This window comes from Pedobacter antarcticus (genome assembly GCF_900103515.1).
GTDB classification, from domain to species: Bacteria; Bacteroidota; Bacteroidia; order Sphingobacteriales; family Sphingobacteriaceae; genus Pedobacter; species Pedobacter antarcticus.
This window is the reverse complement of sequence record NZ_FNGZ01000009.1, coordinates 57,672-115,342: the sequence shown is the minus strand read 5'-3', so window position 1 is coordinate 115,342 and position 57,671 is coordinate 57,672. Positions and strand designations below refer to the sequence as shown.

General features: G+C 39.9%; 57 protein-coding genes and 1 tRNA gene (2 of these 58 cut by a window edge). 25 read left to right on the top strand and 33 right to left on the bottom strand.

All coding sequences use genetic code 11. The annotated features are described in order from the left end of the window. The 3 genes in view from mtaB to BLR53_RS16160 are tightly spaced (at most 20 nt apart) and all read left to right on the top strand, a layout consistent with a single transcriptional unit that may run on beyond the window. Positions 1–695 carry the 3' portion of a tRNA (N(6)-L-threonylcarbamoyladenosine(37)-C(2))-methylthiotransferase MtaB gene (gene mtaB, locus BLR53_RS16170; RefSeq protein WP_037443477.1) on the top strand. The gene continues 628 nt to the left of window position 1, outside the view, so only the last 695 of its 1,323 coding nucleotides appear in the window; the start codon falls outside the window, past its left edge; it ends in the stop codon at positions 693–695. A gap of 20 nt (positions 696–715) precedes the next feature. After that, on the top strand, positions 716–1,867 hold the full coding sequence (locus BLR53_RS16165; protein WP_074591197.1) for a prolipoprotein diacylglyceryl transferase: 1,152 nt from the start codon (positions 716–718) through the stop codon (positions 1,865–1,867). A 10-nt stretch (positions 1,868–1,877) separates the two neighbouring features. Then, positions 1,878–2,675, top strand: coding sequence for an inositol monophosphatase family protein (locus tag BLR53_RS16160; protein ID WP_074591195.1), 798 nt, complete (start codon positions 1,878–1,880; stop codon positions 2,673–2,675). A 95-nt stretch (positions 2,676–2,770) separates the two neighbouring features. Here BLR53_RS16160 and BLR53_RS16155 read toward each other — a convergent pair whose 3' ends face one another. From BLR53_RS16155 to BLR53_RS16145, 3 genes are all read right to left on the bottom strand, one after another. Further along, entirely contained in the window at positions 2,771–3,322 is a 552-nt protein-coding gene (locus BLR53_RS16155; RefSeq protein WP_037441610.1) for a NifU family protein, read from the bottom strand. 87 nt (positions 3,323–3,409) lie between these two features. Beyond that, entirely contained in the window at positions 3,410–4,756 is a 1,347-nt protein-coding gene (gene purB / locus BLR53_RS16150) for an adenylosuccinate lyase (protein ID WP_074591193.1), read from the bottom strand. 98 nt (positions 4,757–4,854) lie between these two features. Further along, positions 4,855–5,064, bottom strand: coding sequence for a hypothetical protein (locus tag BLR53_RS16145; protein ID WP_037441614.1), 210 nt, complete (start codon positions 5,062–5,064; stop codon positions 4,855–4,857). 140 nt (positions 5,065–5,204) lie between these two features. On the opposite strand from BLR53_RS16145, the gene BLR53_RS16140 reads away from it, so the two are divergent. The 4 genes from BLR53_RS16140 (at position 5,205) to BLR53_RS16125 (ending at position 8,008) form a co-directional block, all read left to right on the top strand. Further along, the gene (locus BLR53_RS16140) at positions 5,205–5,780 is read left to right on the top strand and encodes an RNA polymerase sigma factor (protein WP_037441616.1); all 576 of its coding nucleotides are present in this window, start codon (positions 5,205–5,207) and stop codon (positions 5,778–5,780) included. After that, positions 5,777–6,871: a S1C family serine protease gene (locus BLR53_RS16135; RefSeq protein ID WP_074591191.1), complete on the top strand. Its 1,095-nt coding sequence runs from the start codon at positions 5,777–5,779 to the stop codon at positions 6,869–6,871. Before BLR53_RS16140 ends, BLR53_RS16135 begins: the two co-directional genes overlap by 4 nt. Positions 6,872–7,051: 180 nt before the next feature. Next, positions 7,052–7,687 (top strand): peroxiredoxin, encoded by a 636-nt coding sequence (locus BLR53_RS16130; RefSeq protein WP_037441619.1) that lies wholly within the window; start codon positions 7,052–7,054, stop codon positions 7,685–7,687. 123 nt (positions 7,688–7,810) lie between these two features. After that, a complete protein-coding gene (locus BLR53_RS16125) occupies positions 7,811–8,008 on the top strand; it encodes a cold-shock protein (RefSeq protein ID WP_074591189.1) in 198 nt (65 codons plus the stop codon). Positions 8,009–8,072: 64 nt separating this feature from the next. On the opposite strand, the gene BLR53_RS16120 is transcribed toward BLR53_RS16125, so the two are convergent. From BLR53_RS16120 to BLR53_RS16100, 5 genes are read right to left on the bottom strand one after another with little or no spacing between them, the layout of a single operon-like run. Further along, on the bottom strand, positions 8,073–9,254 hold the full coding sequence (locus tag BLR53_RS16120) for a class I SAM-dependent methyltransferase (protein ID WP_074591187.1): 1,182 nt from the start codon (positions 9,252–9,254) through the stop codon (positions 8,073–8,075). Continuing rightward, positions 9,247–10,521 carry an aspartate kinase gene (locus BLR53_RS16115; protein WP_074591185.1) on the bottom strand — a complete coding sequence of 425 codons (1,275 nt, stop codon included), beginning with the start codon at positions 10,519–10,521 and terminating at the stop codon, positions 9,247–9,249. Before BLR53_RS16115 ends, BLR53_RS16120 begins: the two co-directional genes overlap by 8 nt. Continuing rightward, positions 10,521–11,348 (bottom strand): DUF3298 and DUF4163 domain-containing protein, encoded by an 828-nt coding sequence (locus BLR53_RS16110; protein ID WP_037441627.1) that lies wholly within the window; start codon positions 11,346–11,348, stop codon positions 10,521–10,523. The genes BLR53_RS16115 and BLR53_RS16110 overlap by 1 nt, the downstream gene beginning before the upstream one ends. Continuing rightward, complete coding sequence (locus BLR53_RS16105) at positions 11,338–11,805, bottom strand: GNAT family N-acetyltransferase (protein WP_037441628.1); 468 nt, start codon at positions 11,803–11,805, stop codon at positions 11,338–11,340. The genes BLR53_RS16110 and BLR53_RS16105 overlap by 11 nt, the downstream gene beginning before the upstream one ends. Next, the gene (locus BLR53_RS16100) at positions 11,805–12,491 is read right to left on the bottom strand and encodes a YggS family pyridoxal phosphate-dependent enzyme (protein WP_074591183.1); all 687 of its coding nucleotides are present in this window, start codon (positions 12,489–12,491) and stop codon (positions 11,805–11,807) included. Before BLR53_RS16100 ends, BLR53_RS16105 begins: the two co-directional genes overlap by 1 nt. A 127-nt stretch (positions 12,492–12,618) precedes the next feature. Between BLR53_RS16100 and BLR53_RS16095 the strand changes: the two genes are divergently transcribed. Genes BLR53_RS16095 through BLR53_RS16075 form a run of 5 tightly spaced genes read left to right on the top strand, consistent with a single transcriptional unit; the run spans position 12,619 to position 18,031 of the window. After that, the gene (locus BLR53_RS16095) at positions 12,619–13,080 is read left to right on the top strand and encodes a DUF4296 domain-containing protein (RefSeq protein ID WP_081857520.1); all 462 of its coding nucleotides are present in this window, start codon (positions 12,619–12,621) and stop codon (positions 13,078–13,080) included. Next, positions 13,077–15,452 carry an endonuclease MutS2 gene (locus BLR53_RS16090; protein ID WP_037441635.1) on the top strand — a complete coding sequence of 792 codons (2,376 nt, stop codon included), beginning with the start codon at positions 13,077–13,079 and terminating at the stop codon, positions 15,450–15,452. The genes BLR53_RS16095 and BLR53_RS16090 overlap by 4 nt, the downstream gene beginning before the upstream one ends. A 52-nt stretch (positions 15,453–15,504) precedes the next feature. After that, on the top strand, positions 15,505–16,602 hold the full coding sequence (locus tag BLR53_RS16085; protein ID WP_037441637.1) for a PQQ-dependent sugar dehydrogenase: 1,098 nt from the start codon (positions 15,505–15,507) through the stop codon (positions 16,600–16,602). 60 nt (positions 16,603–16,662) lie between these two features. Continuing rightward, positions 16,663–17,382: a CoA transferase subunit A gene (locus BLR53_RS16080; RefSeq protein ID WP_037441639.1), complete on the top strand. Its 720-nt coding sequence runs from the start codon at positions 16,663–16,665 to the stop codon at positions 17,380–17,382. Continuing rightward, on the top strand, positions 17,372–18,031 hold the full coding sequence (locus BLR53_RS16075; RefSeq protein WP_037441641.1) for a CoA transferase subunit B: 660 nt from the start codon (positions 17,372–17,374) through the stop codon (positions 18,029–18,031). The genes BLR53_RS16080 and BLR53_RS16075 overlap by 11 nt, the downstream gene beginning before the upstream one ends. On the opposite strand, the gene BLR53_RS16070 is transcribed toward BLR53_RS16075, so the two are convergent. Together BLR53_RS16070 and BLR53_RS16065 are read right to left on the bottom strand one after the other, a co-directional pair. Beyond that, complete coding sequence (locus BLR53_RS16070) at positions 18,028–18,675, bottom strand: uridine kinase family protein (RefSeq protein ID WP_074591181.1); 648 nt, start codon at positions 18,673–18,675, stop codon at positions 18,028–18,030. The two genes, BLR53_RS16075 and BLR53_RS16070, sit on opposite strands and share 4 nt — an antisense overlap. Continuing rightward, positions 18,662–19,864, bottom strand: a complete 1,203-nt coding sequence (locus BLR53_RS16065; protein WP_074591179.1) for a LysM peptidoglycan-binding domain-containing protein — start codon at positions 19,862–19,864, stop codon at positions 18,662–18,664. Before BLR53_RS16065 ends, BLR53_RS16070 begins: the two co-directional genes overlap by 14 nt. A 178-nt stretch (positions 19,865–20,042) precedes the next feature. Here BLR53_RS16065 and BLR53_RS16060 point away from each other — a divergent pair, with 178 nt between their 5' ends. Together BLR53_RS16060 and BLR53_RS16055 are read left to right on the top strand one after the other, a co-directional pair. After that, on the top strand, positions 20,043–20,522 hold the full coding sequence (locus BLR53_RS16060) for a Dps family protein (protein WP_037441648.1): 480 nt from the start codon (positions 20,043–20,045) through the stop codon (positions 20,520–20,522). Positions 20,523–20,666: 144 nt separating this feature from the next. Continuing rightward, positions 20,667–22,478, top strand: coding sequence for a UbiD family decarboxylase (locus BLR53_RS16055; RefSeq protein WP_074591176.1), 1,812 nt, complete (start codon positions 20,667–20,669; stop codon positions 22,476–22,478). Between the two features lie 122 nt (positions 22,479–22,600). Here the strand turns inward: BLR53_RS16055 and BLR53_RS16050 are convergent, their stop codons facing one another. Together BLR53_RS16050 and BLR53_RS19990 are read right to left on the bottom strand one after the other, a co-directional pair. Continuing rightward, positions 22,601–24,157, bottom strand: coding sequence for an OmpP1/FadL family transporter (locus BLR53_RS16050; protein ID WP_074591174.1), 1,557 nt, complete (start codon positions 24,155–24,157; stop codon positions 22,601–22,603). A 15-nt stretch (positions 24,158–24,172) separates the two neighbouring features. Continuing rightward, positions 24,173–25,153, bottom strand: a complete 981-nt coding sequence (locus BLR53_RS19990) for a hypothetical protein (RefSeq protein WP_051759621.1) — start codon at positions 25,151–25,153, stop codon at positions 24,173–24,175. A 106-nt stretch (positions 25,154–25,259) separates the two neighbouring features. Here BLR53_RS19990 and proS point away from each other — a divergent pair, with 106 nt between their 5' ends. Genes proS through BLR53_RS16025 form a run of 4 tightly spaced genes read left to right on the top strand, consistent with a single transcriptional unit; the run spans position 25,260 to position 29,198 of the window. Beyond that, positions 25,260–26,732, top strand: a complete 1,473-nt coding sequence (proS, locus tag BLR53_RS16040; RefSeq protein ID WP_074591171.1) for a proline--tRNA ligase — start codon at positions 25,260–25,262, stop codon at positions 26,730–26,732. A 31-nt stretch (positions 26,733–26,763) separates the two neighbouring features. After that, positions 26,764–27,903, top strand: coding sequence for a cystathionine gamma-synthase (locus BLR53_RS16035; RefSeq protein WP_037438380.1), 1,140 nt, complete (start codon positions 26,764–26,766; stop codon positions 27,901–27,903). 6 nt (positions 27,904–27,909) lie between these two features. Then, a complete protein-coding gene (locus BLR53_RS16030; protein ID WP_074591169.1) occupies positions 27,910–28,686 on the top strand; it encodes a TIGR02757 family protein in 777 nt (258 codons plus the stop codon). Next, positions 28,683–29,198 carry a YdeI/OmpD-associated family protein gene (locus tag BLR53_RS16025; RefSeq protein ID WP_074591167.1) on the top strand — a complete coding sequence of 172 codons (516 nt, stop codon included), beginning with the start codon at positions 28,683–28,685 and terminating at the stop codon, positions 29,196–29,198. Before BLR53_RS16030 ends, BLR53_RS16025 begins: the two co-directional genes overlap by 4 nt. Here the strand turns inward: BLR53_RS16025 and BLR53_RS16020 are convergent. From BLR53_RS16020 to BLR53_RS15975, 10 genes are all read right to left on the bottom strand, one after another. After that, positions 29,183–29,911 carry a polyprenol monophosphomannose synthase gene (locus BLR53_RS16020; protein WP_037438420.1) on the bottom strand — a complete coding sequence of 243 codons (729 nt, stop codon included), beginning with the start codon at positions 29,909–29,911 and terminating at the stop codon, positions 29,183–29,185. The genes BLR53_RS16025 and BLR53_RS16020 overlap by 16 nt on opposite strands. A 188-nt stretch (positions 29,912–30,099) precedes the next feature. Beyond that, positions 30,100–31,635, bottom strand: a complete 1,536-nt coding sequence (locus BLR53_RS16015) for a peptide MFS transporter (protein WP_037438377.1) — start codon at positions 31,633–31,635, stop codon at positions 30,100–30,102. Between the two features lie 59 nt (positions 31,636–31,694). Then, a complete protein-coding gene (locus tag BLR53_RS16010; RefSeq protein ID WP_037438376.1) occupies positions 31,695–33,356 on the bottom strand; it encodes a peptide MFS transporter in 1,662 nt (553 codons plus the stop codon). 146 nt (positions 33,357–33,502) lie between these two features. Continuing rightward, positions 33,503–34,678 carry an acetyl-CoA C-acyltransferase gene (locus BLR53_RS16005; RefSeq protein WP_074591165.1) on the bottom strand — a complete coding sequence of 392 codons (1,176 nt, stop codon included), beginning with the start codon at positions 34,676–34,678 and terminating at the stop codon, positions 33,503–33,505. Positions 34,679–34,718: 40 nt separating this feature from the next. Further along, positions 34,719–34,913 carry a type II toxin-antitoxin system antitoxin gene (locus BLR53_RS16000; RefSeq protein WP_037438374.1) on the bottom strand — a complete coding sequence of 65 codons (195 nt, stop codon included), beginning with the start codon at positions 34,911–34,913 and terminating at the stop codon, positions 34,719–34,721. 2 nt (positions 34,914–34,915) lie between these two features. After that, complete coding sequence (locus BLR53_RS15995) at positions 34,916–35,773, bottom strand: SPFH domain-containing protein (protein WP_037438373.1); 858 nt, start codon at positions 35,771–35,773, stop codon at positions 34,916–34,918. 335 nt (positions 35,774–36,108) lie between these two features. Further along, positions 36,109–37,176: a M56 family metallopeptidase gene (locus BLR53_RS15990; RefSeq protein WP_074591162.1), complete on the bottom strand. Its 1,068-nt coding sequence runs from the start codon at positions 37,174–37,176 to the stop codon at positions 36,109–36,111. Between the two features lie 3 nt (positions 37,177–37,179). After that, positions 37,180–37,575 (bottom strand): BlaI/MecI/CopY family transcriptional regulator, encoded by a 396-nt coding sequence (locus tag BLR53_RS15985; RefSeq protein ID WP_074591160.1) that lies wholly within the window; start codon positions 37,573–37,575, stop codon positions 37,180–37,182. A gap of 45 nt (positions 37,576–37,620) precedes the next feature. After that, a complete protein-coding gene (locus tag BLR53_RS15980) occupies positions 37,621–40,266 on the bottom strand; it encodes a hypothetical protein (RefSeq protein WP_074591158.1) in 2,646 nt (881 codons plus the stop codon). Continuing rightward, positions 40,266–41,159 (bottom strand): GLPGLI family protein, encoded by an 894-nt coding sequence (locus BLR53_RS15975; RefSeq protein WP_074591156.1) that lies wholly within the window; start codon positions 41,157–41,159, stop codon positions 40,266–40,268. The genes BLR53_RS15980 and BLR53_RS15975 overlap by 1 nt, the downstream gene beginning before the upstream one ends. A gap of 207 nt (positions 41,160–41,366) precedes the next feature. On the opposite strand from BLR53_RS15975, the gene BLR53_RS15970 reads away from it, so the two are divergent. Together BLR53_RS15970 and pdxR are read left to right on the top strand one after the other, a co-directional pair. Further along, positions 41,367–41,819 carry a carboxymuconolactone decarboxylase family protein gene (locus BLR53_RS15970; RefSeq protein ID WP_425312225.1) on the top strand — a complete coding sequence of 151 codons (453 nt, stop codon included), beginning with the start codon at positions 41,367–41,369 and terminating at the stop codon, positions 41,817–41,819. Between the two features lie 125 nt (positions 41,820–41,944). After that, positions 41,945–43,402: a MocR-like pyridoxine biosynthesis transcription factor PdxR gene (pdxR, locus tag BLR53_RS15965; protein ID WP_074591154.1), complete on the top strand. Its 1,458-nt coding sequence runs from the start codon at positions 41,945–41,947 to the stop codon at positions 43,400–43,402. A 6-nt stretch (positions 43,403–43,408) separates the two neighbouring features. On the opposite strand, the gene BLR53_RS15960 is transcribed toward pdxR, so the two are convergent. From BLR53_RS15960 to BLR53_RS15945, 4 genes are all read right to left on the bottom strand, one after another. Then, positions 43,409–44,512, bottom strand: a complete 1,104-nt coding sequence (locus BLR53_RS15960) for a DNA alkylation repair protein (protein ID WP_074591152.1) — start codon at positions 44,510–44,512, stop codon at positions 43,409–43,411. 153 nt (positions 44,513–44,665) lie between these two features. Further along, positions 44,666–45,955 (bottom strand): TolC family protein, encoded by a 1,290-nt coding sequence (locus BLR53_RS15955; protein WP_074591150.1) that lies wholly within the window; start codon positions 45,953–45,955, stop codon positions 44,666–44,668. A 15-nt stretch (positions 45,956–45,970) separates the two neighbouring features. Next, positions 45,971–47,551 carry a DHA2 family efflux MFS transporter permease subunit gene (locus tag BLR53_RS15950; protein WP_074591232.1) on the bottom strand — a complete coding sequence of 527 codons (1,581 nt, stop codon included), beginning with the start codon at positions 47,549–47,551 and terminating at the stop codon, positions 45,971–45,973. Between the two features lie 11 nt (positions 47,552–47,562). Beyond that, positions 47,563–48,612, bottom strand: a complete 1,050-nt coding sequence (locus tag BLR53_RS15945; protein ID WP_037438366.1) for an HlyD family secretion protein — start codon at positions 48,610–48,612, stop codon at positions 47,563–47,565. 136 nt (positions 48,613–48,748) lie between these two features. Between BLR53_RS15945 and BLR53_RS15940 the strand changes: the two genes are divergently transcribed. Further along, entirely contained in the window at positions 48,749–49,219 is a 471-nt protein-coding gene (locus tag BLR53_RS15940) for a MarR family winged helix-turn-helix transcriptional regulator (RefSeq protein WP_074591148.1), read from the top strand. 33 nt (positions 49,220–49,252) lie between these two features. Here the strand turns inward: BLR53_RS15940 and BLR53_RS15935 are convergent, their stop codons facing one another. The 3 genes from BLR53_RS15935 to BLR53_RS15925 all read right to left on the bottom strand — a co-directional run bounded on the left by BLR53_RS15935 (position 49,253) and on the right by BLR53_RS15925 (position 51,186). Next, on the bottom strand, positions 49,253–49,894 hold the full coding sequence (locus BLR53_RS15935) for an NAD(P)-dependent oxidoreductase (RefSeq protein WP_074591146.1): 642 nt from the start codon (positions 49,892–49,894) through the stop codon (positions 49,253–49,255). Positions 49,895–50,417: 523 nt separating this feature from the next. Beyond that, entirely contained in the window at positions 50,418–50,696 is a 279-nt protein-coding gene (locus tag BLR53_RS15930; protein ID WP_074591144.1) for a hypothetical protein, read from the bottom strand. Then, positions 50,686–51,186, bottom strand: coding sequence for a hypothetical protein (locus BLR53_RS15925; RefSeq protein ID WP_037438362.1), 501 nt, complete (start codon positions 51,184–51,186; stop codon positions 50,686–50,688). Before BLR53_RS15925 ends, BLR53_RS15930 begins: the two co-directional genes overlap by 11 nt. Positions 51,187–51,300: 114 nt before the next feature. On the opposite strand from BLR53_RS15925, the gene BLR53_RS15920 reads away from it, so the two are divergent. The 3 genes from BLR53_RS15920 to BLR53_RS15910 are packed head-to-tail and all read left to right on the top strand — an operon-like array spanning position 51,301 to position 54,225. Continuing rightward, positions 51,301–52,281 (top strand): helix-turn-helix domain-containing protein, encoded by a 981-nt coding sequence (locus BLR53_RS15920; RefSeq protein WP_074591141.1) that lies wholly within the window; start codon positions 51,301–51,303, stop codon positions 52,279–52,281. Beyond that, positions 52,278–53,297 carry a helix-turn-helix domain-containing protein gene (locus tag BLR53_RS15915; protein ID WP_083332108.1) on the top strand — a complete coding sequence of 340 codons (1,020 nt, stop codon included), beginning with the start codon at positions 52,278–52,280 and terminating at the stop codon, positions 53,295–53,297. Before BLR53_RS15920 ends, BLR53_RS15915 begins: the two co-directional genes overlap by 4 nt. A gap of 25 nt (positions 53,298–53,322) precedes the next feature. Then, entirely contained in the window at positions 53,323–54,225 is a 903-nt protein-coding gene (locus BLR53_RS15910) for a sugar phosphate isomerase/epimerase family protein (protein WP_074591137.1), read from the top strand. Positions 54,226–54,250: 25 nt separating this feature from the next. On the opposite strand, the gene BLR53_RS15905 is transcribed toward BLR53_RS15910, so the two are convergent. After that, on the bottom strand, positions 54,251–54,724 hold the full coding sequence (locus BLR53_RS15905) for a DinB family protein (protein WP_074591135.1): 474 nt from the start codon (positions 54,722–54,724) through the stop codon (positions 54,251–54,253). A 363-nt stretch (positions 54,725–55,087) separates the two neighbouring features. On the opposite strand from BLR53_RS15905, the gene BLR53_RS15900 reads away from it, so the two are divergent. Continuing rightward, a complete protein-coding gene (locus BLR53_RS15900) occupies positions 55,088–55,993 on the top strand; it encodes a hypothetical protein (RefSeq protein WP_143007894.1) in 906 nt (301 codons plus the stop codon). Here BLR53_RS15900 and BLR53_RS15895 read toward each other — a convergent pair. The 3 genes from BLR53_RS15895 to BLR53_RS15885 form a co-directional block, all read right to left on the bottom strand. Next, positions 55,990–56,442 (bottom strand): DUF2059 domain-containing protein, encoded by a 453-nt coding sequence (locus tag BLR53_RS15895; RefSeq protein WP_074591131.1) that lies wholly within the window; start codon positions 56,440–56,442, stop codon positions 55,990–55,992. The genes BLR53_RS15900 and BLR53_RS15895 overlap by 4 nt on opposite strands. Before the next feature lie 147 nt (positions 56,443–56,589). Beyond that, positions 56,590–56,663: transfer RNA gene (locus BLR53_RS15890), tRNA-Pro, on the bottom strand. A gap of 157 nt (positions 56,664–56,820) precedes the next feature. Continuing rightward, positions 56,821–57,671: the 3' portion of a GntR family transcriptional regulator gene (locus BLR53_RS15885; protein WP_074591128.1), read on the bottom strand. The gene runs 178 nt beyond the window's last position; the window shows 851 of its 1,029 coding nt (coding positions 179–1,029); its start codon lies off the right edge, out of view; its stop codon occupies positions 56,821–56,823.

Below are 57,671 nucleotides of genomic sequence, written 5' to 3'. Positions count from 1 at the left end.
ATAAATTCTTTGATCTGGTCCGGGCGCTGGAAGAAGTGGAAGGGATTGACCGGTTTAGGATTTCCTCTATCGAGCCAAATCTGCTCAGTAATGAAATTATAAGCTTTGTCGCTAATTCAAAAAAGTTTGTTCCACATTTCCATATTCCTTTGCAATCGGGATCGGATAAAATCCTCGGGCTAATGAAGCGACGTTACCGTCGGGATTTATATACAGAAAGGGTAGCTGCCATTAAAAAGCAAATGCCAGATTGCTGTATTGGTGTAGATGTTATCGTTGGATTCCCAGGTGAGACCCAAGAAGATTTTCTGGAAACTTATGAGTTTTTGAATGGATTGGATGTTTCTTATCTCCATGTCTTTACTTACTCTGAGCGAGAGCAGACAGAAGCCGCCGCAATGCAGGGTAGCGTTACTGGTAGCACACGTGCCGACAGAAATAAAATGCTCCATATCCTTTCTGAGAAAAAGAGACGTGCTTTCTACGCTGCACAAGTTGGCAAAACAGGAGAGGTGTTGTTTGAGGATGATCAGAAAAGTGGTTACATGCACGGTTTCACCAGAAATTATGTTAAAGTAAAAGCTAAGTATGATCCTGTAATGGTAAACGAAGTTAAAACCGTTAAATTAGTCGGGTTAGCCGCTGATGGTGAGATGGAGGTTATGGAACTGGAAACTGTTTACAGCCACTCTTAATAAAGTATAAAACCTGAACTATGTTCCCTACCGTTTCTCATTTCTTATCATATGCATTTGGGATTGATATCCCCCTGCCCTTTAATACTTTCGGTGTATTTGTAGCGCTCGCATTTATTGCTGGTTATTGGGCATTTACTAAAGAATTACAAAGAAAAGAAGCGCTTGGTATACTACATCCGGTTACCCGTGTAGAAACTATAGGGCAGCCTGCGACATTAACTGAAATGATTTCTAATGGATTGTTCGGTTTTCTAATAGGGTATAAACTGATTTATGCATTGCTGAATTACAGACTGTTTGTAAATGATGCACAGTCGGTTTTACTTTCTCTGAAAGGCAATATCATCGGGGGTATCTTATTGGCAGCCTTATTCGTATACTGGGATTACAAAGAAAAGGGAAAATATAAGCTCGCTCAGCCTAAACAGGTAAAAATTACTGTTCATCCGCACGAACTCATGGGGCATATGATTGTCTGGGCTGCGGTATGGGGGTTTTTAGGTGCGAAGATTTTTGATAACCTTGAACATTGGGATACTTTTGTTCAGGATCCGATTGGCGGACTTTTGTCTTTCAGTGGCCTTACCTTTTATGGCGGACTGATCTGCGGTGGTGCTGCTGTATTGTATATTGCCAGGAAAAATGGAATTAAACCGTTGCATATGCTAGACGTCGGCGGGCCCGGTATGATGCTTGCCTATAGCGTCGGCAGGATTGGCTGTCACCTTTCCGGTGATGGCGACTGGGGGATCGTAAATACACACGCCAAACCATTTAACTGGCTTCCTGATTGGCTGTGGGCATATACTTATCCTAATAACGTTGCGATGGAAGGTGTGCAGATTCCCGGTTGTACCGGACGTTTCTGTATGGAACTTCCTTTACCTGTTTATCCGACGCCTTTATACGAAGTTATAGTTTGTTTGATCTTATTTCTGGTGCTCTGGAGAATCCGTGAGCGCATCAAATTACCCGGAATGTTGTTTGGTATTTATCTGATGATGAATGGTATGGAAAGGTTCTTTGTAGAGCTGATCCGTGTCAATACCAAGTATCATGTCGCTGGAATTGCATTTACACAGGCCGAATTGATTTCTGCTTTATTGTTTATCAGTGGTTTACTGATGGTGGTATCGGCAGTCCGGAAAGGAAATAAAGAAATATCTTAATCTAAGCGAATTGAATTACGAATTATTAAGCACCAAGGTGATCGCGATTACGCGTCTTGTCGGAAACTTTATCAGAAAAGAGTCTATGAATTTCAGCGCGAGCAGCATTGAAACGAAGGGATTAAATGATCTAGTTTCTTACGTGGATAAAACTGCGGAGCAACATCTGGTAGATAATCTGTCTACTTTAATACCTGAAGCCGGTTTCGTGACAGAAGAGGGTACGAGTCAAAAGAAGGGTGCTACATTTAACTGGATAATTGATCCTCTGGATGGTACCACTAACTTTATTCACGGTGTACCCGTTTATTCTATCAGCATTGCGCTTTATGAAGGGGAGGAGCCTGTACTCGGTGTGGTATATGAAATTAACCGCGGAGAGATGTTCTACAGCTATCAGGGTGCTCCGGCTTTTTTAAATAATAAAGTGATACGTGTTTCTCAACGTAACAGGCTAAGTGATACTTTGCTTGCGACTGGATTCCCTTACTATCAGTTTGATCAGCAACAGGAATATATGAAGTTACTCGCTGAACTAATGCAGCAAACACATGGTTTGAGAAGAATGGGCTCTGCTGCGGTAGATCTCGCCTATGTAGCATGTGGACGTTTTGATGCTTTTTTTGAATATAATCTGAATTCATACGATGTGGCTGGCGGTGCTTTTCTCGTTAAACAGGCAGGCGGACAGGTAATGAATTTTAGCGGCGGACCTGAATTTATTCAAAAAAGGGAAATACTCGCTACGAATGGTCTGATTGATCAGGAAATTTTATCGGCAATTGGAAAGCATTTTAATAAAGCCTGATCTGTTTATTAAATGAGATCTGTGCTATAGAAAGAGTATAAAAAAAGCGTATTATCGTTCGATAACACGCTTTTTTTATACTCCTTAAGATGATTTTACATTGCGTTGGATACAACTTCTTTGACCTCAGGCACCATACGTTGTAATAAGTTCTGGATACCGGATTTCAAAGTGATCGTAGACGACGGACATCCACTGCATGATCCACGTAGTTCTACTGTAACTACGCCTTCATCAAAAGATTTATAGCTGATCGCGCCGCCATCCTGCTCTACTGCCGGACGGACATAATCAAATAGAATCTGCTGAATTTTCTTTTCCAGATCAGTTCCTTCAAATGCTGGAGCTTCTTCGGCTGTAACCTCTTTGATTTTATATTCTGATTCTACAGCACCTTTTACGAATTCTTTGAGAATCGGTTCGATATCTGCCCATTCTGCATCTTCAGTTTTGGTAATCGTCACGAAATTACTTGCGAAAAACACGCCGTTAACGAAATTAAACTTGAATAATTCAGAAGCAAATGGAGAGATTGCCGCGCTTTCCTTTGTTGCAAAATCCTCGCTGCCGTTAATCAGAAGCTTATTTACCATGAACTTCATGGTAGCAGGATTTGGTGTTTGTTCTGTATATACGTTAATAGTCATGGTCTGTTTTTTCTTACAAAAATATATAATTCGTCATTCAAACGCAGATATCGGTGTCTGTTTTAGGTCATTATCTTTAAAATGATTCTAAAATACTCCGGTATAGTTAAATGGCGTGATTTGTTTCAGCTCTGCTTTCAGATCCTCATTAATTTGAAGTCCGTCAATAAATTCTGCCATAGTGTGTGCTGTTATCTTCTGGTTGGTACGTGTAAGGTCTTTTAAGGCCTCGTAAGGATTTGGATAAGCTTCTCTGCGCAATACAGTTTGAATAGCTTCCGCCACCACTGCCCAGTTATTTTCCAGGTCGGCCGCAATAGCTTCTTCATTCAGCAATAATTTATTCAATCCTTTAATTGTAGAAGCTATGGTAATCATAGTATGGGCTAATGGAACACCTACGTTTCTTAAAACTGTAGAATCCGTCAGATCTCTTTGTAATCTGGAAACTGGAAGTTTAGTAGCAAAAAATTCAAAAAGCGCATTCGCTAATCCGGCATTACCTTCTGCATTTTCAAAGTCAATCGGGTTAACTTTATGCGGCATTGCTGAAGATCCAACTTCTCCTTCTTTAATCTTCTGTTTGAAATAGTTTTTGGAGATATACGCCCAGATATCGCGGTCCATATCTACTATAATCGTATTAATTCTTTTCAGCGCATCGCATTGTGCGGCAAACTGATCGTAATGTTCAATTTGCGTGGTGTGCTGCGCACGGCTCAGCCCCAGTGTTTCATTGACGAACTGGTTACTGAATTCTACCCAGCTGATTTGTGGGTACGCAATGTGGTGTGCATTGAAATTTCCGGTAGCTCCGCCAAATTTTGCACTGTTTGGAATTTGCTTAAGGCTTGCCAGTTGTATTTCAAGTCTCTCTGCAAAAACCAGAAATTCCTTACCCAATTTAGTAGGGGAAGCAGGCTGTCCATGAGTATGGGCTAAAAGTGGTACATCTTTCCAGTCAGCAGCGAGTTCTTTGATCCTTTCAATCAGTTTGGTAATCTGCGGATAATATACTTCAGCTAAAGCAAGTTTAAAAGTATAAGGGATGGCTGTATTATTGATATCTTGAGATGTCAGGCCAAAATGAATAAATTCTTTGAATTCCTGAAGACCCAGGTTATCAAAACGTTTTTTAATAAAATATTCTACTGCCTTAACATCATGGTTTGTTACTTTTTCAGTATCCTTTACTTCCTGCGCATCTGCATCGCTAAACCCTGTGAAGATTTCACGAAGTTTACCATAGTTCGAACGGTCGAAACTGCTTAAACCAGCAAGTCCTGTTTCACAAAGAGCGATGAAATATTCAATCTCTACATAAATTCTGTATTTGATCAGTGCAGACTCTGAAAAGTACTTTGCCAGATCCTGAGTGGTGCTTCTGTAGCGTCCGTCGACCGGGGAGATGGCCTGAAGTGAAGATAAATTCATGAATGGGTTTGTTTTTTACTGCCCAAAGATACCCAAATCTATGTCAAAAAAAAAGGCTTTGGATTGATCCAAAGCCTTTTTATAAGGGTAATTCTAGCTTAGTGAGCTGGTTTAACTTCAGTAGTAGTAGTTTTAACAGCAGTATCTTGAACTGTAGAATCTTTAACTGTAGTATCAACGTCAGTAACGATAGTTGAAGAATCAGTTACAGTTGTATCTACTGCTTCAGCTTTGTTTTCTGAGTTACATGCTGCTACTGATAAAGAGATTGCTAAAGCTAAAAAGCCGAATTTAAATAAGTTTTTCATTTGAATACTGTTTAAAATAATTAATTAATTTTACAGATTAATACCCCAAAGGCCAAAAGGTAACCCAGCTTTTTAAAAAAAAGATTAAAGTTTTTTTTTGTCTAATATTGGGTTACCATTTACATATAAATGTATTAATAGTGAGTAATAAGTTAAGCAGTTCAGTTCCAACAGATAGAGAGGTAGTTTTAGGTATACTGAATAACTCGGAAGATGTGCTCAACAGGTTGTACATCGGATATTTTCCGATGATTTTGCAACTGATCTTGAATAATAATGGGGATGAAGACGACGCGAAGGATGTGTATCAGGAAGCTATTATTATATTATATAACAAGATAAAGAGCGGAGATTTCGAATTAAGCAGTAAACTGAAAACATATATTTATTCCGTATGCAGAAGAATCTGGTTGAAAAAACTTGCACAGCAAAGTAAAACAACCGGTAATGTTTCGGATTTTGAAGATGTAATCGCAGTTGATGTTGATGTAGAGGAGCACGAAGAAAAAGATCTTCAATTTGAGAAAATGGGTTCAGCATTGAAAAATCTGGGCGAACCCTGCAAAACAATTATTCAGGATTTTTATATTAACAATCTCAGCATGCAGGATATTTGCGAGAAGTTTGGCTATACCAATACGGATAATGCCAAGACTCAAAAATATAAATGCTTGCAAAGATTAAAGAAGTTATTTTTCAAACCTGACACGGCATGAGGAACGAGATAGAATTAGAAGCAATTATTGAAGATTACCTATTGGGTAAATTATCCCCGGAAGAAAAAGAAGGCTTTGAGCTGCTGCGGGTAAATGATCCTGCTGTGGATCATAAAGTAGTTGCACATAAATTCTTCTTAGACTCTCTGAAGCAATATGGAGATATGCATTCCTTAATTCAGAAAATGGATAAGGCGCATGCAGAAATGGATATGGAAAGCCTTATAGAGGAATACAAACCGCATCCTTCTTATATAGTGAACATGTGGCGTAAAAATAAATCTGCTTTTGCTATTGCGGCTTCTTTTCTGCTTATCAGTATATTTTCAATCTATTCTATACAACATAATACCAAACAGAACGGTACTTATGAGGTAATGCGCAGGGAAATTACAAATATTAAAAACAGTCAGAATAAACTCGTCCGGTCATTAAATGCTCCTGCTAAACAGGAAAAAGGTCATTTGAACGCGGCTAAGTTTGGCGGTACCGGTTTTGCTTTAACTGCAAATGGTTATTTATGTACTAACTTCCATGTGATCCGGGATGCTGATTCAATCTATGTACAAAATAATAAAGGTGATTCTTATAAAGTAAAGGTTGTTTATCGTGATCCACAGTATGATATTGCGATTCTTAAAATTATTGATGAATCATTCAGCCCGCTTGCAACTTTGCCTTACAAACTTAAAAAGAATGCAATTGGCATGGGAGAAAATGTATATACATTAGGTTTCCCTAAAGATGATGCGGTTCTTGGCGAAGGTTACGTAAGTTCCAGAACCGGACATGGCGGAGATACTACACAATACCAGGTTTCTATTCCTATTAATCCAGGAAACAGCGGAGGTCCATTACTTGATAATCAGGGTAATATCATTGGTGTAATTACAGCTAAAGAGAATCAGGTTGAAGGTGCCGCTTTTGCGATCAAATCTAAATATATTCTGGAGGCATTAAATGCGATTCCACAAGACTCCTTGGGTAAAAAGGTAGCTTTTTCTAAAAAGAACCCTTTGCAAGGTCTTAATAGAACCAGACAGATTGAAAAGATCGAAGACTATGTTTATATGATTAAGGTCTATAATTAATTTTAATTTTTTTATTGGAAAGCCCGGTGCATTTGTGCCGGGCTTTTTTTTGTCTTTTATATCAGGAAAGTCATAGTCATCGGGCAAATGTAAAATCCAGTTGTATTTCTTTGTTTTTCCATTCAATATCTACTACATTAGTAGTAATTAAAATGATCATATTCAATTAAATTATATATTATGAGTATCAGAATAGGAGATATAGCTCCCAATTTTAACGCTAAAACATCAATTGGTGACATTGATTTTTATGAATTTCTGGGTGATAACTGGGGTGTCATTTTTTCTCATCCTGCAGATTATACTCCGGTATGTACTACAGAACTTGGACGTACAGCTTCTTTAAAAGGAGAGTTTGAAAAAAGAGGGGTCAAGGTCATCGCCCTGAGTGTAGATTCAGTTGAGTCGCATCAAGGCTGGATCAACGATATTAATGAAACACAAAACACGGAGGTTGAATTTCCAATTATCGCAGATGAAGAGAAAGAAGTGGCCAACCTATACGACATGATTCATCCAAATGCATCTGAGACACTTACAGTGCGTTCTTTGTTTATCATCTCGCCAGATAAGAAAATAAAACTTATGTTAACTTATCCGGCTTCCACAGGTAGAAATTTTGATGAGGTATTAAGGGTAATTGACTCTCTGCAATTAACGGCAAAGTATAGTGTAGCTACTCCTGCAGACTGGAAAGATGGTGACGATGTAGTCGTAATGAACAGTATCAAAACTGAAGATATTCCTGCTAAATTTCCGAAAGGCCATAAAGTGATCAAACCTTATCTGCGTACTACTCCGCAACCTAATAAATAATTTTTCAAAACTTATTGGTTTTTTTTAAATTTAATATAACGGAATTTTAAAATTCAAAAGAGTTTAAAATCTGCCTGATGAACAGGTTAAGGCAAGAAATTATTAATTTTTACAATTAGCATTATGAGTACCGGAAGAGTAAAATGGTTCGACACGCAAAAGGGTTATGGATTTATAGTTTATGAAGGTAATAAAGACATTTTCGTTCACTTCAAAGACGTCGCCGGGGGCATAGAAAGTCGGAAAGAAAATGATGAGGTAGAATTCGAAGTTGCCGAAGGTAAAAAAGGGCTGCAGGCAGTGCATGTTAAAAAAGTCTGATCCATGCCATACAAAAAAGCCTCACCTTAATATAAATAAGGTGAGGCTTTTGTGATTATTTTTTCTAATAGTGCTGAATGATCCGTGCTTTAATGATTATTTTTCCTTTTTTAGTACTCTGTGTAAAAAGATAGAAAATATGATCTTCCGGCTGAATACGATACTTAGAAACTAAAGCAGCTGCCTTATCCGGGTAATTTCTAACTATTACATTTCCCATTAATCCTTTTTCTTTCTTGAGTTCACCTGCGGTTTTAATAGAATCGATCTTGAATATCCGTCCTGGAAACTGAGATTGTAATTCAACGGAGTGATAGAGCTGAGTCTGGGGATGAATTCTATATAAACCATATCGTTCTGCTATTAGCTGAAATGCGCCGCTTTTAAGTAACGCAACATCCGGTTCGTAGAGATAGTGGCCCTGAACTGGTTCTTCTTCAGGAGCAACGATCTTTTCCTCACCTCTACGAAAGCTGAAATGTTTAATCTGATCGTTAATGGTATGTGCTACAATCTCCGGACTGCCTTGGAAATCTCTTTTCAGAATCCAGATCAGTTCTTTGCACTCATTTTTTACACTGATAATATGCACTTCAGCGACATTTGTCAGTTCCTTTAGTCCGGCTGAAATATCCAGAAGCGGCGCAGTTTTAACCATCACCTGATTACTTCTGCTCAACAATAAACCGAGGTGCTGAACTACATCAGGACTGCAGTCTTTTAACTGAAATACTTTACTGCCTGCAGCTCTTCTTGCAGGGTCCAGATAGATACAGTCAAACTGGGCATTTGATGCTTTTAGATATTCAATCCCATCGCCATTTATAAACTGAATGTTTTTTTCCTGAAGCGGGTGTGCATTCGATGCGGCAATATCAGACAATGCTGCATTATACTCGCAGTGTATTACTATACTAAATTTTCTAGCGAAGTAATAACAATCAACCCCAAATCCACCTGTGAGGTCTATTAAGCTTTCGCCTTTAACTAAGGTCGCTTTAAATTCAGCTGTAGTCTCCGAAGAACATTGTTCCATGGACAGTAGCGGGGGATAGTATACTCCTTTAGTCTTGAACCAGTCAGGAAGCTTCTTTTCTGCCTTTTTACGAGAAGCTAGTTGCATGGATAGTTCCTGTCCGCTGATACCAGGAAAGGAACTTTTTGACAAAGCAACTTGGTTTACATCCAGGGATGAATTCTCAAATAAAAAGTCCTGCACCTGTGGCTGAAGAATGGCTTTATTCACTGGCTGATTTATCTTTCATTACCATCTGACAGGTATTTCTGCTTTTTACTTCCAGTAAGATGTTTTTATTTGTGCTAACGCGGTTTATAGTGTCCTGATTGTAATAACGAATAGTGACGAGCTCAAGGCCTTCATTATATTTCACTTTGTAATCTGCGGACAATGCCTGGATCAGCTGGCTTATTTTGTCTTTATCCTGATCTACGCTTACCGAAAAGCTTAAAGCAGAATTCAGCATGGTATTTACTTTAACCTTATGCTGATGAAAAAGGTTAAATATATGACTCAGGTTTTCTTCTATAATAAAAGAGAAATCTTTAGGTAAAATTGAAATCAAAACCTGATCGACCTTAAATATAAAAGACGGAACAGGTAAAGGACTGGTTTGCTGGTCAATGACAGTACCTGCCCCTTCAGGCTCAATAAACGATCTGACGTATAGTGGTATGTTTTTGTTCTGCAGCGGTTTAATGGTTTTTGGATGGATTACCGTGGCACCATAATACGTTAGTTCAATCGCATCATGATAGGAAAGCTGCGGGATCATTTGTGTCTGGTCAAACCATTTCGGATCGGCATTTAAGACGCCGGGTACATCTTTCCATATAGTTAGCGCCCTGGCATCTAGGCAAGAGCAAAAGATGGCTGCGGAATAATCTGAACCTTCTCTGCCCAGTGTAGTCGTGAAATTCTCACTTGTACCGCCAATGAAGCCTTGCGTGACTACAACGGATGTCTGTAAAAGCGGGGCAAGATGCTGTACAATTCCAGACTTGGTTTCTTCCCAGTCCACTATGCCTTCTCTATAACTGTTATCTGTCTTAATGTAGTTTCTCGCGTCTACCCATACCGCTTTAACGCCATCTTGTTGAAGATAGGCTGCCACAATCCGTGTCGATAAGAGTTCTCCTACAGATACAATCTGATCGTAAATATATTCTGCTGAATCGTTGGCTTCTTCTTCCAGCAACCATTCAATCTCCACAAAAGTATTGGCTATCTCATTGATAACGGGTTGTGTAGGATTGTCAAAAAGCTCCTCGATAATTTGAAAATGAGCAGTTTTTACTTCTTCCAGAATTGTTGTTGCACGCTCTTCTCCGTTGATATAGGCATAGGCAAGTTCTTCCAGTTTATTAGTGGTTTTGCCAATTGCAGAAACTACGACCAGTAATTTCTCAGGAGCAGTAGCCCTGATAATTCCCGCCATATTTTTTATCGCAGCGGCATTGAATACTGAGGCACCGCCGAATTTGTATACTTCCATTAGTGGATGAAATTGTTTAAGACTGAAGCAGGTTTTAGAAACTCTTTAATCTGTGAATAAGGGATAATTAATTCTGTGACACCAGCTGCATAGGGCTTAATCTCATAGGGGTTGTAAAGGAACATAAGGCCGTCAGGAGTGAGTGTAAATGTTTGTGCTAAAGCGAACTTTCCCCCATCAAAAAAGTATCCGTCAGATAGGCTGGCTGTAGTACTTAATTTTTCATTCTTCCTAAATATCTTCTCCGCAACTGCAACCAATTGTGTTTTGGAATCTGTCTTAACCAATGAGTCCAGTGTGATAACTTTACCAGATTGGGGATTGTAATTTAAATAGGAGAATAACGTATTTGGATGTGCACCACCTTTATATTCGGAATAAGTGAATTTAAGAGACAGATAATTCGGATAGTTTGCTGCTACTTTTAAATCGATATATTCAAACCAGGAGTTGCCGTTTGGATTGTTATCCTTGGTATTAAAAACATCGAATTCTTTAATGAACCCTGCCGTTAACTCATTGTAAGTCTTAAATTGTAATTTTTTTCCGCTTAAGGACAGAACTTCGTTAGTGACATACTGATTTACACTTTCCGTATTAAATACAGGAAATATGACTTTTGCCGTTGTTGGTTCCTGATTTGCTCCTTCACCAAGTAATTTACTGGTACTGACAACCTTAACCGAGTCGAATTTATACTTTAAGGTATCTGTCAGGCTAACGGTCTCAGTGGATTGATCGGCTGTATTTTTTCCTTTAGGTGTATTGGATGTGCAGGCATACAGACCTGTCAATAAAATTAATCCGGCAATGCTTTTAGTTTTCATAAAGTTTGGATTTTGTAAATGAAGCATTTAACCAGTCTGCCTCAAGGTCAGCCTGGTATTTTTTATAGAAACGGATTGCTGGTTCATTCCAGTCGAGGACCTGCCAGTTCATTCCGTTAAATTTTTGGGTTCTGGCTTCCTCAATTACCCGTTCGAACAATAATTTTCCAATTCCTGTGCCACGTTTGGATTCGGTAACTAAAAAATCTTCGAGATATAGTCTTTTACCTTTCCACGTCGAATACCTCACGTAATATAAAGCCATACCATGAATGCCATCTTCATCTTCAGCAACAAAAGCTTTCCAGACAGGATCTTTACCGAAGCCTGCATCTTGAAACTCTTCTAAAGTTACAGTCACTTCTTGAGGAGCTTTCTCAAATAAGGCAAGCTCATGTATTAACTCTAATAAACGAGGACAATCGGCCTTCTCGGCAAATCTTAAGTTTATTTCCATTAGGCTTTAGGGGCTTTAATTTTACGTGTTCCGAAAATACTGCTTCCCACGCGGATCATAGTTGAACCCTCTTCTATGGCTAGTTTATAATCGCCTGACATACCCATAGATAACTCTTTGAAAGTGTCAACTTTGCGAAAAAAACTAACTTTGATACCATCGAAGAGAACTTTTAATTCCTGAAACTCATCCTTAGTCTGCTTATCACTAGCCTGATTACTAGCAATGCCCATCAGACCTGTTATTCTTATATTCTCCATAGCAAGATATTCTTCGCTCATTAATAACTCCACAGCCTCAGCATGATCCAGTCCGAATTTGGTTTCCTCATCTGCGATATAGATCTGCAGCAGGCAGTCAATTACCCGTTTATTTTTTAAAGCTTGTTTATTGATCTCGATAAGTAGTTTTAGGCTATCTACTGATTGTATCAGACTGATGAACGGCGCAATATATTTCACCTTATTGGTTTGCAGGTGACCGATCATATGCCACTGGATATCTTTCGGAAGTGTCTCTTGTTTCTCAACCAATTCCTGAACGATATTTTCGCCGAAAATACGCTGTCCGGCGTCATAGGCCTCTTGTACGGCCGTTGCGTTATTGAATTTAGATACAGCTATTAATTCTACGCCCTCACCTTCTAATTCTTTTTTATATTTCAATAAGTTGTCTGCTATGCTCATTTATCAGTATTTTTGGTAAAATTAACAACCTTAGCCCAAATAGCTAAGAAAAATTAATGTTTTACCTGAGCGTATGTATGCTTCCCGGCCCGCTGCTCCACAATTTTTATAGAAAATAAGCCATAACATGAAATATTTGTGCTACGCCTGTTTGATGGCTGTCATTCTGGCCGCCTGTGAATCTTCGAAGGTTCCAAAAGAATTTATTCAACCCGACCAGATGTCTGATATATTATATGATATGCATCTTGCAGATGGTTATATTTCTTCTGTTCCCGGACAGGATTCTGCAAGAAAAGTCAGTGCTGCCTGGTATAATGGAATTTACAAGAAGTACCATGTAGACTCTGCGTTGTATTCCATAAGTCTGGATTACTATTATAAGGAACCTGAATTGCTGAGTGGTGTTTATAATAAGGTTTCTGAGAGACTTAAAAAGGTAAAAGAAGTGGAAGATAAAGCCGAGGAAAAACGGAAGAAGATTCGTGAAGACAAGGTTAAAAAATTAAAACAAGACAGCCTGGACAGGGTTAAAAAAAGATTGAAACCTTTGAAAACCGACAGTGCTAAAAAGGTACGATTAAGATGATATATCCCGAGAATTGTTTAGACAGATTAGGATTTAGTGAAGTCCGGGAATTGCTGTATAAGCATTGCCTGAGCCCGATGGGCCAATATATGGTTAGCAAAATGCAGGTCATGACCAAATATGACCAGATTAACAAATTTTTGAGGCAAACCAAAGAATTTAAAAGTATCCTGGAAAATCAGGAACCGTTACAGATCAGTTCCTTTTATGATATTAAATCGCTCGCGGATAAGATCCGTGTAGAAGGAAGTTATTTAATGGAGGAAGAATTGTTTCAGATCTACCTCTCATTACAGACGGTTTTTTCTGTATTGCGTTTTTTTGAAGAAAGAAAAGAAGTATATCCTAATCTGGAAGCACTTTTCGAACATCTTCCTGTAGAAAAAACTATACTTAGGAAAATCGAGGCTGTATTGGATCCGAAAGGAAAAATCAAACCTAATGCATCTGCAAAGCTCCAGGAAATCACTGCTGAAATATCTAAAGCTGAACAGGAAGTCCGTAAGCGGATGGATAGTATTTACAAGCAGGCAGTATCCAGTAACTGGGTAGCCGATGGTAGTCTGACTGTAAGGGACGGCAGAATATGTATTCCTATATTGGCCGAGAATAAAAGGAAACTTAAGGGGTTTATTCATGATGAGTCTGCCAGCGGCCAGACAGTTTATCTCGAGCCGGAAGAGGTTTTTACACTGAATAATAAGATCAGAGACCTGGAGTTCGATAAGAGGAGGGAAATTATACGAATATTGATTGCATTGACCGATGAATTAAGACCTTATCAGCCGTTACTTATCTCTTACCACGGTTTCCTGACTAAACTGGATTTTGTAAGGGCCAAAGCTTTGTTTGCCATTGAGGTAGAAGCGGATATGCCGGTACTGGTTACTGAACCAAGAATCAAGCTAATTAATGCCAGACATCCATTACTTTACCTTTCTTTTAAAGAAGATAAAAAGACGGTGGTTCCGCTGAATATGCATATGAATGCAGATATGCGTATTATTCTTGTATCGGGACCAAATGCAGGTGGAAAGTCGGTCTGTATGAAAACGGTTGGACTGCTGCAGCTTATGGTGCAGACAGGCTTGTTAATTCCCGTACATGAATCCAGTGAAGTGGGAGTATTTGAAAATATTTTTGCGGATATCGGTGACGATCAAAGTATTGAGAGTGACTTGAGTACTTACAGTGCCCATCTAACCAAAATGCGTTACTTTGTTGCACATGCTACGCCGAAAACACTGGTAATGATCGACGAATTTGGTACCGGAACTGATCCGCAGTTTGGTGGTCCAATGGCTGAGGCGGTTCTGGAAGTTCTGAATAAAAGAAAAGTTAGAGGCGTAATTACAACTCACTATTCCAATCTGAAACTCTTTGCGGGTAATACACCGGGTCTGGAAAATGCATCGATGTTATTTGATAATGATCGAATGAAACCCATGTATGTTCTGGAAATCGGTAAGCCAGGTAGTTCATATGCATTTGAAATAGCGCAGAATATTGGTTTGCAGCCCGAAGTCCTGGCATTAGCTCGTGAGAAAACTGGAACGAATCAGAATAGAATTGACAGCTTATTAGTCGACTTGGAGCGGGAGAAAAAGCAGATCTATGATACTAAAATTCAACTGTCTACGCAACAGAATAAAGTGAAAAACTTGGTTTCTGAAAATGAGAAATTACAGGAATTCCTCGAAGAAAATCGCAGAACTCTAATTCGTGAAGCAAAACTTGAAGCACAGACAATCATTAAGAACGCTAATAAACTTGTTGAAAATACCATTGCAGGTATAAAGGAGAACCAGGCTGATAAAGAAGCAACACGCCAATTGCGACAGAATTTACATAAAGAACTCGTTCAGCATCAGGTGAAGGAAGAAAAAAAGGTGGTTAAAGTAGCCGAACCTTTAAACACTCCTATCGAAGTAGGAGATTGGGTACAATTGCTTAATAGTGATACGACTGGCCAGGTTCTGGAGATTAACAGAGGAAACCTTGTTCTTGCTTTGGGAGATCTGCGTTCAGTAGTTAAGAAAGACAGAGTTCAGAAAATAAGTAATAAGCAGATTAAAAAACTCGTGCAGTCCAATTCTTTCTCCGGTAGAATCTCTGATGCTATAGGTAATTTCAGTGCAGAATTAGATTTGCGGGGAATGCGTGCGGAAGCAGCGATTCAGGAGGTAGAAAAGTATATGGATAAATCAATCATGATGGGCTTTCCATTTATTAAGTTGATTCATGGAAAAGGGGATGGCATACTGCGTAAAATGATTAGGGAATACTTGCGTAAGTACAAGCAAGTCAATCGTATGGAGGATGAGCATGCCGATCGTGGCGGCGATGGGATCACCTACGTATATTTTAATTAATGTTTTAAACATAATTTCAGCACAGGTGTTTGTGTGTTAAACACCTGTGCAAATGAAAATTATTTTTACTTTTCTGTTTTTGTTTTTACTGCTGCAGTCCTGCGAGAAAAGCAAAGACAACGAAGGTCTTCCTACACCACCTGCCTTAGAACTCCAGTCTGAGATTCTAGCTCAATCTTTACAACATCCCTGGGAAATTGTATATGGACCGGATGAAATGATCTGGTTAACAGAAAGATCGGGGAAAATCAGCCGGCTAAATCCTAATAATGGTGTCGTCAGCCTGCTACACACAATTCCTGAAGTAAATAGCATTGGTGAAGGTGGCTTGTTAGGTATGGTACTCCATCCGAATTTTGAAAGCAATCCTTATGTCTATGTAGTATATGACTATGGCTCTGGAAATAACTATCAGGGGAAGGTTGTCCGTTTCTCTTATAAAAATTCGACACTGAGCGACCCCAAAATTTTGTTGGATCATATCCCCGCTGCTGCGAATCATAATGGCTCCAGGTTGTTGATTACTGCCGACGAGAAATTGCTGATTACTACAGGCGATGCGGGCGTACCTTCTAATGCACAGCAAAACAATAGTCTTTCTGGCAAAATTCTGCGTATTAATCTTGATGGATCTATACCTGCTGATAATCCTTTTCCCGGCAATGCAGTTTGGTCTACAGGACATAGAAATGCACAAGGGTTAGCTTTAACCAACGATAAATTATATTCTTCTGAACACGGCCCGGATACAGATGATGAGATTAATTTGATTCGAAAAGGAATGAACTATGGCTGGCCAGATGTTACAGGTTTTTGTAATACATCACAAGAAAAAGTATTCTGTACCAGTAAGGCCATTGTAGAACCGCTATATACGTGGACACCTACCATAGCGCCTTCTGGTCTAATTTACTATCATCACGATTTAATACCGCAGTGGAAGAATTCTTTGTTAGTGGTAGCTTTGAAAGGCACCTCGATGTTGCAGTTAAAGCTAGATGATACAGGTACACGTATAGAATCGGTTAAATCATATTTTCAGGGCGAATTCGGAAGATTACGGGCTATTTGTCAGTCTCCTGATGGAAAAGTTTATCTGGCAACAAGCAATGGGAATAGAGATATGGTTATTCGTGTATCCCCACTTTAATAGGCCTTTTTATTTGTTCTCCCTATTAATTATCTATATTTTAGCGATTAAACCAAATATATGATCAATAAGCAAGTGTCGGGTGCCGATGAAGCAATCCGTGATATTAAAGATGGAAATACACTGATGCTGGGTGGATTTGGGTTATGTGGTATTCCTGAAAACTGTATTGCCGCCCTGGTACGTAAAGGAACCGCTCAGCTGACCTGTATTTCCAATAATGCCGGTGTCGATGATTTCGGTATCGGATTATTATTAAAGTCCAGGCAGGTGAAAAAAATGATATCTTCTTATGTCGGTGAAAATGCAGAATTTGAGCGTCAGCTACTTAGCGGCGAACTTGAGGTCGAACTGATTCCGCAGGGAACACTGGCGACAAGGTGCATGGCCGCAGGATATGGTATGCCGGCCATTTATACTCCTGCCGGAGTAGGTACAGAAGTGGCTGATGGAAAAGAAACCAGAAATTTTAATGGGAAGGATTACTTAATGGAATATGCTTTTGAAGCAGATTTCGCACTGGTAAAGGCATGGAAGGGTGATACTGCGGGAAACCTTATTTTTAGATCTACAAGCCGTAATTTTAATCCTGTGATGGCTATGGCAGGTAAGATTACAATTGCGGAAGTCGAAGAACTTGTACAGCCCGGAGAACTGGACCCAGACCACATTCATACACCTGGAGTATATGTACACCGCATTTTTCAGGGTGAGGATTACGAAAAGAGAATTGAACAGCGGACCGTTAGATCAAAAAGCGAAACAAAATATGTTGGATAAAAATGGAATAGCGAGAAGAATCGCTAAAGAAATCAAGGATGGTTACTACGTGAACCTAGGAATTGGGATTCCTACACTTGTTGCCAACTATATCCCAGAAGGAATGAATATCGTTTTGCAGTCTGAGAACGGTTTACTTGGAATGGGACCATTTCCAATAGAAGGTGAAGAAGATGCGGATCTGATCAATGCAGGAAAACAAACAATTACCACGCTACCCGGGTCTTCCATTTTTGACTCTGCCATGAGTTTTGGAATGATCCGCAGTCAGAAAATAGATCTGACGATACTTGGAGCAATGGAAGTGTCTGAACAGGGAGATATTGCAAACTGGAAAATACCGGGGAAAATGGTGAAGGGTATGGGCGGTGCGATGGATCTGGTAGCTTCGGCTAAGAATATTATCGTTGCGATGCAACATATCAATAAAGCGGGGGAGAGCAAGCTTCTTCCCAAATGTACATTGCCATTAACAGGTGTGAGGTGTATTCGGAAGATTGTAACTGAACTCGCCGTAATTGATGTAATGGAGGGTGGTGGATTCCGTTTAATAGAAAGGGCACCCGGCGTAAGTGTAGATTTTATCAAGCAATCCACCTCAGGAAAATTATTCGCTGAGGCGGATGTTAAAGAGATGGATCTGAATTAGATCTTATCTTTTAATATTGTTTCTTTGAGTTCTATAGAGATTTCCCTGGAGATCTCTATAATATCATCTGCAACATGTGAATTATTGATAATTACCTTATTACAAGAGCCTTTATAAGGCAAAAGGTATTTATTATAAGCTGGTACAACATGATTAGCCCATTGGTACATGATCATATCTCTGGAGTAACCTCGTTCTAGCTCGTCCCTTGTGATTCTCCTGTTTAATGTGATCTCTTCGTCTGCATCCAGGAAGATTTTCATGTCAAAAAGGTGAGCAAGTTCCTTGTAATGGAAAACAAATAACCCCTCAACAATAATAATAGGCGCGCTGCAGATATTAAGCATGCGTGCATTTTCTTTATTAATGTTAAATGTATATTCTTTTTTTGTAATGGCCTCTCCTGAAATTAGGGTTTTAAGGTCATTCAGTAACTTCTGGTCATCAATTCCCTCAGGCAAATCGAAGTTAATCCAGCCGTTTTCATCCACCGCCTGCTCCTCCATTGGGTGGTAATAGTCATCCTGAGAAATTAAAGAAACTTCTCCTGCCGCAAAGTGATGAAGAAAACATTTAAGAAAAAAAGTTTTACCTGATCCACTACCTCCAGCAACACCTATTATATAGGGTTTATTGTTGTTCATTCGCTTGTCCACTGTATGTTAAATTGCAAAAAAATCTCTTGTCTAACGCTCCTAAAGCATCAGCAACAGCTTTTGTCATTACAATGATAACATCTTTTGTCGACTCATTCTCTGTAAATTTACCAACAACCTTTGCGAATGTTGAGCGGTTACTCATCGGATTAGTGATTTTTATTACCGTTCCGATAGGTGCCGTACGGTGTAAAACCAACATTTTCGAAGAGTCCAGATCCGGGTCCTGAATCCAGGCAGCAGTCCCTTTTTCCTCCATTTGGCTTAATCCATATCGGCTGGCAGGCAGACGTAAGGACGGGTCTTTAACTGATTCCAACGTATCTGTATTTACATTATCTCGCTGGCTAACAATTTCATTTCCAGTTGGGTATTGTCCGTTTATCAATAGTTTCTGACCCACGTAAAGTGAATTAGTAGTCAAGTTGTTTTTAGCCTTCAGCTGATCCAGTGTAAGGTTGTATTTTGTTGCAATGGAATACATAGTCTCGTTAGACGCGACAGCGTGAACAATCAGCTGGTTTTTAGCAGGGATCTCTCTTCTGTCTTGTACAGGTGGCTGTTGTACGGGAACTGTTACTTCTGTTTTTTTTACAGTTTCCTGTCTTTTAGAAGTATCTTGTCTTTTGAAAATCGGATCAATATTAGGCTTCGTGTCTGTTTGTATAGTTGTCTTCACAGGTACTTCCGGATAAGCAGTATTCTTGTCGTTATCTGCCGATTCCTGCTGGGGGATAATTAAGACTTGTCCGATTTTTAAGTTTATAGTATGGAGATCATTCAGCCGTTTTAATTCGTTGACCGTAGTGCCGTATTTTCTAGCCAGCATATTTAAATTGTCTTTCGGTTCAACCGTGTGAGTTGTCGTCGCGCTAGAGCTAACATTGTTAATGCTGTTTGAAGACTGCTGTGCTTCGGTGAATGAAATTTGTGTCGGAATTTTAATGATCGCACCTAAGGAAAGGTATTTATTGTCATTAAAAGTCATGATTTCTTTGGGAGCCACATTATATCTCCGGGATATCGAATAATAGGTATCCTTGGCTACGACCTGGTGTACGATCAGTTTTTTGCCTTTAAGGTTCTCAACCCCGATTGAATCTCTCAGGGTGTCCGCTTTTGTTTCCGAAACGCCTATAATACTGGCGAATAAAAAAACTATATAATATTTTTGCATTAATGTTTTTTTTCAAATTAGAGAGAGGCAATAATACGAATAATAAATAAAAGCCTCAATTGTTGACTAGTAAACGGAAATTAAGCATTGCTATTGTATTATGGATCATTTTTTGGAAACATAAGCTTTTTATATTTGTTATAACACTAGTTGTTTTAAACAATCAATTTTAATTAATATGGACGCTAAAGAAATCAGTTTACAAGAGAAAGAAGTTAAAGCAGTTGTTGATCTGTTAAATGAATACCTTGCCAATTATCATGTGCATTATCAAAAGCTAAGAGGTTGTCACTGGAACATTAAAGGACAGAACTTTTTTACACTTCATTTAAAGTTTGAAGAACTATATACTAATGCTCAGTTGACGATAGATGAAATTGCTGAGCGGGTACTCACACTTGGGAAACCGCCACACAGTCGTTTCTCTGACTATATCAAAGAGTCGGAAATTAAAGAGATCAATACCATCGGTTTACAGGACATGGCTATGGTTGACGCAGTTTTACAGGATATGGCACAATTAATTGAATTGGAACGTAATCTGTTGGAAGCATCAGCAAATGCAGGTGATGATGGAACCAATGACATGGTTAATCGATTCATGCAGTTCAAAGAGAAAAATACATGGATGCTACGCTCTTTTGCGGGTAAGAAATAACATTCTTTACAATTATAGAGAAGCCACTTTAACAAGTGGCTTTTTTTGTGAGTCAAATTTTATGTACAGGCTAATTCATCAATTATAACCGCTTAAATCCAATTATAGCGGACTAAACACGAAAAACTTGATAACTTTGAAGCGATGGGATATACAAGTTTAGCAGCATGCATAGAGGACCTGGAAAAACATGGTCATCTATTAAGGATTAAAGAAGAAGTTGATCCTTATCTTGAAATGGCAGCAATTCACCTTAAGGTGTTCGAGGCAGGTGGGCCTGCAATTTATTTCGAGAAAATTAAAGGAAGTCCATTTCCTGCAGTTTCTAATTTGTTCGGCACCCTGGAGCGTTCGAAATTTATGTTCCGGGATACGCTTAAAAAGGTAGGACAGCTTGTTGATCTGCGATCTGACCCTATGAAAGCGCTTAAAAATCCATTACGTTATGCAGGAGCCGGTTTAAATGCTGTATCTGCATTGCCGATGCAACAACATCTGTTTAAATCAATATTTCAAAAAACAACTATCAGCCAGTTGCCCCAAATTGTTAACTGGCCTATGGATGGAGGACCCTTTGTCACCATGCCACAGGTTTATACTGAAGATGTAGACAAACCGGGGATTATGAATTCAAATCTGGGAATGTACAGGATTCAGCTGGCAGGCAATGATTATTTAAAAGATCAGGAAGTTGGATTGCATTATCAGATACACAGAGGTATTGGAGTGCATCAATCCAAAGCAAATGCAGCAGGCAAGCCTTTAAAGGTTAGTATATTCGTCGGCGGACCTCCGGCACATCCGCTTGCGGCAGTTATGCCACTTCCAGAAGGGCTTTCGGAGTTGACTTTTGCAGGGGTATTGGGCGACAGAAGATTTCGTTATTTCTATGATGATGAAGGATTTTGTATTTCTGCAGATGCAGATTTTGTCATCACGGGAACAGTCTATCCCGATTCTAATAAACCAGAAGGGCCATTTGGCGACCACTTAGGATATTATAGTCTTGCACATCCCTTTCCTGTGATGAAAGTGCACCAGGTATATCATAAGAAAGATGCGATATGGTCATTTACTGTAGTGGGTCGCCCTCCACAGGAAGACACCAGTTTTGGCGCACTTATACATGAAATTACCGGGTCTGCGATCCCGCAGGAAATTCATGGTTTAAAGGAAGTAAATGCGGTAGATGCTGCAGGTGTGCATCCACTGCTTTTTGCGATTGGTAGTGAACGTTATACGCCTTACCTGGCCGAACGCCGACCGCAGGAAATCTTAACTATTGCTAATCATATTCTGGGTAAGAATCAGTTGAGTCTGGCTAAATACCTTTTTATCGCGGCCAGAGAAGATAATGAGAAATTGAATACCAATAATATAGAGCAATTCCTGATTCATATGTTGTCTCGTTTAGATCCCGCGCGAGATTTACATTTCCATACTAATACGACTATAGATACACTGGATTATAGCGGTACCGGATTAAATGCGGGTTCAAAAGTAGTTTTTGCAGCAGCGGGAGAGGAGAAGCGTAAGCTTGCGGCAACTTTACCGGAAATATCCTTTCCGGAAGGATTTACTGCTGCTCAATTGTCAATGCCCGGGGTTATTGTAGTGAATGCACCAGAATATGTCAATGAAATGCAGACGGCAGAAACAGTGATGTTATTTGAAAAGCATTTCAGGGACGAAAAGCTTGCCGAAATTGCTTTGATTGTATGGTGCGATGATGCGAATTTTGCAGCTGCCGATATTAACAACTTCGTCTGGGTAACTTTTACCCGTAGTAACCCAGCTGTTGATATACATGGCGTAAACTCATTTATAAAAGATAAACATTGGGGCTGTAGAGGCCCGCTCATTATTGACGCGAGAAAGAAAACGCACCATGCACCGGAATTAATAGCAGATTCGGCTACGGAGCAGAATATCGGGCGGTTTAATCTTAAACTGTAAATAATCTTAGACTTTTAATACTGGTTGAAGCCTAACAAGCTTTGTGCGGTTTCGATTTGACTGAACACAAAAATGCCCTGCTTTAATTTAAAGCAGGGCATTTTTGTATTGTGGTTTAAAGCTTAGAACCTTACACCTACAGTAAGAAATACATTGTTCTTAGACAATTTAGAAGTAGCAACCGGCTCTGAAAAATCGGCCAGTTCATAAGGACTTAATGTGTTATGAGTCTCAGTGCGTTGGTAAGCAAGATCCACATAATATTCATTTACCCTGTAACCAATACCACCTGAGTAATATTTGACATCAAATCTGTTTTTAGGATCTTCTTTATAAGGGCTTCCATTTATGCCGTAACCAGCTCTCAAACTGAACTGATCGATTCTGTATTCACCACCAACACGGTAGTTAAAAGCATGGGTATAATTATCCTTGATAAACTGATTTTCAGACCTGATTAGATCTCTGTAACCATCACTAACTGTAAGTTTTGTAGAAGAATAATCAACATAATCCACGTCTGCAGTTAACAACGCATTTTGACCTATAATTACGGATGCACCAAATGAACCTTTATAAGGAGTTCTCAGGTTATAATTCATGTTAGAATTAGCAACGTCATTAAAGATATTGATTGTTGGTGAACCACCACCAGAAAAACGTGTATCGATTACCTCAGCAAAATCCTCTTCCATATGCATCCAGGTAGGTGTTTGGAAAGTAGCACCTAAACGGATAGTATTTACAGGTTTGTAAATCAAACCTATACGACCGTTAACTCCGGCGCCTGTAGTATTTTGGTTAGACCTGTAAGTTAAATCATAATTTTGTCCTATATGTGGATTTGGTTTTTCATTTGGATTACTAGGATCCGGTGCGGGATCATTCGGGCCCACTGTGTTGATCACGGTACCGCTCTCTGTATATAGACGGTCTGTTACATAACGCACATTTACGAAACCGATACTTGCACCCAGATAGAACTTATTAGAAAAGTTCAGGCCTGCAGCGAAGTTCATTTCAGAAGTAGAGCCTTCACGGACTTCACTTTGATTCTGTACATTAGTTTGAGAAGTCGCAGGGAAATAGTTACTCGGAGATCCAACCTGTTTGTCAATTAAATAGCTGTCAAAGGCCATTTTCTCCACTGAACCACGTTGGAAATTAGCTGGAGTCTGTCCATTAGCACGCTGTGCCCATGAATCTGCAATAGAACTATTACTGTTTACACCGCTGAAATTGTTTTCTACACTGAAATCATTATTTCTATTGTAACCAACCCCCCATACGATACTAATTAAACCTTTATTCAGATCAGAACCTGGTGCTTTTACAATAGGATTGTACCATACTGCTGCTGCCTGATTCAGGTTCAGCATATTTTTTGTCGACTTGGTTTGCTGACCTAGATAATTAATATTAGCTCTTGTGTTATTGAATTCTGGAGAAATAGTGAATTCCGAACGTGTAAACATACCAAGACCCGCTGGGTTACCGCCGATAGAACTGATGTCGCCACCTAAACTGATTTGGGCATTTCCCAAACCTTTAAAACGTGCCGAACTTCCGTAATCAGTTCTTGAGAAACGTAGTGCATCGCCTGCGTAAATACCTTGCGCATAAATATTGCCTGTCGTAGCTACTGTAGCTACGATCAGGAGTTGTATGAATTTTTTCATTTAGATTCTGGAATATTAATTACCTCTGCCACCACGGCCACCACCGCCACCGCCTGATACTCTGCCACCGCTTCCACCGCTAAAGCCACCGGAAGATCTGCCACTGCTTGCAGGAGGAGAATAAGACCGTTCGCTTCTTTGTGGAGTGTACGAAGAACGATCTGGTCTGCTCGAAGTATTATTTGAACGGTTATAGTCAGCTCGGGTTCTTGAATTTCCCTGGTATCTATTACCCTGACCAGAGTTTACATCAGAACCTCTTCCACTAACTCGTCCGCCAGAAGAAACTCTGTTGCCAGAACCGTCATACGCTCTTGCACCGGTTCCGTTATAATTGCCTCTGCCGTTATAGTTATTTGAATTACCACGGCCGTAACCGTTGTTATCTAAGCCTCTTCCAGTTCTAGGACGGTATACGCTGTTCGATCTGTAATTTCCATACAAACCGCCGTAATAGCCACCACCCCAGCCGCCGCCCCAGCCACCGTAATAGCCGCCACCCCAGCCCCATGGAGAGTAGAATGGAGAGTAAAGGCCGCCCCAGCCGTAGTTATTCCATCCGAAGCCACCGCCCCATCCGAAACCACCACCCCAGCCACCGCCGAACCCACCACCAAATCCAAAGCCAAGGCCAAAACCGCCACCATAAAGACCGGAATAATATGGAGAGTAGCCTCCATAAAAACCGTCATAATAAAAAGGATCAAAATAACTTCTGTATGGGCTGCCGTAATAAAATCTGTTGATACGTGAAGAATAGTTCATGTCAGCATACTGATCGCTGCTGCCATAATACTCATCATCGTCATAATAATCGTCTCCGACTGTCTGTGAAGACTGTGCTCTGACAGGTTGGCTGTATTCAACTGCTGTTGCAGTAGAACCATACACGTCGTCCTGATGACGCGATTGCTGAGCCATTTGCGGAGCAGAACAGGAAGTAACTGCAAGGGCAGCTAAAACCAGCATGCTGGAAAATAAATGGTTAGGTTTCATATGTGTGAATTCTTTGTGTGTGTAAACAATTTTTTTGTAGGCATAAATTTATAAATTTGTAGCCTATCATGCAAGTTATTTAACACAATAAACGTTCCAAACAGTTATGAGCAAAGGTATTACAAGTAAAAACGAAGACTATTCCCAGTGGTATAATGATATTGTCATTAAAGCAGATCTCGCTGAACACTCAGCGGTGAAGGGTTGCATGGTGATAAAGCCGTATGGCTATTCAATTTGGGAGAAAATGCAAGCTGTTTTGGATCAAAAATTCAAAGATACGGGGCATAGTAATGCCTATTTTCCATTATTCATTCCGAAGTCATTTTTTTCTAAGGAGGCTGCACACGTGGAAGGATTTGCGACAGAATGTGCTGTTGTGACACATTACCGCCTTAAAAATGACGGCGAAGGAAATATAATAGTTGATCCCGATGCGAAACTAGAGGAAGAACTGATCGTCAGGCCGACTTCAGAAACCATCATCTGGAATACTTTCAGAGGATGGGTACAGTCTTACCGCGATCTACCTTTGCTAATTAATCAATGGGCAAACGTTGTACGCTGGGAGATGAGAACAAGGCTTTTTCTGAGAACTGCAGAGTTTTTGTGGCAGGAAGGGCATACCGCTCACGCAACTTCGGCGGAAGCAATTGAAGAAACTGAAAAGATGCTTAATGTTTATGCAGATTTTGCTGAGAACTGGATGGCATTGCCGGTTGTTAAAGGTAAGAAAACGGCTAATGAAAGATTTGCAGGAGCGTTGGATACTTATTGTATTGAGGCATTAATGCAGGATGGTAAAGCCTTACAAGCCGGTACTTCACACTTTCTGGGACAGAATTTCGCCAAAGCATTTGACGTGAAATTTACCAGTAAAGAAGGTAAACAGGAGCATGTATGGGCAAGTTCCTGGGGAGTTTCAACACGGATGATTGGTGCGTTAATTATGGCACATAGTGATGATCAGGGTTTGGTACTTCCACCAAAACTGGCTCCAATCCAGGTTGTTATTGTACCTATTTATAAGAACGACGAAGAGCTTAAAAGAATCAGCGATTTCGCCGATGATCTGATGCCAAAGCTGAAAGCGTTAGGTATTTCTGTTAAATATGATGACAGGGATTCTCAACGTCCTGGGTTTAAGTTTGCAGAATATGAACTGAAGGGAGTACCAGTAAGATTGGCGATAGGTGGACGTGACATGGAGAATGGAACGGTCGAACTGGCCCGTAGAGATACCCGTGAAAAGTCGACTGTAAGTCAGCAGGGGCTGGATACTTACTTGTCAGAATTGTTGGATGATATTCAGGCTAATATCTACAAAAAAGCTGCAGATTTCCGCGCTACACACATTACTCCGGCCAATTCTTATGAAGAGTTTCAGCAATTGCTGGAAGATAAAGGCGGATTTATTTCAGCACACTGGGATGGCACACCAGAAACGGAACAAAAGATTAAAGAAGAAACAAAAGCCACTATCAGATGTATACCTTTAGATAATGAGCTGGAAGACGGTATCTGTATCTACTCCGGTAAACCATCTGTACAAAGAGTATTATTTGCCCGTGCTTACTAAGCAGGCTTAACCAAAAAATTATAACAAAGCGATGAAATTTGCAACTAAAGCGATACACGCAGGTCAGGAACCTGATCCTTCGACGGGAGCGGTAATGACTCCTATATATCAGACTTCGACCTACTGGCAGAAATCTCCTGGAGAACACCAGGGATTTGAGTACTCAAGAGGAACTAATCCAACTAGATTGGCGCTTGAAAACTGTCTGGCAGCACTGGAGAATGCGAAATATGGATTAGCTTTTTCTTCGGGAATGGGCGCAACTGATACCGTTTTACGTATACTGAAGCCGGGTGATGAAGTTATCACAGGTAATGATTTATATGGCGGTTCTTACCGTATTTTCACGAAAGTGTATGAGAAATATGGTATTAAATTCCACTTTCTGGACTTGTCTAAACCGGAGAATATTCTGCCATACCTGAACGATAAAACTAGAATGGTGTGGATTGAAACTCCAACAAATCCAACGATGCAAATTATCGATATCGAAGGCGTAGCAAAGTTGACTAAAGAAAATGGACTTATTTTAACTGTAGACAATACTTTTGCTTCACCATACCTGCAAAACCCGTTAGACCTGGGGGCAGATATTGTCATGCATTCGGTTACTAAGTACATCGGCGGACACTCTGATGTTGTCATGGGAGCTTTATTACTGAATGATGACGACTTGTATAAAGAATTGTGGTTCATTTACAATGCATGCGGAGCTACTCCGGGTCCGCAGGATGCGTTTTTAGTACTTCGAGGAATTAAGACATTGCACTTGCGGATGAAGGCACATTGCGAAAACGGCGAGAAGGTAGCACGTTACCTGAAGAACCATCCAAAAATCGATAAGATTTACTGGCCTGGTTTCGAAGACCACCCTAACCACGATATAGCTAAAAAGCAGATGAGAGGATTCGGTGGTATGGTTTCCATCACACTTAAAGATGCAGATCTGGCCGAGACATTCCGGGTAGCTTCTTCATTTAAAGTATTTACTCTAGCAGAATCTTTGGGAGGTGTAGAATCGCTGATTAATCACCCTACTTCAATGACTCACGGATCTATTCCGAAAGCTGAACGTGAAAAAGTTGGTGTTACTGACAACCTGCTTCGATTAAGCGTAGGTGTAGAAGATATAGATGATTTGCTAGCAGATTTAGAACAAGCACTTAAATAAAGACGATTGGAATTTTTAGCATTAAAGGATTTCCTGGAGGTAAAGGTTGCGCAATATAACCGGCCCGATTTTATTTCCAGCGACCCAATTTGTATACCCCATCGTTTTAATAAAAAACAAGATATCGAAATTGCCGCATTTTTTGCGGCAATTTTGGCTTGGGGCCAACGGAAGACTATTATTAATAAATGTACTGAACTGATGGCCAGGATGGATAATTCTCCATATGAGTTTATGCTTGGACATTCCGATCAGGATTTGAAAGGTTTACTCGGATTCAAACACCGGACATTTAATGACACAGATCTATTATATTTTGTAGCTTTTTTTCAGCAGCATTATATGCAGTCAGAATCTCTGGAAACTGCCTTCCTTCCTGCATCATTGGGGCAGTTTGACTCGGAAACAGCACTTAATCATTTCAGAACTTATTTTTTTAGCTTGCCAGATTCGCCACGTCGTACAGTAAAGCATATTTCCTCACCTTCTCAGAAGTCCACCTGTAAAAGGCTGAATATGTTTTTACGCTGGATGGTCCGGAGTGATAAAGCCGGCGTAGATTTTGGTCTCTGGTCACGAATTTCTACTGCATCGCTGATCTGCCCGTGTGATGTGCATGTGGATAGAGTAGGAAGGAGCCTGGGTTTGATTACCCGTAAACAAACGGATTGGAAAACAGCAATAGAGCTTACTGCGGAATTAAGTAAATTTGACCCTGACGACCCTGTTAAGTATGATTTTGCCTTATTTGGTATGGGAGTTGAAGAAAAGCTTAAATTATGATCAAATTCAACGCAATTATAGCGCGTTTTGACCAGAAAGGAGAAAAGACCGGCTGGACCTACGTGACGGTTCCCGCTGCAGTCGCGTGCCTGATTAAGCCGGGAGTTAAAAAAAGCTTTCGTGTACGGGGCTTACTGGATCAGCATAAAATATCCGGACTGGCGTTATTGCCGATGGGAGAAGGGGATTTCATTCTGACCCTGAAAAGCAGTCTGAAAAAAGTCCTTGAAAAGAAAGAAGGTGATCCATTATATCTGGAGCTGGAAGAGGATATTGATTTTGAGATTTTAATGCCCCCGGATCTCGAATTATGCCTTTCAGAAGAACAAAAGCTGATGGATTCCTTTTTAATTCAGCCCAAGTCACATCAAAACTACTTTATCAATTGGCTTAACGCCGCGAAAACAGAACCGACACGGGTTAAGAGATTGACATTAATTGTTATGGCTATGGAAAAGAGATTAAATTATGGCGAAATGATCCGTGCCGCTTCTGCTCAGGAACGTTTATAACTTCTGAACCAGCTATTTATTTTCATTTGAATTACACCCAGGAACGCCTCTCTGAAGATCCGTGTACTCATTTTTGACGTTCCTTCAGTACGATCTGTAAATATAATTGGAACTTCCACGACATTAAAGCCGTACTTAATAGCGGTAAATTTCATTTCTATCTGAAATGCGTAACCAACAAACTTTATCTTATCAAGCGGAATAGTTTCCAACACAATTCTTTGATAACACTTAAATCCTGCTGTCGCATCCTGAATATTTATTCTCGTAATCAGTCTGACATACATCGAAGCGAAATAAGACATCAATACCCTGCTCATCGGCCAGTTTACAACGTTTACCCCACGGACATAACGTGAGCCAATCGAGACTTCGGCACCTTTCACACAGGCATTCCGCAATTTAATGAGGTCATCCGGATTATGAGAGAAATCGGCATCCATTTCAAAAATATACTGGTATGGACGCTCAAGAGCCCATTTGAAGCCATGAATATAGGCTGTACCTAATCCAAGTTTACCTGTTCTTTGTAACATGTGCAGTCCGGCAAACTCTGTCTGTAATAATTTGACAATATCCGCTGTGCCATCCGGAGAGCCGTCGTCAATAATCAGTACCTCAAAAGGAAAACTGAGGCTAAAAACCTTGCGGATAATCCTTTCAATGTTTTCTTTTTCATTATAAGTAGGGATGATTACTAAACTGTCTGACACAATAATGGGGTATAATATAAAACTCTGGCGAAAATATGGTTTAAAACTGAGAAGATGCAGCGAATTAAGAAATTTTAACAATCATGAGACCTATGTCCATAAGCTATAAATACGAAATCCCACCTTTTTTAGAAAGTGGGATTTCGTATTTACAGTTCTGAAAATAAGCTTCTGTAGGTAAATTGAGATTAAGAAGTTGCCGTCATCGTTTTTTGTAACCATTTAGTTAGCACGAATAAGATGATAGAAGCAACACCAGCCATACCAACGAATAACATGAAGAATTCGTTTAAATTATTCATTTCATAACCGGCAAAATTAGTAGAATGCCCACCATCCGGATATAATGAACTGAGCTTTCCGCTTAATACATTCGCACCTGCGTTTGCAAGGAACCATACAGCCATTAATAAGGAAGCGAATTTAAGAGGGGCCAGTTTATTAACTAGTGATAATCCGATCGGAGAAAGACAAAGCTCACCCCAGGTATGGAATGCATACATACCGATCAGCCACATCATACTCACTTTTATACCAGCGCCAACATCCTTTACTCCAACAGCGATGACAAAATAACCAACAGCCAGAAGCATTAGGCCAATAGCCATTTTCGTCGGTGCTGAAGGTTCTCTTCTGCCTAATTTGATCCATAACCAGGCGAAAATAGGGGCAAAGACTACAACAAACACTGAATTTAAAGATTGGAACCAACTGGCTGGAATGGTGAAAAAACCAAGATCACGCTGTGTCGTTTCTTCAGCAAAGAAGGTTAGAGAAGCACCAGCCTGCTCAAAGGCACTCCAGAAGAATACGACGAAGAAAGCAAGGATGAAAATTACAGAGATTTTCTTTTTCTCAACTTTAGTTAATTTTTTGTCACTGAAGATCATATAAGCGATACCGAGTACAGCCGCCAGCAGTAGGTAACTCAAATAACTGTATACATTTGCATCTATATAAAGCAGACCGACACATACAGCGGAGAAAAGTAATAAAGACAGGTAAACTAATACCGGATTCATCTCTTTCCCTTCCTGGACAGGTTTCATGCCTAGTGGAGCTCCTTCTGGTCCGCGGACATATTTGTCTTTTAAATTAATGAAGACGACTACGCCGATCATCATCGCAACAGCTGCTGCAAGGAAAGCCCATTTATAATCTGCCGGGTTTCCGGTGTCTCCAAAATAACCACAGATAAATGGTCCTAAAGCCCCACCGACATTGATACCCATATAAAAAATCGTATAGGCAGAATCCAATCGGCGGTCACCAGGTTTGTAAAGCTGACCCACCATGGATGAAATGTTTGGTTTAAAGAAACCATTACCAGCAATCATAAATCCAAGGCCGGAGAAAAATAGGAACGAAGATACGTCAAGATTCGTCTGATAGAGCGACGCACAGGCGAACATTAACAACTCTCCAAGAGCCATGAGTATACCACCTGTGATAATAGAGCGGCGGTTTCCCCAATAACGATCGGCAACAAAACCACCGATTAGTGGTGTCAGATAGACAAGTCCGGTATAACTCCCGTAAAGATTGGAGGCGAAAGCTTTATCAAAAAGTAGCGCTTTAGTCATAAAAAGCACCAGGATAGCCCGCATACCGTAGTAATTGAAACGTTCCCACATTTCGGTAGCGAACAGAACATATAATCCTTTTGGATGGCCTTTCGACGCATCGTCCAGTTGTTCTGGCTTAAGGATTTCAGATTGATCCATAATGAATATTAAATTTATATAAAGTTTGCAAATTACAGATTTAGCAGGTTTCTACCTGACTATTTTATTCCTTTTTCCCTCATGATGCCATTAAGCCATTTTAACAACATAAAAGCTACCAAAGCCGAGAATAATAATAAGAAGAAGTTAATCCAGAAGAAGTTGGCCTTATTCTCATATGTATCCCATAACGTTGCCAGTACACCTGATAGTTTATTCCCGATTGATGTAGCCAGGAACCAGCCGCCCATCATCAGTGAGGTAATTCTTACCGGACTTAGCTTGGAAACCAGGGAAAGACCCATAGGACTCAGAAATAGTTCACCGATTGTGATGACACCATAACTTGCCATTAACCAAAATACCGAAACTTTTTCAGCTCCGTTTCCGCCTGAGTATACTGCCCCGATCATAACCAGCACAGATAAAGCCGAAATCAGTAAACCAAATGCAATTTTTGTAGCTGTAGTAGGTTCTTGATTTCTTTTACGAAGCCAGGTAAAGAAAGCTACTATTAGGGGGGTAAGCAAGATTACCCAGCCCGGATTAATTGACTGACTTATATTTGTTGCCCAGACCTCGATCTGCGTACCTTCAGCGAGACGTTTTTCGGGGGCAACATTTTTGAAATAGGTAGGGTAATTATATTCCTGTAATACTTTGCCATCAGCTTTCTGTAACCGGAAAGCTTCGTCATATAGAGGAACTGAGTCTTTGGCCATTGTAAGCTGTTGTGATAAACTCAGACCGGAGAATATTTTAGCAGCCATCGGGTTCTCCACGTGACGATCTGTGTAACGGTCCGCCCAGGTGTTTAACGCAGAACCATTCTGTTTGAAAACTGCCCAAAACAGAATTACTACAGCAAATATGGTGAGCAGTGCGGCGATAGGCCTCTTTTCTGACTTATCTGCTTTAGCGAGTAATGAACCATAGAAATAGATAACCGGAATGCAGGCGAATATAAATGCGTCCGTAGATGGAGAGCCAATTAACGCGTGCCCAAGAACCTGCGTAGGAACCACCCATCCGATTACACCTGCAATTACAGCAGGGAAAAGAATAACCATCACAATTTTAAGGAATGACATGTCACCCTGCTGCATTCCTTTCTTTACGTCAAAAGCACGATAATGCTTCATTCCGTAGAGAAAGATACCTACACCCAGGAACATTCCGATACCGGCCGCAAGAAATGCATAACCCCAGCCAAGAAGAATGTATAGTGCCGCACCAAAGAAATTACAGATAAATGCACCAACGTTGATGCCCATGTAAAAAATATTATACCCTTCATCTTTTTTATCTTCATATTCTGGTGTAGAATATATATTTCCGAGTAAGGTTGAAATATTTGGTTTGAAAAAGCCATTACCTATAATAACGAGTGTCATAGAAAGGTACAGGATTGGCAGGCTGTGAATTGCCATCATACAGTATCCGACTCCCATCATCAGGCCTCCGATAATAATTGATTTGGTATAGCCGAAATATCTGTCGGCGATTAAACCACCCAGAAAGGGAGTTAAGAATACCAGTGCAATAAAAGTACCGTATAAATCAGCAGCTTCTGCTTCTGTCATGGCAAATCCGGCTTTCACATCTTTGAGGTATAATGTGAAAATACCGATCATCAGGTAGTAGCCGAAACGTTCCCACATCTCGGATAAAAAAAGAAAAGTCAGGCCCTTCGGGTGCTTTACCTTATTGTTTTGATTCATTAATTTCAGATATTATTTGTGTGTGTAGCGAACGAACGCATCGCGCAATATAGGCACATGAGCGCATACTCGCAAATCCGGGCCCGTTCGATAGTTCCCGGATTTGGGTTTTTCCACTTGTATAAATATCTTTTTTCAAACGAGCTTTATACAGCTTCGATTACTAGTGCGCTTGCACCACCGCCGCCATTACATATCCCTGCCGCACCTATTTTACCGTTGTTTTGTGCCAGGACTGTCAGTAGCGTCACAACGATTCTTGCTCCGGATGCACCTAGCGGATGTCCTAAGGCAACTGCACCACCGTTAATATTTACCTGAGAGGATTCGATATTTAGTTTTTGATTATTTGCCAGAGAAACGACAGAGAATGCCTCGTTTATTTCAAAGAAATCTACATCACTAATAGTTTTTCCAGCTTTTTCTAATGCCAGTGGAATAGCCTTTGCCGGGGCAGTGGTAAACCATTCTGGCGCTTGTTGTGCATCAGCGAAACCCAGTATACGTGCCAATGGTTTTAACCCCATTGCCAGTGCTTTTTCAGCACTCATTAAAACCAGCGCTGCTGCACCATCATTTAACGTAGACGCATTGGCAGCCGTAACTGTACCTTCCTTTTTGAAAACTGGTTTTAAACCCGGTATTTTGTCAAACTGGACCATTTGAGGCTCCTCGTCTGTATCAATAATGGTTTGTTTACCTTTTTTGTCAGTTATGATTACGGGAACAATTTCATTCTTGAATTTTCCGGCAGCCTGCGCCGCTTGTGCGCGCTGATAAGAACTGATTGCAAAAGCATCCTGATCTTCACGGCTTATATTGCAGTTATCTGCGCATAATTCTGCGGCAGAACCCATATGGTAGTCATTATAAACATCCCAGAGACCATCCTTCATCAATCCATCTGTCAACTGGCCGTGTCCAAGCCTGTAACCTGTTCTGGCTTTTTCCAGATAGTAGGGAACGTTACTCATACTTTCCATGCCACCAGCAATTACAATGTCATTTGCACCTGATGCTATACTTTGGGCAGCGAGCATAATAGCTTTAGTGCCTGAAGCACAAACCTTGTTGATTGTGGTTGCGGGAACATCGGGGAGACCTGCAAATTTAGCTGCCTGAGTGGCGGGTGCCTGACCTAAATTTGCAGAAAGAACATTACCCATATAGACCTCTTGTACATCTTCCGGTCGAATTCCGGCCCTTTCTACTGCTGCCTGAATAGCGAATCCACCAAGCTGGGTTGCAGAAAAGGAAGATAATGAACCTGTGAAACTTCCTATAGGTGTCCTGACTGCCGATACAATAACTACTTCTCTCATCTGTTTATATTAAATTTGGTTATGGGCAAATCTAATAATTTTAAATTTGCCCATCGAGATCTTTTTTGCTTGTTTTGGGAAGTTTCTTCCTTTTGCTGGCTTGAACAGCCTGGTGCAGTAAGAATTCTATCTGACCATTGGTACTGCGAAATTCATCCTGGGCCCAGTGTTCCAGCTCTGTGAGTAGCTGCGGATTAATCCGCAGTACAAATGCCTTTTTATCCTGAGCACTCATGCTTAACTATATAACGTGCCTGTGTTTACAACTGGCTGAACATTTCTGTCTCCGCATAGTACCACAAGAAGATTGCTGACCATTGCGGCCTTGCGTTCCTCATCCAATTCTACGATATTTTTAGCAGACAAACGTTCCAAAGCCATTTCTACCATACCAACAGCTCCTTCCACGATTAATTTTCTGGCTGCAATTACAGCCGTTGCTTGTTGGCGTTGTAACATTGCGCTTGCAATTTCCTGTGCATATGCTAAATGTGAAATACGCGCTTCGATTACCTCAATACCTGCTCTGGAGAGACGCTCACTTAGTTCACCCTCTAAAAGGGAGCTTACTTTTTCGGCTCCGTCTTTCAGTGTGATCGTAGCTTCTTCGTCTTCAAAGTTATCGTATGGAAAAATATTTGCCAGATGGCGTACTGCGGCCTCACTTTGGATAGTCACATATTGCAAATAGTCCTCAACCGCGAACATGGCCATTGCTGTTTCTTTAATCTGCCATACGACAACAGCAGCAATCTCAATTGGATTACCAAGTTTGTCATTCACTTTAATCTGGTGCCCGTTTAGGTTCCTTGCTTTTAATGAGACCTTCTTTTTTGTGGTCAATGGATTCACCCAGAAGAAACCGTCAGTTTTAACCGTACCAACATATTTACCAAATAAAGTTAGGACTTTAGCCTCATTTGGATTGTTAATAATCAGCCCTGGAAGAACCAGGAACAGATTGATGAGCATAACGATGCCGGCTGCCACAAAATTTTCTGTAGCAAAGCCATAAAAACTGCCGCCTAATAACGCTAGAAAAAGGACAAGAGTCAAATAGCCCGAAGGGGGAGTGATAATTTTTTCCTGATACATAATGATATTAATTTGATATCATAAATGAACAGAAAAAAAAGAATAAATCAAAATTAAATTTTAAGTCCGATGAATTTATTACCGCTGTAAGTCAGTCTATTTCAGTATGGAATCTGAAAATTCGGCATTTATTTAAAAAAAGAATAGGCTTTGTTATTTTTTAAAAACGTTTTTGCAGTTTCAGATGTTTAGATGATGCCTGGAGGGTCTTGATTACCAAAAATATACTGGTTATTATTGACCTCGTTTTACCGTCAGCACTAATCGCTGATAGTATGTTTAGGTAATAATAGTTAATGAAAAACCGGCGACTGTGGATGCATCTCCGGTTTTTTTTATGGCTTCGTTTTTAAGGTAACGACAATTACCCCATATTTGCCTTTTTCGCCAAAGCGGGCGATTGCAGATTCGCCTTTAAAGACATTTATAGATTTGATTTCGTTGGTGTCCAAATTTTCAATGGAGCTCGTCTCTACACCGTTCACCACATAAATCGGAAGGTGGGCCTTTGCTTTAACCGCCGTCCCCGGGTTTACCTTATTTTTGGACGTCTGGTAATCTGGTGTTGCAAATGCAAAAAAGATCAAAGAGAAACAGGGAACCAATAATAATATACTCCACTTCTTTGTTTCTCGAGATGTCCGTTTTTTCATCATATCAATTCTGCTGAATGGATTGTCGCCGGCAAAAGAACTACTGAAATTGAATACCCGGCTTTGCAGGCTATGGTTTAATAGCGTGGCGCGGTAGGTTGCTCCTGAATTTCCGGCTTGCAGTACCGTCTGGTCTGCCAGATACTCATGATTTTGTCTCACCGCTTTCAAGTACAGCCATGCAATTGGATTAAACCATTGGAAAATTCTTACCAACTGTGCGATTTGCATATCTATCCAGTGTTTCTGAATTACATGTGCCTTTTCATGTTCCAGGATCAGGCGTCGTTCTACCACAGAACTAGCGATATCAGTATCCAGAAAAATATAGTTAAATATAGAGAATGAAGTGTTAAACTGATTAGTATAGATGATTTTACAGCGATCTACAACCTCGAAATAATGCTGGGAAACCAATTGTCTTGCCTTTCTCAATGACAGCAGGTAATTAAATATAAAGCCAAAAGTTACCACAAAATAAACTAGCAGTCCGAACTGCAGGTAACTAAGTATAGCAGGCGTTGTTTTCGCTGGATTAAGAACTGAATTTTCGTTAAATATTGGATCAGTCACCTGTACTGTATAAGTGAAGTTGAATAAAGGAATGATAATAGAAAGGAAGATTCCTGCAAGGAGAAAGTATCTGTTGAATTTAAAAAAGGTCTCGTTTTTCAGGAAGATATAATAAATACCATAACACAAAGACAGGTATATGCCTGATTTAAAGAGATATAAAGCAATTTCTTCCATATCTTATTTTTTTTGTTCTTCTGTTAATTCTTTCCGTGTCTGTTCAATCATTTGATCCAATTCCTCTATTGAATAATTGTTGTCTTTGGCAAAAAATGAAGCCATTGTTGCGAAAGAGCCGTTGAAATAGTTATGTAGCAATCCCGAAAGCATAGATCTGGAATACTGTTCCTTTTTAATTAAAGGCAGGTAAGTATTTACACGACCGGCTGTTGTATGACTGACAAAACCTTTGTTTTCCAGAATAGTTAGTACTGTGGATACAGTTGTTCTGGCAGGTTTTGGTGCTTCCAGCACTTCCAAAATATCCTGAACAGTAGCCTGCTTAAGCGTCCACAGCGCTTGCATGATCTGCTCTTCAGCTTTGGTCAATTGTACCGGTGTGGGAGATTTCTTCATATTTTAAAGTTAGGACTAATTTTATAGACGATCAAATGATTTTGATTATTCATTGTTGCGGGTTTTGCCGCGCAGATTAAATTTGACCTTTAGCATAAGCTGCGCCGGCCTTAATAGGTAACCAACTATACGGTAACCGATAGCATCATAGTTTGCCGTTACATAGTCTTTTGTATTAAATAAATTAGTGTAGTCCATATTGAAGTCAATAGATTTAAACCGGTACTGCATTCCCGTGTTAGCGAAATGTACTGTTTTGCTTCCTGTATAGATATTTTGAACGTAATATCTCTCATGTGAAACGTAAATTGTTAGTTTTTTAGATGGAAAGAAATTCAGCCGTGAGGATTGTAATTGCATGCGCACTGGTTTGAATATATCTGGTATTCCATAAACTTTATTGCTGCTGCTACTAAGTAAGAGACTTCCTGCCACACTAATCCAGGGTCGAAAACGGGTTGAAAAAGCGGGTTTGAAAGTAATGGTCTCGTAAATGGACTTATAGAATTCCTCCTGGCTTATTTGTTCACCCTTATCCGCACTATAACCCGCTTCCATTGTAAAAGTGCCTTTAATTGCATCTATGCCTTTGCTTATCCGCGTGGAAAGCCGGTTGGCGAAACTTTGGTTTGGCAGCATATAAGCGGTCAGTACCTGAAACCCGCCGTTAAAGGCATAACTGTAAATTAAGTTACTCATTTTCCAGTTTGCAGTATTACTGATGTTTATGAAAAGAGATTTTACAGGGTTGTTATAGTTCCAGCCTGCCGAAATTCCTTTCAATTCAATCTCTTGCAGTTGGCTGCTACTGCGCATCAGCATGCGATAATTTTGCATAATAATTCCGGGAATAATCTGATCTGCTTCGCCCAGAGTGCTTTTCCGATATAGATTGAGATTTAAATTCATCATAGGGTTGACCTCATAATTTAGATAAATTGAAGGGTTAATAAAGAGCCGGTTTTTAACCTGGTCCAGATGATTGTATTTTTCCCGTATCTGCAGGCTGGCTATCTTTACCGGGACGCTGAAATTGAACCTGAACTTGCCAGTCAGAAAGATGAAATCCGGATTGAAATATACTTCAGCTGCGTTCCACTTCAACTGGTTTTTTAAAGAATCGCCCGAAACGAAGCTCCGGTTATTTTCCTGCAAATCTGAATAAATAAGGCGCTCCTTCAATTCGATACCGGCAGTGTAATTATGTTTGAATTTATTTTGGTTCCATCCGAAGCTCATTTTATTCTTCGTACTCCACTGCTGATCAGTTAAATCCTGATTCCATATACCCGAACCCGAATGAGCTGACAGAAGCGGAAAACTCACCGGGGATACAATTAGTTCCTGTGTCGAACGTTCAAGTCTTGTAACCGAGGACAACTTAAATAAACCCGTACCATACTGTTTTACGAGATCGAATCTGTTTTCTAATACATAATTTGGTTGACTCAGATCTTGATTAACGCTATCACGTTGCACTGCAATGCCCTTGGAAGTTCCCCAGTTTCCCAGAAAACTAAGTTCCTGGTTCAGGTAATACTTTTTACTGTTGATATTGTACTTTAGTGCACCTTCAAACTGATTGATGCGTCTGGTAGAGCTGAGCTTTTCACTAATTTCCAGTAGTTGTTCCTGTGTCAGATAATAACCGTTGTTTGCTAAGCTGTTCCGCTGTTGTACATCCTTCAGATAGTTTAAATTCAGATTAAGTTGTTTATCATTTTCAAATGCCCATAGATTATTTACCGAAATTGCATGAGCTCGATTGAACAGATATCTATTTTGATTAACCGGAGGATCTCCAGGTTCCTGTATGCTCAGTTTCAAATCCTGCTGATTCTGGTTTCCAGTATATAAATGTCTAAATTCAGCTCCTGGGTCCTGACCGGTATTATTTCCCTTATAGGTATTTATCATCTGCCTCCCTGATTTGAAAAACATTCCAAATAATTCATTGTCCCATAAAAATGGTTTTATACCAATCCCTAACTGGGCATTGGCCACTACGACCCCTTTTGCAGCATCCTTTAATTTTATGTTTATGGCAGCTTCATTGGTAAATTCGCTATTTGTAAGTGCTTTTACGGGCTGATGATTTTCCATTACCTGTACCGTAGCCACATCTGCGGCAGTAATATTATTTGTTGCAATTCCATACCGTCCTTGTAACAGGTCTTTCTGTTCGATATAGAATTTATTGATTGGCTTATTGTTATACAGGATACTCCCGTTTTCTTTCACTTCAATACCGGGCATTTTTTTGAGTACGTCTCCAATTGTGCGGTCATTCTGATCCGTAAATTCGTCTACCAAATAGTTTAATGTATCTTTTATCCGGCTTATTCTTGGAGGCTTAACTTTTAACTCCTTTAACTGGATGGCATTTGGGCTTAGTGTGATATTGACCTTTTGACTATGGTTAGCCAGATAAATCACCTTATTTTCCATACCGATTCCACTTATGAAAATTCCTAATGTATCAGCAGCAGATGTAAACTGAACCCGATATGCACCCGAAGTTTCAGTACGTGAATAGGTAAGAATAGAATCAGCAGTTTTAGTTCTAACAGTTATCTGGATTCCGGCAACGCCCTTCATATCGGGTGCAGCAATAATGGAACCGCTCCATATAGTTTGACTTTTAGTCTGCTGCCATTGAAAAAGGAGAAGAAAAAAACATAAATACCTCATTATTTCAGCTCCATAGGGATATAGTTGGTCTCGCCTGGAAATTCTGCGAGGATCAGATTACCGAAACTGAAATTAACCTGCATACCGGGTGCCTGCTTTATCTTCATTTTTTCGAAGTCGGCTCTGCTACATTTTATGCTGCCGGCAGGAATGTGAATCGGAAGTGGCATTTTAGTTTGTTCAAGACCAACCAGCGAGAAACTGAATAGCTGGTGACTGTCTTCCACCTTGACAATCAAGCCAGGCAAACCCATAAATTTCCACGGTCCATCATTTATTGGAACCTCAGGGCTAAACCATGCGGTATATTCCCTTCCGCGAAAGTTTAACCTGGCTTGTTTACAGCTATACGAATTGATGATAGTATCTGGTACTTGCTGTATTTTCCAGTCCATCGGGCCTGCCTGGTCTTCATATTCGAAAGATTTACCATTAACAGCAGTATAGTCTACAACTTTAATTTTACCGGTATTCAGGTCTTTGAATATCTGATAACTTTCGCCTTCATCTGTCCTGGAACTCACTGTACCCTGCATAGTGGATAGATCCTTTCCATTTTCGCTTTTAAAGACTGAGATGGATTTTATAGTTTCCGGATCAGGAATATTCATACTTGCACGAACCATGGAATCTCTGTACTGTCTGGAGGGATCATAAAACCTGGACTTTTCCGCTCCGGTTTCCAAAACCAGCGTATCGCGGCGGGAAGAGGAGGTTGTAGAAGGCCGGGTAAATTCGTAATAACATTTGATCTTGGATTCCCCAAACGGGGCTTTATGTTTCGTGTTTTCCTCTGCCTGACTTTGGTCTTGTGTAGTTTTTACGTTTTGCTGTGCGGAAGCTGAGATGAATACGAAGCAGCTTAAAATTGCGATAATACTGGATTTGATCATAAAGGTTGATTTTAAGGTTAGAAATCTTTATGCAATCTTAAGTCTATAAATTTAGACAAACAAATTATTTGTGAATTTAGTCTAAAAAAATAGACAAATAAATCTTTGAGGAGAATACTGGGAGGTCTGGACCATAGAGTATGGTTAAACTGGGGTAGTAAAGGCAGTTAGAATACAGGTAGTTTTGTATCGCAAAAAAACATATTTATGGAAGATTCATTTAAAATGGAAACACGTATTAAAATTGACCAGGTAGAACAAGCTGGTTACAAAGCAATTCTGGGTCTGGAGAAATTTATTGAAAGTACCCCCTTAACCAGAATTCACAAAGATTTAATAAAAATCAGAGCGTCGCAGGTGAATGGATGTGCTTTTTGTATTGATATGCATACCAGGGATGCACGTAATTCAGGAGAAACGGAACAACGTATTTATAGCCCAAATGCCTGGCGTGATACCCCCTTTTTTACTGACGAAGAACGTGCAATTCTAGCTTTAACAGAGGAAGTTACTTTGATAAGTAATCATGTTAAAGACAAAACTTACCAGAATGTCCTGGACCTATTGGGGGAATGTTATTTGGCTCAGGTTATCCTTGCCATAATCACTATAAATGCCTGGAATAGGATCGGAATAGCTACACAGCTAATGCCGAAGTAGGAATGTATTCTATTGATATTGGGAGGGAAGCTGTTTCAGAATTGAGACGGCTTTTTTTGTTTCTGATTTTGCAATGAGAACCTTGTTATATAAGTTATATTGTGAATGAGAAAAGTATAGTTAGTATGTTACCATATAAATCATTAATACAGCTCAAACGGAATTCTGCCATAGCGCTTATTCAAATATGTAATAATTTTATAACACTGATTACGAATGGTACACTGCAACCAACAGGCATACTCCCAAGTTCCCGTGTACTCGCGGACTTAATTAGTGTAAACAGGAAGACAGTTAAATTGGCCTATGAAGAGCTAATTAGTCAGGGCTGGGCAGAATCAGTTGACCGTAAAGGTATATTTGTGTTTTCCAGCCTACCTGTTCTTCCTGAAATCGAATCCATTCCTGTTACAGGGGACTCTGAACCGAAAGAATCATTCCTGTGGACTAATCATTTTCAGAATACAAACAGAAGCGAAAGTTATCAAAAATTGATACTGACCATCGACGATGGTTTTCCAGATGTACGTTTGACTCCGGTAGATCAGTTAATGCGTGAATACAGGAGTATATCAAAAAGATTTTACGGGAAAAACTTTTTAAAATACGGCGACTCTAAAGGTTCTGAACATCTTCGGACGGCCCTGGCCTTTTATCTTGTTAACACCAGAGGTTTGGTAGTTAGTCCGGAAAATATACTGATCACAAAAGGCAGTCAGATGGGAATTTATTTGTCAGCACAACTTTTACTTCAATCATCAGATAATATCGCCGTGGGTGTTTCAAATTATGCCTCGGCAGACGAAATTTTTAAATACTCAGGTGCTAATCTCCTAAGAATTCCTATAGATGACAGGGGAATGGATGTTGATCACCTCGAGCAGATGCTGGAGCATAAGAAAATTAAAGCTGTATATATTATTCCGCATCATCATTTTCCGACAACTGTAACCATGAGTATGGAAAGGCGGTTAAAGTTACTCAAGCTTGCCAGAGAATATCGTTTTGCGATTATTGAGGACGACTACGATTTTGACTTTCACTATAATAACAAGCCGTACGTCCCGCTGGCAAGTATTGATCATAATCATAATGTTATTTATATCGGCTCTATTACAAAAACCTTTGCTCCGGCTTTGCGGATAGGATTTATGATCGGGCCGTCTGCCTTTGTCGAGGCGGCTTCATCGTTGAGGCAGCTGATCGACAGACAAGGAGACTCTCTGCTTGAAGAGGCCTTTGCTTCTTTATTTGAAAATGGGGAAATGGAGCGGCATTTTCGTAAATCATTGAAGATTTACGAAAAGCGCAGAAATTTATTTTGTGAAATCCTGCAATCAAATTTCAGCGATGTTATCGCATTCAAGGTTCCCGAAGGAGGGCTCGCGGTTTGGGCGGTATTTGATGACAAAGTTAATTTAGCACAGCTGTCCGAAAATGCATCAAAACAGGGATTACATATTCTAGACGGATCATTTTACAGAAATGATGTGTTCAGTCCAAATGCGTTGAGAATGGGATTTGCTTCTCTCAACGAATCTGAAATACAGCAGGCGCTGGAGGTTTTGAGAAGAAATCTTTAGCCCTCTCTATTCAGCTAATTCAAAGGCAACTTTGATTTGCTCCTGGCCATTAATTATAACCGCTATATGATGCGTACCTGCATTGAAATTTCTGGTGGTTATCAGAATGAATTTCTGTTTTCTCCTAATCTGGGCAGTTTGATTAGAGAGGTAATTCTTTTCACTGATCTTGTATACCTTTCTGGAGAGCTGTCCATTTTTTAGCTTGTAATAGATAGCATATTCCAACCGGACTGTCTGGCTCGCCTTGTGCCTGTTGCTTATTGAAAACGTAAATTCCAGACTTTCACCTATCCTGACTTCAGGATTAATGATTTTAAAGGAGTTGAATTCCATGTCCTTTGCAGTCAGACCATAATGGATTAATATTTCAGGATGTCCTTGTTTCAGTAGAGTTCTGCTGCCATGTTTGATGATAGCATCTGTTTCTTTACTTAATCCGGTCCAGCGCGCAGCGATTTTCAGTACCTCTCCCGGATGATCTTTTGCAATATCATTAAGACTATTCGCTACACTCCGTCTGACCCATTCAGCGGGATCCGATTTTAGATTTTCAAGAATAGGGAGAATTAATGCGGGTTCTTTTTTTAGTATTGGAACGGCCATTGCCCAGGGCAGTCGGGGTCTGCTGCCCTCACTTGCAAGGCGTCTGACCTTGTAGTTTTTATGGGTTGACCAGACCAGCATCTGACTGATCATTTTTTTACCATAAATTAGTAAGAATGGCCGTACCGCAAATTCACAACTTACAAATTGAGTAATAAATTCTAGTGCATCAACTGAGGTTTCATAATCTTCTTTTCCGTAAACTTCTATATAATCAGCAAGGAAAATAAAAGGTAATCCGTCCTCCTGAATACCATTTTTCCTGAATAGCTCAATTGCTTCCTTGATCATCGGTGTGGCCTCTGGATAAGCTGCGGGCAGAAAGTGATGTAAGGTTACCGTAGTATGGCGCATTCTTTCTTTCAGTTCCTTAACCTCGAAATCGGGGCTATAGATCATTTTGATAAAAAGATCTGAGTCGAATTCAGGGATGGTCTGCTCGAATACATTTGCGATACGCTGATAGAAAACAGGGGAATAGAGGTCTTTTAATAGGCTGGCCATTCAATTTAGGTTAGGTATCTGCGAATATCGCGGAAAATTTCACCATTCCACCTGACGACCTTCAAATCAGATATCTCTGACCGGGCTAAACACATCTTTGCATTGAAGTTCTGCGGTGACGACCCGCAGAACTTTTTCACCTTTTTTGTTTTATTACCAATAGGTAATACCAGTTAATCTGGCCATTTCAATCTGAGCGGTGCAGAGCTGATATTCATATTGTAACCTGGTCAACTCAGCCCTTTGTACATTTGTGCTGGCGTTAATTAACTCCAGATTGGTACCAATGCCGTTTTTATAACGGCTTTGTGCTAGTTTTTGAGCTTCCTTCGCCTGATCTATCTGGCCTAAGGCATTCACCAGGCTTGAGCGGTTACTTGCAATGTCTGTAAGTGTTTGTCGTATGTTTTTATCGAAAGAATTGTTTAAAGTCTGCACCCCCATCTTGGCCTGTTCTAACTGACTTTGTGAAATACGGCTCTGTTTTTTTATCTGACCACCCCGGTAAATAGGTATCGACAGCGTAGCACCTGCAGTATAATTATATCTAAATTGGTCAATATCTGGTGCGTAACCATTTGAATAACCAGTTCCCGCATTTAAAGTCAGGGATGGTTTACCCCCGGTTTTGCTGATGGCAACTTCCATTTCCGCTTCTTTAATTTTAGAATTCAGTAATTTATATTCCGGATTGTATTGCCTTGCGTTTTCCAGAGCACGGGCTGCATCGGCTGTGATTTCTACACCAGGAAGCAGAAAACCGCGGACATTTACTTCAACCTTTTTTCCAGTTGCATATTCCATTAAGATGTATTGCTTGTTTAAGGTATTCTGAAGATCAATTTTCCGGTTATTTTCCTGATCAATGCTGGATTGTATCGACAAGACATCATACTTTAAAGCATCTCCGTTTTTATATTTGATTTCAGTATCCTTACGGTTGGTCTCTAGAAAAGAAATTACACTATTTTGAATTTCAATCGCCGATTTAAGATAAGCGATCTGATAATAAATGTTAGCAACTTGTGCCGCCATCTGATTCTTATTGTAATCCAGATCGTTTTTCGCTGACTGGAGAGCCGCTTTGGCCCGGTCAACCTTTGCTTTCACTACACCAAAATCCAGCAGTGTGTAACTTCCATTTACTGCCGCTTTGTAGTTGTTTTTAGGCATAATCTGAAAATTGGGTGACTGTCCGCCGGGGATGGAGATCTCAGAGACAGGGTTAATATAATTATAGCTGCCATTTACCCCTAAGACCGGTAGTCCGGAGGCTTTTGCCAGCCCGATTTTCTGCTGCTCAATATCAATCCCTTGTTCCATTTCCCGGAATTGAGGGAAGTAAGAAAAAGACTCATTGATTAATTCAGAAAGCTCACCCGTTTTTTGTTGTGCGTAAAGGGATGGGGAGCATATAAATAATAGTAAAAATAGACGTTTCATGTGATTGATATTTGATTAATGTGCTTCTGCAGCAATTTTTGCCCTGGTCTCAGCATCCATGGTCTGATTTTTCAGAAGCAGCATAAAAGGGATTGTGCATACAAAAAATATGGAGATCAGCAGGAATCCATCCAGATAAGCCTGCATTTGTGCCTGATTGGATAGGGTGTGATCCAGAACTCCATGGGCAGCCTGTCGTGCAGCCATCGGGTTAATACCTTTTGCTATTAATCCTTGGCTGATTCCTTCAATTCGCTCGGTTAGTAATGGGTTGTTTTCCTGTAGATTGGAAACCAGATCCGACCGGTGTGTTGCGAATCGATTGGTTGCGTATGTGTTCATAATTGCGATGCCAAATGCACCTCCCAGCTGACGGAACATATTATTCAGCGAGATTCCATAAGCCATGTCCTGCACTTTTAGGCCTACCACGGCCTGACTGAGTAAAGGGACGGTCAGGCAACCTGTACCGACGCCTCTAAATATTTGTGTCATGGCGAACCATCCTTTACTGGTATCGGGGGAGGCCATTGAGCTGGTATAGCCGTGGAGTATAAAAAGGGTAAATCCAAGGATGACAAAATAAATAGGTTTAACACCTTTTCCCAGGGCCGTTCCGATAAAAGGCATGGCGAAAATAGTAACCAGCGCTCCCGGAACCATCGCCAGCCCGGATTCGGTAGGGGTATAACCCATTACCCGCTGTACCATAACAGGAAACAGGTAGACCGAACCAAACAAGCCAAACCCGCATACGAAAGTTAGTACATTACTCCCAACGAGATTTCGGTTTTTAAGTACCCTGAGGTTAATGGCCGGCGTTTTGGTGTGTAATTCCCACCAGATAAAAAATGCAAGACTCACTACTGCCAGTGCGGTCAGGTATCTAATGTGTTCGGTTTGGAACCAATCTTCGGATTGTCCTTTTTCCAGAATATATTGCAGGGCGCCTATTCCAATAGCCAGAGATAGAATACCCATGTAATCTATTGAGATAGCCTTCCTGTCGATGTTATACTCATCCTCTTTCCGGTCTATAAATTTCCAGGTCAACAGCGCTGCAACAATTCCGATTGGAATATTAATATCAAAGATCAGTGCCCAATGATAGTTGTCTATAATATACCCACCTAATATCGGTCCGATGGTTGGCCCGATTACGATCCCCATTCCAAAAATACCACCGGCAATACCTTTTTCTTCAGGTTTAAACTGGTCGAATAAAATACCCTGCGATACCGAAAGCAATGCTCCGCCGCCTATACCCTGGACAAAACGCCAGAAAACAAGCATCCATAACGAGGTTGAGGCTCCACACATATAAGAAGCGATAGTGAAAATGATAATAGAAGTCAGGTAATAGTTTTTTCTCCCAAAATATCGACTCAAAAAACCGGTCAGCGGGATAATGATTACGTTGGCGATAGCATAGGACGTAACAACCCAGGATGCATCTTCCAGCGTTGCGCCTAAAGTGCCGCTAATATTATTTAATGCGACGTTGATAATGGACATATCGATCAGTTCCATAATCGCCGCAGTAATTGTGGTAATGATGATAATGATCTTAATAAATTTATTTCTTTCGGCGGCCATTCTCATCCTGATTAATGAATTTTAACATCTGCTTCTACGCTTAAACCAGCTTTTAAAATAGTCTGAAGTGACGCTAGATCGTCGATATCAATAATCACAGGAACCCGCTGTGTTACTTTTACAAAGTTTCCGGTCGAATTATCAGGGGGAAGGAGTGAGAATTTTGCTCCGGTAGCATCGCTAAAACCAGATATTTTTCCGGAGATCGTATGGTTTGGATAACCATCTACTTTGATGTTCACGGGCTGTCCCACTTTCATATGTTCGATCTGAGTTTCTTTAAAATTGGCCACCACCCAGTATTTTTCATTGCTGACCAAACTGAAAAGTTGCTGTCCTCCTTGAACGTACTGCCCCTTTCTTAAATTGGTTTTACCAACTTTTCCAGTAGATGGCGCAATAATTCTGGTATAAGACAGGTTAAGTCTTGCGCTTTGCAGGGCAGTCTCTTTAGCTGCAATATTAGCTTTAGCCTTTGCTATCTGTGCTTCAGCTGTACCGGTTTGTGTACTCGCCTGTGTGAGTCGGCTACGGCTCGAAATCAGCATTTTTTGTGCAGTTTCGTAGGCAGATTGGCTGTTCTCAAATTGCCGCTGCGTAATGGAACCCTCTTTAAATAAAGCCTCATCACGGGCAACGTCTCTTTTTGCCTTTTGTACTGCTACTTCTTCGACACTAATTCCGGCCGAAGCTACCTGTTTATTAGAACCGATGGTTGGCAGCTGGGATTGGGCACTGCTCAGGTCTGCTTTTGCGCCTAAAAGGTCGGCTTCAGCTTGTTGAACAGCCAGGGTATATTCATGATCATCAATTATTGCTATTGTATCACCTTCTTTGACAACCTGATAATCCAATAATGAAAACTTGCTGATGTACCCTGGTATACGGCTTAAGACTGGAACCGAATTTGTTTCGATCTGTGCATTATCTGTGTTTTCGTGATTTAAAGCATGATTTACTTTGTTGAATACAAAATAACAGACGACAATGGAGACCAACCCTGCCAAACCTATTTTTAACGTCTTTTTAGCTGACGATTGTTTTTTTTCTACTGTTTCCATGAGATTAATTATAGCAGCAAAAGTAAACTTAGTTGACTATTAAAGTCAACTAAGTTTACTAAAAATATCAAGGGCGATTAGAAAAATACAATTATATGACAATGAGGTATACTTAAAAAAGTCCTATTTTTACAGCATGGAAAAACAGGATGCCAATGCGCGGGTAATTTTCAGAATAATGTATATTCTTAAAAGACTAACCGATAAATGGGTGTCTAATAATTTATCGAAAGTCAGTTCATCTGACTTCAATGTAACGCATTTACCGTATTTCATGAATATTGGTGAAAATGGGATTTCCAACCATGATTTGGTCCAGCTGATTAAGGTTACCAAGCAGGGTGTAAGTAAAATTATTAAAGAGCTCGAAAGTCTTGGACTTACTTATACTGTTAAAAGTGAGACAGATGCGAGGTCAATTATGATTTATCTTACTGACCAGGGGAAGTCCTTATTCGGTTTGCTGAAGGAGGAAACTTACCAGTTACACGACGAGTATAAAAAAGTTGTCGGAGTTAAGAACTTCGAAACAACCATTGATACCCTGCTGAAATTGATTGATTTGCACGAGCAGAAGGAAATTGATTCGGCTTCCGAAGGTAATTAGGTAATCCTGAGCCTGAAAGGCTCAGGATTATAGTTAAATATTAGAAATAAAAGGTGATTTATGATAGAATCGCGTGTCTGACAACTGCGCGATCAGAAATGATGCGATATTGCCTGCCGTAATTTGCTGACCGGGACAATCTGCCAGGTCTACCGCAATTTCAGTTTTTTGCCCACTAAATTCAATCATTGGTACCCTGACCATGGTCCAGTCTGCCTGGCTTTGGGTGAGCAGCGTATAAGCATTTTGTCTGTCTGTCTGAATTTCCGGATAATTCTCTTTCATCCAGTTTGTTGCGATTAGCGTACTTTGTCCTTTTTGGTCTGAAGGGGTGTCTATATTGATCCCCGCAACCAGGATATAGCGTTTGATTTCGTCGGCAGACATAACTTTCAAAATGTTTTCCGTCGCCTGCCTGGCTATTAATTGTTCGCCCGGACGCTGCCCGATTGTACTGATAACGGCATTGCAGTCTGTTAATAAATTTCGAATGGTATGTAGATCGGCTGCATCACCTTTAATGATTTCAATCAAAGGGTTCTCGAATTGAAAATTTTCTGGGTTCCTTAATAAAACTCTAAGCTTAAGTCCCTTGTTAAGGAGTTGCTGAATGAGATATTGACCTGTTCTTCCGCCGCCGCCAAGGACAGCTATAGTCTGTATATTAGTTTTCATATTATCTTATAAAATTTGACATAAAGAATTTATGCCCGTACAATTAGTCCGGGCAAATTCAAAGGTCATGACCTTTGTTTGGAGTCAGTATTTTATAAAGAGATTCTAATAATACAAGTATAAGGAAAAACAAATAAGAATTCAGATTCGGATAATAAGCAATTATCATCTTATTTAAGATAGATCATGTTCAATACTAATTTTCTCGGGATGCGCCATTTTAAAAGAGTAAATTTAGGTTTGAGCAAAAAGTATAAAATTGCAGGGACCATTTTTACTATCATAGGTTTTGCATTGTTATTTCTTTAGACCTGCCATTAGGTGTATTTAGAGGAGGGTTAGGGGAAGCCTGCTAATCATATTCTGGGTGGGGGTTACCCTGTGATCTGTTGTCAGGTGTGTTTTTTTTATTGTTGACTATTGTTATGTTTCGAAACAACAGGTTAACTGGACAAAACGGGTCGCAGGGTATTTCCATTCCAATGGTAAACGGAATACCACCGGCAGGGATAGTATAGAAAAGCTACGCTGAAATATATAAATAGACCCTGTCTTTTGCTAAACCGAAATCTTCGCCCCTTTGGAGGCGTGGGTGTTTTTTCATTACGTCCCGGATAGTTTTCTCAGAATCATTGGTGCTTCTGCAGTGAAAGTTATATTTTTCGGGAACCTCATGATCACTAAGACCTATAGTTCCGGTATAAGTTATATCTGCTCCGGATTCTATGTAGATTATTAATAATGTCGTGTCGATAAGCTTACACATTTCTACATGTCCTGGTAGAAGCTTATTATTTGCCATTGCGTTCCGACTGGGTAAATTGATTTAATTTTTTTGCTGTCTGGCAAACTACGATGTCCAGTTCCTTGATACAATCAGAGATCATCAGATAGTATTCGCCCTTTTCTATTGGATCGGATGTCGTATTAGTCAGCTCTGATAAACTTAGTATCGAAGCGACAGGTTTGCGAATAGCATGTACGTTTACCCAGGCCATTTCTCGTAACAGGTTATCTTGCTTACTTATTCTACTCTGCTTTTCTTTATTATCTTCCAGACAGCTTATAAGCGACAAATGACTTTTCTTTTTTCGTTTGTTGTAAATACCAAGCACATAATTCAAAAACAGAGCGTTTGACAGAATAAAGATAAATCCCTTCATCGTGTGAATTATTGTTCTCCCATCCGGAGTAAGGTTGGGTGTAAATATATAAATCAGCTGGTCACTGCTTATAATCCATACACAGCTTAGTAAAAGATAGCTGATAACAATTCTGTTCTTATTTTTCATTTTATTTTTTTAGGTAAAGAATAAGTATTTGTTGTTTATCTTACCTTACAAAGGTACTTTCGCTCTAAATGTGCTGGGGATCAAATCTTATTTTTAAATAACAGATAAAGACTAATGATAAAAACTGTCACCCATCGTTTTGGTGTTGAAACTGCTTGGATAACAGAGATGGCAGGGGCAATGGGTGGTACAGTTGATGGGAACTTTACATTGGTGCCGGAAATTCATACCGGAACGCGTTATACACTATCCATTAATGAAGATATCACAGTTTTACTGGCAGATGCGACCTACCATCAGGATGTACTGTTCAAACTCAGAAATACAGAAAACGATTTTGCCGGTATTTTTTTTAATCTGACCGAGGGTGAGTCCGTTCATATTATAGACGATATCAGCCGTTCGGTAGGCAGATGGGATTACAATCTGGCTATAGTTGACTCCCAACTTGATCTTGACTATCTTATAAAAGCTGGTAGTAAATCATATAACGTCTCTATTTTTATAAAGAAAAAGATGCTCAGCGTTTATCTGGAGCGGGCGGGGATTCTGGAAGATGTGCGTAGCCGTATTTTTGATGGACAACAAAATACAATAATTCATTATGATCAAATGAGCAGCAATAGCTGGCATATCATCAATGAATTCAGACAACTCACACCAGGAGGTGTAACTTATGATTTGTTTCTCAGCAGCACAGTATATTATCTTCTCAGTGATTACCTGAGTTTTTTATTGTCGAGAGAGATTATAATCGGTAAAATAGAGAGTGGGGATGTCTTTAGAATTTTGGCCTCTCAAGCCACACTTGTCAAACATCTGAATGATGCGTTTCCTGGTATTTCAGAACTCGCTGCGGATGCTTTAATGTCGGAGACAAAATATAAGACACTTTATAAAAAAATAACCGGCTTTACACCGCACGCTTTTTTTATGCAAAATAAACTGGAACTCGGAAAGGAGCTGTTGGCTTGCAAGCAATATACCGTTGCTGAGATTGCTTTTAAATTGAGTTTCACTACTGCCTCTCATTTCACAGAGTTATTTAAAAATCAATTCGGCATGTTGCCAAAAGTGTATGTAAATTCTTTATGATGGGATCAGCAGAGGAGCAGCCAGTATTAAAAATTTCGCATCAAATGTCAATGGATTCGGAATGGAGAGCTGATTTTGTAGACCAGCTCGGTGCGCGGATTATAAATTCCAGGCAAATGCGTCTACCAGATGATATGGCAGAGGGATGCTCTTATTTTATGGAAGTTATGCCAGGTTTAATGGTGCTTATCGTTGATTTCACATTTCATACCAGCATAGAGTTTACAAAACTTGCCAGTAAAGGAGAATTTTGTATTGTTTATTTTGATCTGAGTGACAATATCAGTCTGCATCAGGTAAATGGCACAAGACATCAGGTTGGCTACCAGTCCAAGCTCGGTTTAGGAATTGTAGATGCAGCTTTAAGAAGCACTTATATCCCTGCTGTAGGGGAAAGAATGTATTCGTTTCGTTTACTGGTATCCAAATCTTTGCTGAAGACATATTTTCAGGGAAATATGTCAGCGTTAATGGTAGATCGGACATTTGACGGTCGAAAGAATACTATGTTTCTCTATAGTCACATTAAAAGTTCGACCTGGCTGGCTTTAAACCAACTCAAAGATACCAGCTATGACAGCCCGTCATTCGAACTGATGCTTAAAGGAGTTACATTTAAAGTTTTTGGCCACCTCATTGAGCAAATGAAAGAAACAGGGCCGGTCATTGTCAGACAAATAACCGAGGTCGATGCTGCACAGGTTATGAAAACCCAGGCGTATCTTATGGAGCAGTTGCAGGAGAACTTTCCTGGAGTTGATCTGTTGGCAGAAATGGCGGGAATGTCGGTATCTAAGTACAGCGATATATTTAAGAAACTTTTTAAGTTCAGTCCCAAACAGTTCTTTCTGAGAGAGAAAATGTTGTTGGCGCAAGTACTCCTGGGAAGCGGTGATTTTGGGAATATTAGTGAAGTTGCTTATGAAGTCGGCTTTGGAAAACCAGGATATTTCTCAAAGCTGTATAAAAATATGTTCAATGAGTTTCCTTCCACTGCTTTTAGGAGTCGGGAATAGTGCTTATTTTAGTTAAAACCCAAATATGAACCGTAGAAATTTTATTAGAAATTCGAGTGTTGCAGCCAGTGCCGCGTTACTTACAAACTCCCTGTCTGGATTCAGTATGGAAGCGAAGTCCAGATTTAAACTTGGATTACAGCTTTTTACCATTCGTGACGCTATGAAGAAAGACCCTGAACTAACGCTGAAGCGTGTTGCTAAAATGGGATATGAAGACCTGGAAACTTATGGAATGGGCGAAAACGGGCGCTTTTACTATGACATGCCCACCTCTGATTTTAGGCGTTTGTTGGGCGATTTAGGTTTAACTACCTCCAGCGGGCATTACGACTTACATAAATATATGAATAGTCCTGAAAATGAGATGCTCAATTATGTGGATAGCTGTATAGCTGGCGCATCTTCAATCGGACAAAATTATATCACATGGCCTTGGCTGGCTCCTGAGGACAGAACTTTAGACAAATTTCTTTCTTTAGCCAGGAAATTGAATTTAATTGGCGAACACGTTAGTAAGGCGGGGTTAAAACTGGCTTATCACAATCATGATTTCGACTTTGCAGATCTGGGAGGGAGGTCTGGTTATGATATTATTATGGAAGAGACAGACCCTGATTTAGTAAAACTTCAAATTGATTTATATTGGGCAGTGAGAGCTTCAAAACATGATCCTGCTTACTATTTTGAGAAACAACCGGGAAGATTTGAAATGTGGCATATAAAAGATATGGATCGCGTGACTCAGGATTATACCGAATTAGGCAATGGAACTATTGATTATAAACCGATTCTGAAGCATGTGAAATTGTCGGGAATGAAATATTATTATTTGGAACAGGGTGGCAATTTCAGCACAGGTGACGCTATGGATAGCATCACACAAAGTATTCAATTTTTCAAAAAGAACCTTCAAAAATTAGTTTAACAAGTATTTAATTCTTTTTGAGCAATTACTTCCAGGCATTCATTAGGCGTCTTAAAATAATAATTTCAGCGACATGGTAAGCATTGTGATCTGCTATCTGAAGGGCTTCGCGGAATATGGTTTGTCCGTCACCACCTGGAATTTGCTGATATAGATCTTCGCGCTTAACCAGGTTTATAAACTCTTGCAGATCATTTTTGATTTGTGTGACTGAATTGTTCCAGCTTTCTTCATCAGCGGGTTCAGCCTCTTTTGGCCAGAACCCCTCAGGCCAATCGGGTGACTGGTGCTTCACATTTTTGGAGAATTGCAGCATATCCCACTGCGCAATTCTGATGTGCTCAACCAATTGCCATATGCTATATGGTAAATTATGCGGCTGAACACCGCGTAGGTTTTTAGGAAGACCAGCGATTGCATCGCTCAGCCCGACATGAGCTGTACCTCCGTTTAGTAGTTTTTCAAGTTCTGAGACTAAGAGTTGTTGCTGATCATTCATTTTATGTAATTGATTGTTTCGTCCGGTATATTAACATAAACCGCACTTTACTGTTTTAAATCAATTTAATCTCGGTGACTATCACTGGTAAATAGGGGAGTCGCATTACCAATGCTTTTCAACTCTTCTGCCCATATACTACGAAACTTTAGAAATAGATAACACGCTGTTTGTCAATTGTATTTATTGTGTTATGTTATATTTTCTTTACGGTTTACCGTAAAGAAAAGTCTTAACTGATCCTTATTTTTGTGTCTCAATTTTCAATTGATGTTCGAAGAATATAAGAAAGAGTTGCTAGAATCTTACTTTTTAAAAAAGTCGCAAAAACAACTTTCCAATAATTTGGAAAGTCCAGCTCGCTTGAAATTAAAAAAAGAGTGTCTTAAGATTTTCAGAGACAAATACACCAAAAGTGATGATGAGATGCTGAAGGCCTTTTTTGATCCTTTAAGCAAGTTTAATGATCATATAAAGAGTATTGAAAGATTTGAATTAGATAAATTCAGGCCTTTAGTCAATTTTTTGCAAAAAGGAACAAATATCAGAGATGAAGAATCTGTAAAGCTTTTAGCATGGCTGATAGACTTCGAGCCTTATCGGAATTGGAGGTGTAAAGACGATAGTAAAGGTACAGGTGTGCCACCCGGGATAACCGAAGGTGAGCCAGAGGGTAAAAGTGAGGGCACAGAGGATCCTCGTGCTAACGAACCGCAGGTGCCGGATCAGCAAAGTGGCTGGTCAAGGTCAATTAAAAGAACGATGATCTTTTGTATCACGTTATTTGCGGTTGCAGGTACTGGGTTCTTTTTATCGGGAGGAAGTAGGGTGGGTTCGATCAGAGAACCGTTATCAGATGAGAAATGTATGTATTGGACAGGCGAACATTACGAGCCTATTAAATGTGACAAAAGCATTAAACATGCGGATGTAATGCCTTTGAATCTCGAAATGTTATATGGTTTAAGACGGATAAATGCGACAGATACCCTTACAAAGTATTCGCTTGGGAAAGTTTGGTATTCGAAAATACGAGGTAAACATGAGTTTTTCACTGACAGTGGTACGCATCCGGTAGAGCCTAATAAAAGGCTAAAACCATTAACCAATTATATATTGAGTAATTACGTTTCCTATCATAGATATCTGTTGACACGATTAGTTTGGTCAATAGGGATAGGTATTATTGTTGCTGTATCAATAGGTATGGTATATCTTTTTCGAAGAAAAAACAGGCTCAAAAGCCGAATTGGAAGCGGTATGATCTAATCTTTCAAATATCCTTTATTTCTAAGTTTATCGATTACTTGCTGACCTATCTGTAGACCCCATTCCTGACCTGCAATCATTGATTCCTGAGTAATCACAGGAGTTTTTTCTGCGAATTTTTTACCCACAGGTGTATCATAAAAAGCGATCACACCAGTTAGGTCATCTTCAGTTAAATGCTTTTGATAGATTGGTAATACTAAATTAATAAGCTGGTTAAGTGCATCTTTATTCATTTCTATGGCAACTTCATCCCAAAATTCTTTGGGAACATTTGATTGCTTTTCTTTGAACATGGTAATCATTTGATTCATTACTCCTTTGTAAGCAACCTCTGATCCTGATACCTGCATCATTTTCTTTAATGATGCTCTGTAAGTGCTATTTTCCTGACCGAAAGTAACTGTTGCGCTCAATAGAAGCAGTAGTGTTAGAATAGGTGTTTTCATGGTTGTTGTTTATTTGACTACAATTTCAATCAATTTCGCTTGATCCGATCCTGGATCCCAATTGTCTGAACCGATTGGATGGGTATAAAACAAAAAAACCTTAAATCAGATGATTTAAGGTTTTTTGCCGACTTTTAAGTCTAATTGTCGGGGTGGCAGGATTCGAACCTACGACCTCCTGCTCCCAAAGCAGGCGCGATACCGGGCTACGCTACACCCCGAACAAGATCAACAATGAATTTCGTAAAGTTCTTCGTTGTTGTTGGGATTGCAAAAGTACAACATAAATCAGGATTACAAAATTTATTTATTGTTTTTTAAGACGTTTACGTACGTTTTTTAGTAACTATCTGTATTACAATTAGAAAAAAATATAAATTATAATGAGTTTCTTTTAATAACCCGGAAGGGTATTTCAATGCGGACCTTCGAATTATTTAAAATTAATCCAGCTGCTTCTTTTCCCATTCTTACAAAGTCACTGGAAATAGTTGTAATACCATTCCACATGAATTTTTTATATGGTGCGTCATGATAGGAAATCAGGCCGATGTCTGTTCCGGCAGTTAGTTGTTTTTCGTTAATTTTCTCTATTAAGACTGGTAGTTCATCGTCATTCAAGCTGATATAAACAGAGTTTTTTCTAATGTCGTGTGTATTAAGACAGAAAACCGTTTCACTCTCAAATCCATTTTTATGGCAGAACCTGAGAAAACCAATTAGTATTTCGTTCGAATGACACGCATGTTTGGAAAAGATGATCTTCAGATACCGGTATTTTATTAGATGAGGTATAAGTTCTTCCAGTGCATTAAAAATATCTTGTTCGTAGTTCTCATAGATGACACTGAATTCGCCTGAGATAGATGCTGGAAGCGTATCTACGAGAATCAACTTTTTTGAAGGCAGGTTGTTAATTAGTTTGTATCCTAGGTGCTCGTCAACAGCAAAACAAGGGATAATTACATAATGATCGTAGGAATCTGCCCATGTGCTGAGGAGATCCCTAAAACGGTTAAAATTGTTATCATAGAGGTGTAAGTCGATATTGCCGAAGGATTGAATTTCCGAAACAAAAGCATCGTATATCATTCTTTTATGTAGAGTCATTCTGTCGAAAAGCAACATGATTCTTGGCATACGGATAGGGGAGGTCCCTGTTAAAAAATATCCTTTACCAGCGACAGATTTAACAGCTCCATTATTTTTCAATGCAATATATGCCCTCT

Bases quoted from the DNA above. Each gene is read 5' to 3' on its own strand.
- BLR53_RS16125 (WP_074591189.1), top strand. From the start codon at position 7,811: ATGAGTACCGGAAGAGTAAAATGGTTCGACACGCAAAAGGGTTATGGA.
- BLR53_RS16060 (WP_037441648.1), top strand. From the start codon at position 20,043: ATGGACGCTAAAGAAATCAGTTTACAAGAGAAAGAAGTTAAAGCAGTT.
- BLR53_RS15980 (WP_074591158.1), bottom strand. From the start codon at position 40,266: ATGAGGTATTTATGTTTTTTTCTTCTCCTTTTTCAATGGCAGCAGACT.
- BLR53_RS16095 (WP_081857520.1), top strand. From the start codon at position 12,619: ATGAAATATTTGTGCTACGCCTGTTTGATGGCTGTCATTCTGGCCGCC.
- BLR53_RS15990 (WP_074591162.1), bottom strand. From the start codon at position 37,176: ATGGAAGAAATTGCTTTATATCTCTTTAAATCAGGCATATACCTGTCT.
- BLR53_RS15925 (WP_037438362.1), bottom strand. From the start codon at position 51,186: ATGAAAAATAAGAACAGAATTGTTATCAGCTATCTTTTACTAAGCTGT.
- BLR53_RS16070 (WP_074591181.1), bottom strand. From the start codon at position 18,675: ATGAACAACAATAAACCCTATATAATAGGTGTTGCTGGAGGTAGTGGA.
- BLR53_RS16005 (WP_074591165.1), bottom strand. From the start codon at position 34,678: ATGAGAGAAGTAGTTATTGTATCGGCAGTCAGGACACCTATAGGAAGT.
- BLR53_RS16110 (WP_037441627.1), bottom strand. From the start codon at position 11,348: ATGAAAACTAAAAGCATTGCCGGATTAATTTTATTGACAGGTCTGTAT.
- BLR53_RS15920 (WP_074591141.1), top strand. From the start codon at position 51,301: ATGATAAAAACTGTCACCCATCGTTTTGGTGTTGAAACTGCTTGGATA.
- BLR53_RS15940 (WP_074591148.1), top strand. From the start codon at position 48,749: ATGGAAAAACAGGATGCCAATGCGCGGGTAATTTTCAGAATAATGTAT.
- BLR53_RS16000 (WP_037438374.1), bottom strand. From the start codon at position 34,913: ATGAGTGCTCAGGATAAAAAGGCATTTGTACTGCGGATTAATCCGCAG.
- BLR53_RS15935 (WP_074591146.1), bottom strand. From the start codon at position 49,894: ATGAAAACTAATATACAGACTATAGCTGTCCTTGGCGGCGGCGGAAGA.
- BLR53_RS16075 (WP_037441641.1), top strand. From the start codon at position 17,372: ATGTTGGATAAAAATGGAATAGCGAGAAGAATCGCTAAAGAAATCAAG.
- BLR53_RS15950 (WP_074591232.1), bottom strand. From the start codon at position 47,551: ATGGCCGCCGAAAGAAATAAATTTATTAAGATCATTATCATCATTACC.
- BLR53_RS16015 (WP_037438377.1), bottom strand. From the start codon at position 31,635: ATGGATCAATCTGAAATCCTTAAGCCAGAACAACTGGACGATGCGTCG.
- BLR53_RS16130 (WP_037441619.1), top strand. From the start codon at position 7,052: ATGAGTATCAGAATAGGAGATATAGCTCCCAATTTTAACGCTAAAACA.
- proS (WP_074591171.1), top strand. From the start codon at position 25,260: ATGAGCAAAGGTATTACAAGTAAAAACGAAGACTATTCCCAGTGGTAT.
- BLR53_RS16105 (WP_037441628.1), bottom strand. From the start codon at position 11,805: ATGGAAATAAACTTAAGATTTGCCGAGAAGGCCGATTGTCCTCGTTTA.
- BLR53_RS16080 (WP_037441639.1), top strand. From the start codon at position 16,663: ATGATCAATAAGCAAGTGTCGGGTGCCGATGAAGCAATCCGTGATATT.
- pdxR (WP_074591154.1), top strand. From the start codon at position 41,945: ATGTTACCATATAAATCATTAATACAGCTCAAACGGAATTCTGCCATA.
- BLR53_RS15985 (WP_074591160.1), bottom strand. From the start codon at position 37,575: ATGAAGAAATCTCCCACACCGGTACAATTGACCAAAGCTGAAGAGCAG.
- BLR53_RS16165 (WP_074591197.1), top strand. From the start codon at position 716: ATGTTCCCTACCGTTTCTCATTTCTTATCATATGCATTTGGGATTGAT.
- BLR53_RS16155 (WP_037441610.1), bottom strand. From the start codon at position 3,322: ATGACTATTAACGTATATACAGAACAAACACCAAATCCTGCTACCATG.
- BLR53_RS15995 (WP_037438373.1), bottom strand. From the start codon at position 35,773: ATGTATCAGGAAAAAATTATCACTCCCCCTTCGGGCTATTTGACTCTT.
- BLR53_RS16085 (WP_037441637.1), top strand. From the start codon at position 15,505: ATGAAAATTATTTTTACTTTTCTGTTTTTGTTTTTACTGCTGCAGTCC.
- BLR53_RS15930 (WP_074591144.1), bottom strand. From the start codon at position 50,696: ATGGCAAATAATAAGCTTCTACCAGGACATGTAGAAATGTGTAAGCTT.
- BLR53_RS15955 (WP_074591150.1), bottom strand. From the start codon at position 45,955: ATGAAACGTCTATTTTTACTATTATTTATATGCTCCCCATCCCTTTAC.
- BLR53_RS16050 (WP_074591174.1), bottom strand. From the start codon at position 24,157: ATGAAAAAATTCATACAACTCCTGATCGTAGCTACAGTAGCTACGACA.
- BLR53_RS16055 (WP_074591176.1), top strand. From the start codon at position 20,667: ATGGGATATACAAGTTTAGCAGCATGCATAGAGGACCTGGAAAAACAT.
- BLR53_RS16035 (WP_037438380.1), top strand. From the start codon at position 26,764: ATGAAATTTGCAACTAAAGCGATACACGCAGGTCAGGAACCTGATCCT.
- BLR53_RS16065 (WP_074591179.1), bottom strand. From the start codon at position 19,864: ATGCAAAAATATTATATAGTTTTTTTATTCGCCAGTATTATAGGCGTT.
- BLR53_RS15975 (WP_074591156.1), bottom strand. From the start codon at position 41,159: ATGATCAAATCCAGTATTATCGCAATTTTAAGCTGCTTCGTATTCATC.
- BLR53_RS15960 (WP_074591152.1), bottom strand. From the start codon at position 44,512: ATGGCCAGCCTATTAAAAGACCTCTATTCCCCTGTTTTCTATCAGCGT.
- BLR53_RS15970 (WP_425312225.1), top strand. From the start codon at position 41,367: ATGGAAGATTCATTTAAAATGGAAACACGTATTAAAATTGACCAGGTA.
- BLR53_RS16090 (WP_037441635.1), top strand. From the start codon at position 13,077: ATGATATATCCCGAGAATTGTTTAGACAGATTAGGATTTAGTGAAGTC.
- BLR53_RS16115 (WP_074591185.1), bottom strand. From the start codon at position 10,521: ATGGAAGTATACAAATTCGGCGGTGCCTCAGTATTCAATGCCGCTGCG.
- BLR53_RS15915 (WP_083332108.1), top strand. From the start codon at position 52,278: ATGATGGGATCAGCAGAGGAGCAGCCAGTATTAAAAATTTCGCATCAA.
- BLR53_RS16025 (WP_074591167.1), top strand. From the start codon at position 28,683: ATGATCAAATTCAACGCAATTATAGCGCGTTTTGACCAGAAAGGAGAA.
- BLR53_RS15910 (WP_074591137.1), top strand. From the start codon at position 53,323: ATGAACCGTAGAAATTTTATTAGAAATTCGAGTGTTGCAGCCAGTGCC.
- BLR53_RS19990 (WP_051759621.1), bottom strand. From the start codon at position 25,153: ATGAAACCTAACCATTTATTTTCCAGCATGCTGGTTTTAGCTGCCCTT.
- BLR53_RS16145 (WP_037441614.1), bottom strand. From the start codon at position 5,064: ATGAAAAACTTATTTAAATTCGGCTTTTTAGCTTTAGCAATCTCTTTA.
- BLR53_RS15945 (WP_037438366.1), bottom strand. From the start codon at position 48,612: ATGGAAACAGTAGAAAAAAAACAATCGTCAGCTAAAAAGACGTTAAAA.
- BLR53_RS16100 (WP_074591183.1), bottom strand. From the start codon at position 12,491: ATGAGCATAGCAGACAACTTATTGAAATATAAAAAAGAATTAGAAGGT.
- BLR53_RS15895 (WP_074591131.1), bottom strand. From the start codon at position 56,442: ATGAAAACACCTATTCTAACACTACTGCTTCTATTGAGCGCAACAGTT.
- BLR53_RS15905 (WP_074591135.1), bottom strand. From the start codon at position 54,724: ATGAATGATCAGCAACAACTCTTAGTCTCAGAACTTGAAAAACTACTA.
- BLR53_RS16010 (WP_037438376.1), bottom strand. From the start codon at position 33,356: ATGAATCAAAACAATAAGGTAAAGCACCCGAAGGGCCTGACTTTTCTT.
- purB (WP_074591193.1), bottom strand. From the start codon at position 4,756: ATGAATTTATCTTCACTTCAGGCCATCTCCCCGGTCGACGGACGCTAC.
- BLR53_RS16135 (WP_074591191.1), top strand. From the start codon at position 5,777: ATGAGGAACGAGATAGAATTAGAAGCAATTATTGAAGATTACCTATTG.